The organism is Stenotrophomonas sp. 89682_Sma, from assembly GCF_056481405.1.
In genome coordinates, this window is record NZ_CM151147.1 from 4,720,001 (window position 1) to 4,776,652 (window position 56,652).

Annotated in this window: 48 protein-coding genes (2 of these 48 only partly in view); 25 read left to right on the forward strand and 23 right to left on the reverse strand. The window is 68.2% G+C overall.

Annotated elements, in window-relative coordinates; genetic code table 11:
- A protein-coding gene (locus ACZK29_RS21685) for a benzoate/H(+) symporter BenE family transporter (RefSeq protein WP_111202782.1) crosses the window boundary here: on the forward strand, positions 1-650 show its 3' portion. The gene continues 538 nt to the left of window position 1, outside the view; only the last 650 of its 1,188 coding nucleotides appear in the window; the start codon falls outside the window, past its left edge; it ends in the stop codon at positions 648-650.
- A gap of 6 nt (positions 651-656) precedes the next feature.
- On the opposite strand, the gene ACZK29_RS21690 is transcribed toward ACZK29_RS21685, so the two are convergent.
- From ACZK29_RS21690 to egtB, 5 genes are all read right to left on the reverse strand, one after another.
- A complete protein-coding gene (locus ACZK29_RS21690; protein ID WP_111202781.1) occupies positions 657-1,430 on the reverse strand; it encodes a DUF2628 domain-containing protein in 774 nt (257 codons plus the stop codon).
- Between the two features lie 50 nt (positions 1,431-1,480).
- A complete protein-coding gene (locus ACZK29_RS21695) occupies positions 1,481-2,347 on the reverse strand; it encodes a D-hexose-6-phosphate mutarotase (protein ID WP_111202780.1) in 867 nt (288 codons plus the stop codon).
- A 40-nt stretch (positions 2,348-2,387) separates the two neighbouring features.
- Positions 2,388-3,656: a lytic murein transglycosylase gene (locus ACZK29_RS21700; protein ID WP_111202779.1), complete on the reverse strand. Its 1,269-nt coding sequence runs from the start codon at positions 3,654-3,656 to the stop codon at positions 2,388-2,390.
- A gap of 81 nt (positions 3,657-3,737) precedes the next feature.
- Positions 3,738-4,712, reverse strand: coding sequence for an L-histidine N(alpha)-methyltransferase (egtD, locus tag ACZK29_RS21705; protein WP_111202778.1), 975 nt, complete (start codon positions 4,710-4,712; stop codon positions 3,738-3,740).
- Positions 4,709-5,980, reverse strand: a complete 1,272-nt coding sequence (gene egtB / locus ACZK29_RS21710; RefSeq protein WP_111202777.1) for an ergothioneine biosynthesis protein EgtB — start codon at positions 5,978-5,980, stop codon at positions 4,709-4,711. The genes egtD and egtB overlap by 4 nt, the downstream gene beginning before the upstream one ends.
- Positions 5,981-6,130: 150 nt before the next feature.
- On the opposite strand from egtB, the gene ACZK29_RS21715 reads away from it, so the two are divergent.
- Entirely contained in the window at positions 6,131-7,411 is a 1,281-nt protein-coding gene (locus ACZK29_RS21715; protein WP_111202776.1) for a GGDEF domain-containing protein, read from the forward strand.
- 3 nt (positions 7,412-7,414) lie between these two features.
- On the opposite strand, the gene ACZK29_RS21720 is transcribed toward ACZK29_RS21715, so the two are convergent.
- Positions 7,415-7,807, reverse strand: coding sequence for a YchJ family protein (locus ACZK29_RS21720; RefSeq protein ID WP_111202775.1), 393 nt, complete (start codon positions 7,805-7,807; stop codon positions 7,415-7,417).
- A 102-nt stretch (positions 7,808-7,909) separates the two neighbouring features.
- Here ACZK29_RS21720 and ACZK29_RS21725 point away from each other — a divergent pair, with 102 nt between their 5' ends.
- A complete protein-coding gene (locus ACZK29_RS21725; protein WP_032960169.1) occupies positions 7,910-8,689 on the forward strand; it encodes a sulfite exporter TauE/SafE family protein in 780 nt (259 codons plus the stop codon).
- Between the two features lie 97 nt (positions 8,690-8,786).
- On the opposite strand, the gene ACZK29_RS21730 is transcribed toward ACZK29_RS21725, so the two are convergent.
- The 4 genes from ACZK29_RS21730 to folE all read right to left on the reverse strand — a co-directional run bounded on the left by ACZK29_RS21730 (position 8,787) and on the right by folE (position 15,065).
- On the reverse strand, positions 8,787-12,167 hold the full coding sequence (locus tag ACZK29_RS21730) for an ATP-binding protein (protein WP_106549123.1): 3,381 nt from the start codon (positions 12,165-12,167) through the stop codon (positions 8,787-8,789).
- A 16-nt stretch (positions 12,168-12,183) separates the two neighbouring features.
- The gene (locus ACZK29_RS21735; protein ID WP_164147462.1) at positions 12,184-12,885 is read right to left on the reverse strand and encodes a DUF4194 domain-containing protein; all 702 of its coding nucleotides are present in this window, start codon (positions 12,883-12,885) and stop codon (positions 12,184-12,186) included.
- Complete coding sequence (locus ACZK29_RS21740; RefSeq protein WP_049429215.1) at positions 12,872-14,341, reverse strand: DUF3375 domain-containing protein; 1,470 nt, start codon at positions 14,339-14,341, stop codon at positions 12,872-12,874. The genes ACZK29_RS21735 and ACZK29_RS21740 overlap by 14 nt, the downstream gene beginning before the upstream one ends.
- A gap of 112 nt (positions 14,342-14,453) precedes the next feature.
- On the reverse strand, positions 14,454-15,065 hold the full coding sequence (gene folE, locus ACZK29_RS21745; RefSeq protein WP_004141296.1) for a GTP cyclohydrolase I FolE: 612 nt from the start codon (positions 15,063-15,065) through the stop codon (positions 14,454-14,456).
- A 692-nt stretch (positions 15,066-15,757) separates the two neighbouring features.
- On the opposite strand from folE, the gene ACZK29_RS21750 reads away from it, so the two are divergent.
- From ACZK29_RS21750 to ACZK29_RS21775, 6 genes are all read left to right on the forward strand, one after another.
- On the forward strand, positions 15,758-16,213 hold the full coding sequence (locus ACZK29_RS21750) for a MarR family winged helix-turn-helix transcriptional regulator (protein ID WP_008265191.1): 456 nt from the start codon (positions 15,758-15,760) through the stop codon (positions 16,211-16,213).
- A 109-nt stretch (positions 16,214-16,322) separates the two neighbouring features.
- Positions 16,323-16,532 carry a DUF1656 domain-containing protein gene (locus ACZK29_RS21755; RefSeq protein ID WP_005411696.1) on the forward strand — a complete coding sequence of 70 codons (210 nt, stop codon included), beginning with the start codon at positions 16,323-16,325 and terminating at the stop codon, positions 16,530-16,532.
- On the forward strand, positions 16,529-17,446 hold the full coding sequence (locus ACZK29_RS21760; RefSeq protein ID WP_478446492.1) for an efflux RND transporter periplasmic adaptor subunit: 918 nt from the start codon (positions 16,529-16,531) through the stop codon (positions 17,444-17,446). The genes ACZK29_RS21755 and ACZK29_RS21760 overlap by 4 nt, the downstream gene beginning before the upstream one ends.
- Positions 17,443-18,912 (forward strand): efflux transporter outer membrane subunit, encoded by a 1,470-nt coding sequence (locus ACZK29_RS21765; RefSeq protein ID WP_478446493.1) that lies wholly within the window; start codon positions 17,443-17,445, stop codon positions 18,910-18,912. Before ACZK29_RS21760 ends, ACZK29_RS21765 begins: the two co-directional genes overlap by 4 nt.
- A gap of 3 nt (positions 18,913-18,915) precedes the next feature.
- Positions 18,916-20,955, forward strand: a complete 2,040-nt coding sequence (locus tag ACZK29_RS21770; protein ID WP_478446494.1) for an FUSC family protein — start codon at positions 18,916-18,918, stop codon at positions 20,953-20,955.
- Between the two features lie 94 nt (positions 20,956-21,049).
- Positions 21,050-21,448 (forward strand): hypothetical protein, encoded by a 399-nt coding sequence (locus tag ACZK29_RS21775; RefSeq protein WP_478446495.1) that lies wholly within the window; start codon positions 21,050-21,052, stop codon positions 21,446-21,448.
- Positions 21,449-21,622: 174 nt separating this feature from the next.
- Here ACZK29_RS21775 and recD read toward each other — a convergent pair whose 3' ends face one another.
- Genes recD through recC form a run of 3 tightly spaced genes read right to left on the reverse strand, consistent with a single transcriptional unit; the run spans position 21,623 to position 30,527 of the window.
- Positions 21,623-23,506 (reverse strand): exodeoxyribonuclease V subunit alpha, encoded by a 1,884-nt coding sequence (gene recD / locus ACZK29_RS21780; protein ID WP_478446496.1) that lies wholly within the window; start codon positions 23,504-23,506, stop codon positions 21,623-21,625.
- Positions 23,503-27,183 carry an exodeoxyribonuclease V subunit beta gene (recB, locus tag ACZK29_RS21785; protein WP_478446497.1) on the reverse strand — a complete coding sequence of 1,227 codons (3,681 nt, stop codon included), beginning with the start codon at positions 27,181-27,183 and terminating at the stop codon, positions 23,503-23,505. The genes recD and recB overlap by 4 nt, the downstream gene beginning before the upstream one ends.
- A complete protein-coding gene (recC, locus tag ACZK29_RS21790; RefSeq protein WP_478446498.1) occupies positions 27,180-30,527 on the reverse strand; it encodes an exodeoxyribonuclease V subunit gamma in 3,348 nt (1,115 codons plus the stop codon). Before recC ends, recB begins: the two co-directional genes overlap by 4 nt.
- A 189-nt stretch (positions 30,528-30,716) precedes the next feature.
- On the opposite strand from recC, the gene ACZK29_RS21795 reads away from it, so the two are divergent.
- The 6 genes from ACZK29_RS21795 to ACZK29_RS21820 are packed head-to-tail and all read left to right on the forward strand — an operon-like array spanning position 30,717 to position 34,816.
- Positions 30,717-31,505 (forward strand): ABC transporter ATP-binding protein, encoded by a 789-nt coding sequence (locus tag ACZK29_RS21795; protein WP_106549131.1) that lies wholly within the window; start codon positions 30,717-30,719, stop codon positions 31,503-31,505.
- Complete coding sequence (locus ACZK29_RS21800) at positions 31,505-32,254, forward strand: MlaE family lipid ABC transporter permease subunit (RefSeq protein WP_005414955.1); 750 nt, start codon at positions 31,505-31,507, stop codon at positions 32,252-32,254. Before ACZK29_RS21795 ends, ACZK29_RS21800 begins: the two co-directional genes overlap by 1 nt.
- Before the next feature lie 59 nt (positions 32,255-32,313).
- Entirely contained in the window at positions 32,314-32,838 is a 525-nt protein-coding gene (mlaD, locus tag ACZK29_RS21805) for an outer membrane lipid asymmetry maintenance protein MlaD (protein ID WP_005411706.1), read from the forward strand.
- Positions 32,835-33,497 (forward strand): MlaC/ttg2D family ABC transporter substrate-binding protein, encoded by a 663-nt coding sequence (locus ACZK29_RS21810; RefSeq protein WP_459048400.1) that lies wholly within the window; start codon positions 32,835-32,837, stop codon positions 33,495-33,497. Before mlaD ends, ACZK29_RS21810 begins: the two co-directional genes overlap by 4 nt.
- Positions 33,487-33,798, forward strand: coding sequence for an STAS domain-containing protein (locus tag ACZK29_RS21815; protein WP_111204742.1), 312 nt, complete (start codon positions 33,487-33,489; stop codon positions 33,796-33,798). Before ACZK29_RS21810 ends, ACZK29_RS21815 begins: the two co-directional genes overlap by 11 nt.
- Before the next feature lies 1 nt (position 33,799).
- A complete protein-coding gene (locus ACZK29_RS21820) occupies positions 33,800-34,816 on the forward strand; it encodes an MlaA family lipoprotein (protein ID WP_459048399.1) in 1,017 nt (338 codons plus the stop codon).
- A gap of 107 nt (positions 34,817-34,923) precedes the next feature.
- Here ACZK29_RS21820 and ACZK29_RS21825 read toward each other — a convergent pair whose 3' ends face one another.
- From ACZK29_RS21825 to ACZK29_RS21835, 3 genes are all read right to left on the reverse strand, one after another.
- A complete protein-coding gene (locus ACZK29_RS21825) occupies positions 34,924-35,469 on the reverse strand; it encodes a glutathione peroxidase (RefSeq protein ID WP_010487473.1) in 546 nt (181 codons plus the stop codon).
- A gap of 126 nt (positions 35,470-35,595) precedes the next feature.
- Entirely contained in the window at positions 35,596-35,994 is a 399-nt protein-coding gene (locus ACZK29_RS21830; RefSeq protein ID WP_478446499.1) for a hypothetical protein, read from the reverse strand.
- A gap of 71 nt (positions 35,995-36,065) precedes the next feature.
- Positions 36,066-37,616 (reverse strand): DNA recombination protein RmuC, encoded by a 1,551-nt coding sequence (locus ACZK29_RS21835; RefSeq protein ID WP_111204739.1) that lies wholly within the window; start codon positions 37,614-37,616, stop codon positions 36,066-36,068.
- A gap of 45 nt (positions 37,617-37,661) precedes the next feature.
- Here ACZK29_RS21835 and ACZK29_RS21840 point away from each other — a divergent pair, with 45 nt between their 5' ends.
- Entirely contained in the window at positions 37,662-38,267 is a 606-nt protein-coding gene (locus tag ACZK29_RS21840; protein ID WP_111204738.1) for a glutathione S-transferase family protein, read from the forward strand.
- A gap of 295 nt (positions 38,268-38,562) precedes the next feature.
- On the opposite strand, the gene ACZK29_RS21845 is transcribed toward ACZK29_RS21840, so the two are convergent.
- Positions 38,563-39,570 (reverse strand): zinc-binding alcohol dehydrogenase family protein, encoded by a 1,008-nt coding sequence (locus tag ACZK29_RS21845; RefSeq protein WP_459048353.1) that lies wholly within the window; start codon positions 39,568-39,570, stop codon positions 38,563-38,565.
- Between the two features lie 91 nt (positions 39,571-39,661).
- On the opposite strand from ACZK29_RS21845, the gene ACZK29_RS21850 reads away from it, so the two are divergent.
- Together ACZK29_RS21850 and leuE are read left to right on the forward strand one after the other, a co-directional pair.
- Positions 39,662-40,633: a LysR family transcriptional regulator gene (locus tag ACZK29_RS21850; RefSeq protein WP_164147279.1), complete on the forward strand. Its 972-nt coding sequence runs from the start codon at positions 39,662-39,664 to the stop codon at positions 40,631-40,633.
- 15 nt (positions 40,634-40,648) lie between these two features.
- Positions 40,649-41,278 carry a leucine efflux protein LeuE gene (gene leuE / locus ACZK29_RS21855; RefSeq protein ID WP_111205252.1) on the forward strand — a complete coding sequence of 210 codons (630 nt, stop codon included), beginning with the start codon at positions 40,649-40,651 and terminating at the stop codon, positions 41,276-41,278.
- 149 nt (positions 41,279-41,427) lie between these two features.
- Here the strand turns inward: leuE and ACZK29_RS21860 are convergent, their stop codons facing one another.
- Positions 41,428-42,330: a LysR family transcriptional regulator gene (locus ACZK29_RS21860; protein WP_478446500.1), complete on the reverse strand. Its 903-nt coding sequence runs from the start codon at positions 42,328-42,330 to the stop codon at positions 41,428-41,430.
- A gap of 111 nt (positions 42,331-42,441) precedes the next feature.
- Here ACZK29_RS21860 and ACZK29_RS21865 point away from each other — a divergent pair, with 111 nt between their 5' ends.
- The 3 genes from ACZK29_RS21865 to ACZK29_RS21875 all read left to right on the forward strand — a co-directional run bounded on the left by ACZK29_RS21865 (position 42,442) and on the right by ACZK29_RS21875 (position 45,575).
- Positions 42,442-43,512, forward strand: a complete 1,071-nt coding sequence (locus tag ACZK29_RS21865; protein WP_478446501.1) for an aldo/keto reductase — start codon at positions 42,442-42,444, stop codon at positions 43,510-43,512.
- A 57-nt stretch (positions 43,513-43,569) separates the two neighbouring features.
- Positions 43,570-43,989: a hypothetical protein gene (locus ACZK29_RS21870; protein WP_111205249.1), complete on the forward strand. Its 420-nt coding sequence runs from the start codon at positions 43,570-43,572 to the stop codon at positions 43,987-43,989.
- Positions 43,990-44,147: 158 nt separating this feature from the next.
- Positions 44,148-45,575 (forward strand): amino acid permease, encoded by a 1,428-nt coding sequence (locus ACZK29_RS21875; RefSeq protein WP_106549141.1) that lies wholly within the window; start codon positions 44,148-44,150, stop codon positions 45,573-45,575.
- A 92-nt stretch (positions 45,576-45,667) separates the two neighbouring features.
- Here the strand turns inward: ACZK29_RS21875 and ACZK29_RS21880 are convergent, their stop codons facing one another.
- Positions 45,668-46,909, reverse strand: a complete 1,242-nt coding sequence (locus tag ACZK29_RS21880) for a dipeptidase (protein WP_478446502.1) — start codon at positions 46,907-46,909, stop codon at positions 45,668-45,670.
- A 154-nt stretch (positions 46,910-47,063) separates the two neighbouring features.
- Between ACZK29_RS21880 and ACZK29_RS21885 the strand changes: the two genes are divergently transcribed.
- Entirely contained in the window at positions 47,064-47,879 is an 816-nt protein-coding gene (locus ACZK29_RS21885) for a protein klaA (protein WP_478448673.1), read from the forward strand.
- On the forward strand, positions 47,876-48,760 hold the full coding sequence (locus ACZK29_RS21890) for a hypothetical protein (protein ID WP_111205246.1): 885 nt from the start codon (positions 47,876-47,878) through the stop codon (positions 48,758-48,760). Before ACZK29_RS21885 ends, ACZK29_RS21890 begins: the two co-directional genes overlap by 4 nt.
- A gap of 40 nt (positions 48,761-48,800) precedes the next feature.
- On the opposite strand, the gene ACZK29_RS21895 is transcribed toward ACZK29_RS21890, so the two are convergent.
- The gene (locus ACZK29_RS21895; RefSeq protein ID WP_010487449.1) at positions 48,801-49,970 is read right to left on the reverse strand and encodes a class I SAM-dependent rRNA methyltransferase; all 1,170 of its coding nucleotides are present in this window, start codon (positions 49,968-49,970) and stop codon (positions 48,801-48,803) included.
- A 350-nt stretch (positions 49,971-50,320) separates the two neighbouring features.
- Between ACZK29_RS21895 and ACZK29_RS21900 the strand changes: the two genes are divergently transcribed.
- Both ACZK29_RS21900 and ACZK29_RS21905 read left to right on the forward strand, forming a co-directional pair.
- On the forward strand, positions 50,321-51,283 hold the full coding sequence (locus ACZK29_RS21900) for a TerC family protein (protein ID WP_010487446.1): 963 nt from the start codon (positions 50,321-50,323) through the stop codon (positions 51,281-51,283).
- A 106-nt stretch (positions 51,284-51,389) separates the two neighbouring features.
- Positions 51,390-52,160, forward strand: coding sequence for a rhomboid family intramembrane serine protease (locus ACZK29_RS21905; RefSeq protein ID WP_164147281.1), 771 nt, complete (start codon positions 51,390-51,392; stop codon positions 52,158-52,160).
- A gap of 93 nt (positions 52,161-52,253) precedes the next feature.
- Here the strand turns inward: ACZK29_RS21905 and ACZK29_RS21910 are convergent, their stop codons facing one another.
- From ACZK29_RS21910 to ACZK29_RS21920, 3 genes are all read right to left on the reverse strand, one after another.
- The gene (locus ACZK29_RS21910; RefSeq protein WP_111205244.1) at positions 52,254-53,360 is read right to left on the reverse strand and encodes a glycerophosphodiester phosphodiesterase; all 1,107 of its coding nucleotides are present in this window, start codon (positions 53,358-53,360) and stop codon (positions 52,254-52,256) included.
- Between the two features lie 138 nt (positions 53,361-53,498).
- Complete coding sequence (gene mnmE, locus ACZK29_RS21915; protein ID WP_111205243.1) at positions 53,499-54,848, reverse strand: tRNA uridine-5-carboxymethylaminomethyl(34) synthesis GTPase MnmE; 1,350 nt, start codon at positions 54,846-54,848, stop codon at positions 53,499-53,501.
- 3 nt (positions 54,849-54,851) lie between these two features.
- Positions 54,852-56,652: the 3' portion of a polysaccharide deacetylase family protein gene (locus ACZK29_RS21920; protein ID WP_478446504.1), read on the reverse strand. Its footprint extends 872 nt past the window's final position; 1,801 of the gene's 2,673 nt are visible here — the last part of the coding sequence; its start codon lies off the right edge, out of view — the gene reads right to left on this strand; it ends in the stop codon at positions 54,852-54,854.

Sequence of the window (56,652 nt, forward strand, 5' to 3'; positions counted from 1 at the left end):
CCCTGCTGGTCGGCATCGCGGTCGCGGCCAGCCGCGGTCTGCTGCACGCACAGCAGGTGCAGCTGCAACTGGCGGTACCGCAATGGGTGACCCCATCCTTGTCCTGGACTGCGGTAGCCGGGATCGCCCTGCCCCTGTTCGTGGTCACCATGGCCTCGCAGAACATTCCGGGCGTGGCGGTGATGCGGGCATCCGGCTACGACGCCCCGGTATCGCCGCTGATCGGCTGGATCGGTGTGGTCAATACGTTGCTGGCGCCGTTCGGTGCCTACGCGCTGAACCTGGCCGCGATCACGGCCGCGATCTGCATGGGTCGCGATGCGCATGAAGATCCGGCACGGCGCTATACCGCCGCCATGGCCGCCGGGGCCTTCTATATTGTCATCGGGCTGTTCGGTGCAACGGTTGCCGCACTGTTCGCCGCCTTCCCGAAGGAGCTGGTGGCCTGCGTGGCCGGTATCGCGCTGTTCGGCACCATCGCCAACAGCCTGGCCAGTGCGCTGGCGGTAGAGCGGGACCGCGAGGCGGCACTGGTCACCTTCCTGGTCACCGCCTCCGGTGTCACGCTGGCCGGCATCGGCTCGGCGTTCTGGGGCCTGGTGGCCGGTGCGCTGTGCCTGCTGGTATTGCGGCCCCGCGAGGGCCGCTGATCCAGCCTATCCCGCCAGCACAGCACCAACCGTACCCACCGCCAGCATGATGACGATGGCCACCAGTGTGGCAACTACGCTGGTGCCACCACGCGCGGCCAGTTCACTGCGCATGCGCGCTTCATCGCCCCCCGCCACGGCACGGGCCCGGGCGATCTGCCGCTGGCAATGGGCCAGGTACCAACTGTTGCCGAACATGCCCGTGGTGATGCTGAGCGCGAAGGTGATGACCATCGACAGGCCGTCGGGAACCCCCAGCAGTGTCTCGACCACACTGATCAGCAGCAGCAGGCCAACCCAGAGCGCCGCGAGACGGTACATCCGGCGGTACATCATCCACACCAGGCCGATCAGGAATGCCGGCCAGTGCCAGGTTCCGGTACCCGTGGCGATGCCTTGATCCAGGCGCCAGCGCTGGCGGTAGACCGGGAAGTTGCCGCCGACCACGCTGGCATACAAGGCCATCTCGCCCTCCAGCCCGGCGGCCGCAGCCATCTCCGGTGCAGCGGCAGGCGCACGATACGGATCGGACGGGTCGCCGACACTTGGCGCGATGCCCTCAACCGCCGGGACCGCATTGATATCCGGGAGCGGAGCCACCGCGATGGGTGTTGAAACCTGCTCCAGCTCCGCCAACGGCCGCCACGACGACATGCCTTCGCACCACAGCAGCGTGCGTGCCGTCACCGTCCCGTCCTGCTGCAGGCGACGCAGACCGGCCAGGTCCACCGGTCCTTCGCTCTGCCTGCCGTTGGCGTACCACCACTGCGCTTCCTGCATGTTTTTCATCCTTGTTATCCACATCGACAAACTGAAACTGCTGCCAGCGCTTACAGCGCAGAACTGGCCAGGGTCTGCACCAGCTGATGGCGCGCGCCCGGCACAAGGGTAATCTGCTCTGGCCCGGCGTTGGCTACTTCCAGGCAGACATAGTCGCGCCAGCCATCGCCGACATCAGCCATGTTCGCCGCCGCCTCGGCACCCGGATTCCAGGCCACCAGGGTCTGGCTGCCTTCGCTGCGGATCTCGATGCGTCGCTGCAGGACAGGATCACGCAGCACGTATTGGCCATCGGTACCGGTATAGATGCGATCACTGCGCCCGGGATCACGCGGATCGCGCAGTGACCACGGTCCCTGTTGCGTACGTTGCTGCGCGTAGTCCTCGTACTTGTCCAGGTACTGCAGGCCATCAAGGCCCTCGACCTCGACCTGGTTGGCATCCCCCACCCGGAAGTAGCTGTGCAGGGCCTGGGTGAATGTCACCGGCGACGTTCCCGTGTTCCCGGTGGTCAGCTGCTGGCGCAGCTGGCGGCCGATGCCCAGCTGCATCTGCAGGCGCAGGCCGGGATGGCCAGGCAGTGACGGGGCCAACTGGAGTTCCACATCGCCGGCCTCATTCTGCGCGGCGTGCTGCAACTCCCAGCGCGCGGTTCGCACCAGGCCATGTGCGGGAGCATCAGCATCCTGCCCCTGGCGGCCGAACCACGGCCAGCACACCGGCACGCCACCGCGGATCGGCGTCGGCAGCTCCGCGCGTTGCGGCGACAGCCACAGAAGGTCCGGCTGCCCTTCGGGGATGAACGACAACAGCTGTCCACCGAACACGCTGATGACCGCGGTGGCACTGGGGGTACGCACGTGCCAGGCCTCGAGCCCGTGGAACAGGCCGATGCGGATGTCCGGATTCAACTGCATGCGATGACGCTCCTGGATGACCGCAGCGATGATGTCGCGGTCAGCGTTCGAACGGCAAGGCCTGGCGGGTGGCCGCAGGCGCCGTTGCAGCCTCCTGCTGCAGCGCGCGCAGGATGCGTTGTCCGGCGCGCCCATCCGCATTGGCCCATCCAAGGCGTTGCTGCTCGGCCTGGATCGCGCGACGCGTGGCGGTGCCGATCATGCCGTCGGCGGCGCCGATATCGTGGCCGCGGGCCAGCAGCAGCGTCTGCAGCTGGCGGCGCTCATCACGGCCGATGCCGGGATCGTCGGTCGGCCAGGCGGTGGCCAGCCCGGTACCGCCACGCAGCTGGTCGGCCAGCGTGGCGATCGCCAGCGCGTAGCTTTCGGCGGCGTTGTAGCTGTAGATCGCGTCGTAGTTGCGGAACACCAGCAGCGCCGGGCCCTTGCTGCCGGCCGGCAACAGCAGGGCGGCACGCGCGTCGGCCGGGAGATTGGCCGGGGCCAGCACACTCCCATCCAGCGCGGTCACCCCCTGCGCGCGCCAGTCAGCCAGGGCCCGACGTTGGGTACGTCCCGCCTGGCTGGCATTGAAACCCGCCGGGATCCGCACTTCCATGCCCCACGGCTCGCCGCTGCGCCAGCCGGCGCGCTTGAGGTAGTTGGCGGTGGAGGCCAGTGCATCGGGAATGCTGCCGACCAGGTCGCGGCGGCCATCGCCATCACCATCGACGGCGATGCGTGCATAGGTGCTGGGCATGAACTGCGTGTGCCCGAAGGCACCGGCCCAGGAGCCGGTGAGTCCCTGCGCCTGCAGGTCGCCGCGGTCGATCAGCTTGAGCAGGGCCTGCAGCTCACCGCGGAAGAAGGACTGGCGGCGGCCGGCGCAGGACAGCGTAGCCAATGACTGCAGCAGCGGGCGCTTGCCGAACACACGGCCGTAGTCGCTCTCCACGCCCCAGACCGCGACGATGGTGGCCGGATCGACGCCGTACTGGGCCGACACGCGATCGAGCAGGTCGCGGTGCTGCTGCAGCAGGGCGCGCCCATCGTCCACGCGCTGGCGATCGACCAGCGCGGCCAGGTAGTCCCAGATCGGCGTGGTGAATTCGGGCTGTGCATCGAGCAGGCCGAGCACGCTGGGGTCAGGTGTGAGGCCGGCGGTGATCTTATTGAAGCGGTCAGGACTGATGCCTTGTGTCGCAGCAGTGGCCTGCAGGCCCGACAGGCAGCGGCTGAACGCCGGATCGACGCCGGCGGCAGGGGCGGCAGGCGCTGTCGGTGCCGAGGCAAGAGCGGCCGCCAGGCCGAGCGTGGTCAGAATGGGCATGGCGTCCTCCGTGTTGCCGTTGCAGGGCCATCTTAGGCGGAGCGGCGCCATCGAACCTGAAGCGGCGCCGGCTGCCGGCGCCTATATGCCGCGCAACAGGCGCAGGCCATAGGCCGGGCCTTCAGCATCCCAGCGCTGCATGACCTGCAGGCCAGCGGGCTGCAGCAGCGCTTCGAAGCTGTCGTCGGTGTACTTGTGGCTGTATTCGACGCGGATCGGTTCGTCGGCCTCGAAATGGAAGGTGCGGCCATCCAGCAGGACGTCCTGTGCCCGCTGGCTGACCAGATCGGTCTCGATGCGCAGCCGCGCGACACTGTAGCGGGCACGATGGCGGAAGCCATCGAGATCGAAGTCGCTGCCGATCTCGCGATTGAGGCGCGCCAGCAGGTTGAGGGTGAACGCGGCGGTGACACCTTGTGCATCGTTGTAGGCCGCCTCGATCAATGCCGGGTCCTTGTGCAGGTCGATGCCAACCAGGGCCAGGCCATCACGGCCCATGGTCTGGCGCATCGCGCGCAACAGCGCGACCGCGTCCTCGCCTTCAAAGTTGCCCAGCGTAGACCCGGGGAAGAACAGCAACCGCCGCGCGGGTTCGCGTTCGGGCATGGGCACGGCAACGGGACGGGTGAAGTCTGCACAGACCGGCAGCATCTCGACCTCGGGCAGCGCCGGGGCGAGATGGTCGATGCTGGACAGCAGCGCGGCACGCGAGATCTCGATGGGGGTATACGCCACCGGTTCACGCAGCGCGGCCAGCAGCAGTGCGGTCTTGCGGCCACTGCCACTGCCCAGCTCCACCACGTGCAGGCGCGGGCCGACGCTGCGGGCGATGTCCGGCAGTACCCGCGAAAGCAGGGCCAGCTCGGTACGCGTGGGGTAATACTCGCGGGTCCGGGTGATCTGTTCGAACAGGCGCGAGCCACGTGCATCGTAGAAGTACTTGGACGGCAGCTGGCGCGGTGTGCGCGACAAGCCGGCCACCACGTCAGCGAGGATCTGCTGGCGACCGGGCGTGAGATCGGTCAGCGCCTGCAGCGCGTCGTGCACCGTGCTCATGCCAGATCCCGGGCCAGGCGCAGGCCGGAGAACTGCCAGCGCGCCGGTGGCGTGAAGAAGTTGCGGTAGCTGGCGCGCACATGGCCACGGGGCGTGGCGCAGCTGCCACCGCGCAGCACCCATTGGCCACACATGAATTTGCCGTTGTACTCGCCGAGGTTGCCGGCAAAGGGGCGGAAGCCCGGGTAGGCGCCATAGGCGCTGTGAGTCCATTCCCAGACATCACCGAACAGCTGGCGCAGCCCACCGCCCTGCCCGGCCTGCGGGTGCAGGTGATCGTCATCGGCGAAGTGGCCCCGCACCGGCTGAGACGCGGCCGCGGCCTCCCACTCGAACTCGCTGGGCAGGCGCGCCCCGGCCCAGCGGGCACAGGCGTCGGCTTCGAAGTAGCTGAGATGGCAGACCGGGGCATGCGGGTCCAGTTCGCGCCAGCCGCCCAGGGTGTATTCACGCTGCAGGCTGTCGTCCCAGTACAGCGGGTGCCGCCAGTCTTCGGTTTCACGCAATGCCCAGCCTTCGCTGAGCCACCAGCGTGGCTCGCGGTAGCCGCCAGCCTCGATGAAGGCGCGGTACTCGGCGTTGCTGAGGGGGCGCTCGGCCAGGGCATGGGCGGGCAGCAGCACGCGATGCGGCGGCGATTCGTTGTCATAGGCGAACGCGGCATGCTGTGGCCAGGCTGCGGCACCGATGGTGACGATGCGTTCGGGCGATTCGATCCAGCCCTGTGCACTGGCAGTGCCGGGGACGGTTGGCAGGTCGTCGCGGTAGGCCGGCTGCAACGGATTGCACCAGAACGCGTGCTTGATGTCGGTGAGCAGCAGCTCCTGGTGCTGCTGTTCGTGCTGCAGGCCCAGCTGCAGGTGCTGGAGCGCCTGGTCGTCGAGATCGCCCGCGTCCAGCCGTGACTGTACCTGCGCGTCGATCTGGTGGCGGTAGTCCTGCACCTGCTGCAGCGAGGGCCGTGACAGCAGCCCGCGCTGCGGCCGCGCATGGGCCGGGCCGATGCTCTTGTAGTAGCTGTTGAACAGGTAGTCCCAGGCAGGGTCATGCGCCGGTGCAGCCGGGAAGCCGGCCAGTACGAAGCGCTCGAAGAACCAGGTGGTGTGCGCCAGGTGCCACTTGCTGGGGCTGGCATCGGCCATGCTCTGCAGCATGGCATCTTCGGCGCTGAGGGGGGCCGCCAACTGCATGCTGCGGTCCCGCACACGTGCGTACTGGCGGGCGAGATCGCGCTGCGGGGCAGCGACGGCGGGGGCTGCGCTGTCCATTCGGGCAGCATCTGCGCAGGAGGGTGAGTGCGATGTCATGGTTCGACGTCAACGCGTTCACATGCGTGACCGTCCCGCATTCAAGAAGCCGCTGCGGACGCCGCTAACGGCAATGCTGCGGCCGCGTCGTCACCGCGCTGGAATTCCTGCTTGCCCCTGCATCCGCTCCGCCAGCCTGCGCATTACCTGTTCGTGCTGCCCGCCGTGCTGGTTGCCGTGGTGCTGTGGGCGGCGCTGGGCAACGAAGACGTGGCCAATCCGGCCCAACGCATCCTGCCCTGGCTGCTGGCCTGCCTCGGCGCCGGCCTGGCCCTGCTCTACCACCAGGTGCGTACGCTCTGCCTGATGCTGCTGGTGGCCGTGATGTTCGCCCTGCTGCACCAGGACGTGGGTGGCTACCTGCGCAGCGGCCATGTCACGGCGCTGACACCACTGCGCTTCCATGCCATTTCGGCCTGGTTGCCCATCCTGTTCGCTGGCCTGGCGTTGTGGCCCGAGCGCGGCCGCCGCCGCCGCGACCTGCTGCTGCGGGGCGTTGCCAGTGGCACCGCGCTGATGATCTTCCTGCTGCTGGCCACGCAGCAACCGCGTGGCATGCACGATCTGCTGTCCAACCGCCACTGGAGCTGGATTCCGGCCGACTGGAACGCGCTGGCACAGCTGCCAGCCCTGCTGTTCCTGTTGGCAACCGCAGCGCTGGGCTGGCAGGCCTGGCGGCATCCGCGCCCACTGCACACGGCGATGCTGCTGGCCCTGCTGTGCCTGTGGTGGATGCTGCCACGGGTGTTCCTGCAGCCGGTGCTGTTGCCGGCACTGGCCAGTGCGGCCCTGCTGCTGATGCTGGGCGCGATGCTGCAGGAATCCTTCCACATGGCCTTCCGCGATGAACTGACCGGCCTGCCGGGGCGCCGCGCCTTCAATGAGACCCTGCAACGGGCGCGCGGCACCTACAGCATCGCGATGGTGGACGTGGACCACTTCAAATCGTTCAACGACACCCACGGCCACGACACCGGCGACGATGTGCTGCGCCTGGTGGCCTCGCGGCTGGGGCGGGTGGGCGACGGTGGCCGGGCGTTCCGCTATGGCGGCGAGGAGTTCGCGGTGGTGTTCCTGGATCGTCCCGCAGCAGCCTGTGTGGATGCGGTCGAGGCGCTGCGGCAGACCATCGAGGACACCCGCATGCAGCTGCGCGACCGGAGCACCCGCAGCCGCGACGATGAAACGGGGCGCCAGCAGCGCGGGCGCGGCGGAAGCGGGCAGACGGTGCAGGTGACGGTGAGCATCGGGCTGGCGGACAGCCGCGTGGATGAGCGGCCGGCCGCAGTGATCAAGGCCGCCGACCAGGCGCTGTACGCAGCCAAGGACGGTGGCCGCAACCAGGTCCGGGCACACGCCGGACAGCGCGTGCTGGCGGTGCGCGGCGGCTGAGGCTCACACCGCGTCGAGGTAGTACCAGCGGCCATCGACGCGCAGGAAGCGGCTGTGCTCGGCCATCTTCACCGCGCTGCCGCCGCCCACGCGATAGCGGGCGGTGAAGCGCACTTCGGCGCTGTCGGCACCGGTGACCGTGTGCTCGTGCACGGTCAGGCCCAGCCAGCGCGTACGCTGGCCCGGCGCATCTTCGAGTGACAGCTCGGCCGGGCGGGTGTCCGGGTGCCAGCTCTGGCGCAGGTAGTCGGCCAGGCCCCGCACGTACGCGCTGTAGCGCGAACGCATCAGGCGTTCGGCATCGGGGGCAGCTTCGCCGGCATGGAAACGGCCACAGCAGGCTGTGTATTCCACGGGCAGGCCGCAGGGACAGGGATCGGTGGGTTTTCGGCTCATGCGGGCATTGTCGCCGGGTTGTGCGGATTGATCCACGCGGGGCACGGGTCAGCCGGTGCAGGACAGGCGTATGCTGTCGCGCCCCCACATCGATTGATCGCCGTGCTGGAACTGGTTCCCCCTGAGTTGTGGTGGCTGGTGGTGATCGCCTTCATCGCCGGCCTGGTCGATGCCGCCGTCGGTGGCGGTGGGCTGGTGCAGCTACCCGGCCTGTTCACCGTACTGCCGCAGCAGACCCCAGCGATGCTGTTCGGTACCAACAAGTTCAGTTCGATGTTCGGCACCGGCGCGGCCGCCTGGCGCTACGCGCGCAACGTACGCTTCCCGTGGAAGCCGGTGCTGTTCGCGGCAGGCACGGCCTTCATCTTCTCCTTCGCCGGGGCCACGGCGGTAAGCCTGCTGCCCAAGGACGCGGTGCGCCCACTGGTGCTGGTGCTGCTGATCGCGATGCTGGCCTACACGCTGTGGAAGAAGGACTTCGGCGCGCTGCACCGGCCGCAGGAGATCGGCCGCCGCGAGCTGGCAATCGCGCTGGCCATCGGTGCGGCGATCGGCTTCTACGACGGCTTCTTCGGGCCGGGCACCGGCAGCTTCCTGATCTTCCTGTTCGTGCGCTTCTTCGGCCTGGATTTCCTGCGCGCCTCTGCGGCATCGAAGGTGGTGAACCTGGCGACGAATGTGGCGGCGATCTCGTTCTTCGTGCCGACCGGCAACATCCTGTGGCTGTTCGCGCTGCCGATGGCAGCGGCCAACATCATCGGCTCGGTGGTGGGCACCCGATTGGCGCTGAAGGGCGGCACGCCGTTCATCCGCAAGCTGTTCGTGGGGCTGGTGGTGGTGCTGATCGCGCGGATGGCGTGGGACACGTTCCGCGGGGCGTGAAGGGTGTTGCCGGCCAGCGGCCGGCACTACCGGGTCATGAACCCGCCCACCGACAATGCCGGCCGATGGCCGGCATTGCCGTTCAATCGGCCAGGCGTCAGGCCTCGGCTTCTTCCGGTTCGTTGGCCTGCTGGCGGCTGCGCTCGGGCAGCTTCAGGCGCTTGCCTTCTTCGTCGTACTCGATCAGCAGCACGCCGGAGTCGTGGCGGCCGCTGATTTCGACGAAGCAGGCGCCGCCGATGAACGGTTCCAGCGTCATCACCGACTTCAGCGGGGTGGCGACCACCATCTGGAAGCCGAAGTTGTCGAAGATGTTCATCGCCAGCGCGGTGAACTCGTTGTCGGCCTTGTCGAAGGCTTCGTCGAGCACCACGGCCGCATAGCTGGGCAGCTGGCTGTCGGCACCGCCGAGCTGGTAGCGCAGCGCTGCGGCCAGGCAGGTCGTGGCCAGCTTCTGGCGCTGGCCACCGGACTTGCCGGCGCCGCTGCGGTAGATCTCGACCTGCTGGCGCGTTTCCGCATCCAGCTCGACGCCGATGAACTCCACGTGCATGCGCACGTCCAGCACCAGCTCGCGCCAGCGCTTGTCCTCGCCTTCCTGCGAGCCGAGGCGGTTGACCAGCTGCCGCAGCACAGTGAACTGCGATTCGGCCAGCTCGCGCTGCTCGGTCTGCTGCTGCGACAGCACCTCGCGCAGCTGCAGGTGGAACTCGCCCACTTCCGGCAGACGGCGGTCGCTCAGTTCGATGGTCAGCAACGTGCCACGGTTGAACGGCACCTGTTCCAGGCTGGCATTCACTTCGTCCAGGCGCTGGCCGATCGACTTGCGGGCTTCGGCACTATGGCGCTGCAGCGCCAGCAGGTTGTTCTTGCTCTGGTTCTGCAGCAGGTCGAAGAAGCGCTCTTCGTGCTGCGGCAGGCCATCGCGCTCCAGGCGTTCGAGGCGGGCGAGGAAGTCCTCGGCCGAGGCCACCGACACGGTGAAGTCGCCCGATTCCTCCGGCCACTGCTGGATGAAGCGGCGGAAGCAGCCGATCAGCTGGTTCTCGATGCGGTTGAGGTCCTGCTGCGAGGAGGACAGCTGCTCGTTCAGCGCGTTGCTGACCTGGCGCATGTGCGCTTCCAGCGTTTCCAGGCTGAGCGGGCCCTGCTCCTGCAGGCGCTCGGCCAGGCCGGCTTCCTGCTCCTGGGCCAGGCTCGGCAGCACCAGCGCACGGCTCTGCTGGCGTGCGCGGTCGAGGCGATCACGTTCCTTGACCAGCTGGCCACGCTCGACGCGGACGTCTTCATAGGTGCGGCGCGACTGTTCGATGTCAGCGCGCACCGCATCGATCTGCTTGGCCAGCTTGGCCAGGTCGGCGTTGCCTTCGCGCAGGTCGCGCAGCGTGGCCTCAATGTCGCTCAGGCGCTGCTGCGGAGCGGCGATGTCGATCTCGTTCCAGCTGATGCTGACCAGCTCGTGGCAGGCCAGGCGGCGTTCGTTGTCGCGGTCACGCTGGCCACGCAGGCGCGCGATGTCGGTCTCGCAGCCGGCGATGCGCTTGGCCAGTTCCTGTGCTTCACGCTCGAAGGCGCCCACCTTGTCGTGGTTGTTGAAGCCGAGGATCCAGCGACGGCGGTCGCCAACGGCGCTGCGGTCGTCCTTCTCGAATCGGTCGCCCGGATGCTTGACCTGGCCTTCGCGGGTGATGCCGCGGTCGACGTTGCGCAGCTGCTTGGCGTCCACGCACTCATAGTCGAAGCGCTTGCCGAGCTCGCGCCGCAGCCAGCTTTCGAACACATGCTCGCGCAGTTCCAGCTTGTGCAGCAGCGACTTCGCCGACGGCTCGCGCGCGAACGCATCGTCGTTGCGGCGCACGCGGTAATAGGTGAAGCGCATGCCCAGGTGGGTACGGTTCACCCACTCGGCGACGTCGTTGTAATGCTTGTCGTCGACCAGCAGCGACAGTGCGAAGCCGCCCAGCACGCGCTCGATGGCACCCTGCCAGCCCTGCTCTTCCGAGCGGACCTGGATCAGTTCGCCGACGAACGGCAGTGCCGCTTCGGCGATGCCGGTTTCCTCGGCCAGGCGCGCGCGCAGCTTCTGCATCGGCGCCGGGATGTTGGACGGCGTGCGCTGCATCGCTTCGAGTTCCGCACGGACTTCACCGAAGCGACGCTCGTCATCGCGCTTGCCGCCCAGGCGATCGCTGATCGCATCGTCCAGTGCCGAAGAAGCACGTTGGCGATCCTGCAGTTCGTTCTGCGCGCGCTCGACCAGCTCGGCGAAGCCGTGGGCGTCGTCCGGCAGTTCAGCCTGCAACTGCTGCGCGGCCTGGCTTGCCTGCTCGCGCTTGGCCTGGCGGCGGTCGCGCTCGGCTTCGGCACGGCCCTGCTCGCGTTCCAGTTCCTCGATGCGCTCACCGCCCTGCTGGCGGCGCTGCAGTTCCAGCTCGGCCAGGCGCTCGGTGTGGTTGTCGAGTGCGGCACGGCGCTGGGCTTCTTCGCCAAGCAGACCACGGTCACGCACGTCCATCTCGCGCAGGCGCGCTTCGATCAGCGCCTGGCGGCGGCTTTCGCGGAAGCTGTCGACGCCGAGCTTCAGCGCTTCGTCGTCGCCACGCTGGCGGTGCATTTCCTTCAGGTCGTTGTAGTAGGCGCGTGCCGGCAGCAGGGTTTCCACCTGGCGGCGTGCGGTGACCACCGCCTGGTGCGCGCCATCAAGCTCGGCGAAGTCGCTGACCAGGCGCTCGGCGGCGTCGAAAGTCTTCGGCGTGTCGAGCATGAAGTCGCGCAGGAAGACGTTGAGGTCGCCCAGGTTCTTCGCCGACTGCGTCTTGTGCAGCAGGCGCAGCGCCATCTCGTTGTCGATGCCGAGCAGGTCGCGGAAGCGCTCGGCGTAGCCGGAGAAGGTGTCGAAGTGGTGCAGGTCGGACAGCTTCTGCTTGAGCTTGCGCAGGTCCAGGTCGAAGCCACCAAGATCCTTGGCGATGTCGAACGGGCGTTCGGCGATCATGTAGTGCTTGCGCACATCGCCGGCCGAGGTGCCGTTGCCGGAGATCCACAGCAGGCGCACCAGGCTGACCACGCGGCCATCGCCGGCACGGTATTCCAGCACCAGCGCGGTCCAGGTCGCGCCCTTGCGCAGATACTGGGTGGCGATTTCGCCGGTGCCGCTGTCCTGCTGGTCGGCCCACGCGCCACGCACGTAGGACACCAGGTTGCGGTCGCGGCCACTGCGCTCGGCTTCACGGGCGGCGGCGTTGAAGTCGACGATGGCCGGCGGCGTCAGCAGCGCGGACATGGCATCGAGCAGGGTCGACTTGCCCGAGCCGGAACGGCCGACGAACAGGAAGCCGCGCTCGGCGATCGGCACTTCGGTCAGGCCGTTGAAGGTGCCCCAGTTATGCACCTGCAGGCGGCGCATGCGGAACTGCTGCAGGCGCGGGTCCGGCAGGCCTTCGTTGAACAGGGCGGGAGTGTGCTTGGAGATAGCCATGCGATGGTCGGGTCTCTCAGGCCTCGGCGGCCGGGGTTTCACGCAGCTGGCGGTAGACCGCGGAGAGCTGGGACACGTCTTCGGCGGAGAACAGCAGCTTCAGCGCCGGCGAGACTTCGTGGCGGTCTTCCTGACCGCTGAGGCGGGTCAGGATGTGGTTGTCCTTCATCTTCTGCACCGCCGAGGCGACGCGGCGGTTGAAGCCGGCGCGGTCGGTGGACAAGTTCTTTTCGTAGATGGCCAGTGCTTCGGCCATCTCGGCATCGGCGACCACCGCGCGGTTGCCGCGCGCATCGGCCTCGGCCAGCTGCTGGCGCAGGTACAGCAGCAGCACCGAGTCGATGAAGGTCAGCGGCGAGGTGCGCAGCAGCACCGGCGCGTCAACGTCTTCGGTGTCAGCCTGGCGGGTGAACGCCACGCCGCTGTCGCGGTCGAGCACCAGTTCCAGGAACAGGTCCGCCAGCGACGAGCGGATGGCCGCCTCGCTGCGGATCAGCGCCGGCCACAGCCTGGCGTGACGCAACTGGTCGATGCTGGGGCCGATCAGCAGCTGGCACAGCGCGCGGCGCGCATCCAGCGGCAGGCGCCCGGTATCGCCGAGGTAATACACGTCGTTGCCACGGCGGGGCTGCGCCACGGCCGCCACCGGCTCGGCCTCGTAGGCGTCTTCCGCCACGTCGGCCTGCGATGCGTCGATGGGATCTTCATGCCAGCTCATGGCGTCTCTCCTGGGTGAACCAAACCAGCGGGATGCGGGCGCGACGGATCTGGCCGTCGCCGCCACGCCATTGCGCAAGCTCCTGCTCGCCGGCAACCACGTTGCCGAAGCGCGTGCCCAGCGACAGGTAGCCGATGACGCTGCCCAGGCCCTGCGGCGCTTCGCGCTGCGACAGGGCCTGGGCGATGCTGAGCCGCGGCTGTGCGTCGAGCAGGTCGTGCAGGTCCTGGCGCAGCGTGCGGAAGTCGATTTCGGACGAAGCGACCAGGTCGCCGACGCTCTCCAGGCTGATCGCGGCCGCGTCGTTGTACTCGACATTGCCATCGACCTGGGCGCTGCGCGGATCGTGCAGCTTCCACTGCGACCACGAGCGCAGGCGGCTGGTGGTCAGCTGCAGGTCGCGGCCGATGCCGCGTTGTGCGGGGAATTCGTCACGCAGTGCCAGCGCTTCGGACTGCGCCTGCTTCAGCAGCTGGTTGAGGCGGCGCTGTTCCAGGTAGCCACGGCTCTGCACGAAGCCGCGCAGGCTGCGCGCGAAGTTCTGCAGCACATCGTGCACCTGGCCACCGCGCTCGAGCATGGTGCTGGTGAAGCTGCGCAGGAAGTTGCGTTCGTTGCGGTCCAGGCGGCGCGCGAACCCACGCGCCAGCACCGCTTCCAGCGCGGCATCGAGCTGGGCACTCTGTTCGGCATCGTTGAGCAGGCGCCAGAACGCCTGGAAACTGCGCCCGGCGTCACTTTCGCCGATGACATCCACGCCTTCGAACAGCTGCGACAACACGTCGCCGCGCTCGCCCTCATCGTCGATGATGCGTTCGCGGAAATCGCGGTTGAGCTGCTCGAAGTCATCGCGCACACGGCGGAAGTCCTCGGTCAGCTCGTCGGCCAGACCGATGATCTGGCGAGTGCGTTCCAGCGCGCGCTTGCCGTCCAGCGCAACCACGCGGCCAGTGCCGACCCGGGCGATTTCGGCATCGATGCGGTCGCGCTCGTCGTGCAGCGCGGACAGGCGCGCATCAGGATCGGCTTCGGTCTGCGCAGCCAGCGCCGAGAGCTGCTCAATGACCAGCGCCAGGCGGCTTTCGGTGGCGGCCACGCGGGCCTGCTCGAGGCCGTCGGCGAAGCGGATCGCCTGCAGTGCGGCGGTGGACAGCTCGTACTGCTCCTGGTCGGCGCCTTCGGGCAAACGGCGTTCCAGCCAGCCCTGGGCCAGCCAGTGCGCGATGTAGGCCTGCGCGGTACGCGGCAGCTCGCGCGAGAGTTCATCGCCGGCCAGCTGGTCCAGCGCGCGCTGCAGGCGCTCGTTGAGCACCGACGAAGGCAACGTGCGCTCGCCGTCCATCAGCAGGCCCTGCAACAGGCCGATGATTTCCGGGGCGTGGTCGGCGGCAAGCAGCTTCCACTGGGGCTGTTCGCGCAGGTGGCGGTAACGGGCAATGCGTTCGCGATGCTTCATGCAGCGAAAGAAGTCTGTAGGGCTGACAGGGACGAGCCGCCATGCACGGCTGCCGCGGGGGCAGCCGTGGGCATGCCGGCCTGCAGGGGCCGGGGCGGTGCGGGCAAGCGGCTCAGCGCTTGCCGCCCACTTCGATGAAGCGCAGGAACTCGGCGCGGGTGCGTGCGTCGTCGCGGAAGCTGCCCAGCATCTTGGAGGTGACCATGCTGACGCCGCGCTTGTGGATGCCGCGCGTGGTCATGCACTCGTGGGCGCCTTCGACGACCACGCCGACGCCGATCGGCTGCAGCACATCCTGGATGCACTGGGCGATCTGCGCGGTCATCTTCTCCTGCACCTGGAAACGGCGGGCGTAGGCTTCGACGACGCGGGCCAGCTTGCTGATGCCCACCACCTTGCCGGCCGGCAGGTAGCCGACGTGCACGCGGCCGATGATCGGCGCCATGTGGTGTTCGCAGTGGCTTTCGTACTCGATGTCGCGCAGGACGATCAGTTCGTCATAACCGGCCACTTCCTCGAAGGTCCGCTCCATGTAGGCGCGCGGATCGTCGCGGTAACCGCTGAACCAGTCGCCATAGGCTTCGGCGACACGGCGGGGGGTATCCAGCAGGCCTTCACGGGACGGGTCCTCACCGGCCCAGCGCAGCAGGGTGCGCACGGCATCCTCGGCCTGGTCCTGGGTCACGTCGCCCTGCGGGGCGGCCTTTTCGTTGTTCTTGCTCATTGCGTACAGCGTCCCGAACGGGGGGCGAGCATCGTACCCGACCGGGGGGTGGGTCGTCCTGTTGGGACGGTTCATCGGGGGTCTCTTGCAGCGCCTCGTTGCAGCTGAGCGAGAGGGGGAGGGGCAGGCCAGGCAGGACACGCCGCAAGTACGTCCCTGTAGGCTCGGCCACGGCATCCATGCCGTGGACGGTCCTGCCCGGCCTGCCCCTCCCCCTCTCCGACAATTTCCCGCGGGCGCGGCCGGACCGCCCGAAAGCGGGGGCAAAAGCGGGGGTTCATGACTTCGGAAGCAGCGCGCCGCTGCTGTGGTGTCTTCTGCTTTGGTGGGTGCGGACCGTTGGTCCGCACTGCTTCTGCTCTTGCTTCTAAGAGCCGACCCACCGCGCTCGCGGAGTGATGGGAAGGCAGGGGGGCCGGGCGGGGCAGGACCGTCCGCGGCAGGGATGCCGCAGCCGAGCCCCCAAGGGTGAGGGCGCTTTGCTTGCGAAGCACCGCTTCGCAAGCGACCGAACGCCCAGCCGCCAGCGGCTGGGCCGGGCCCCGGAGGGGTACTTGCAGCGTGCCCTGCCCCGTCCGGCCCTCCGCCGCCCCAACCGATAGCCAGCAGGCGCAACGCTTTCCTCAACACACCCACCCATTCAGAAAAACCCATTGATAGGAATGAAATTAGTAGTATCCTATCTATCTCTTATGGACCGACCCCTCGACGAGCGCACCGTGCTGCAGATGCAGCTCAGCTCCGGCCTGCTGTACGCAGGGCGGCAGTGGCAGCGCCTGGCCGACAGCCGGCTCGGCAGCTACGGCATCTCCACCGCCTGCACCATGCCCCTGCTGATGATCGGCCGCTCCGGCGGTGGCATCCGCCAGGTGGCGCTGGCCCAGCAGCTGGGCATGGAGGGGCCTTCCCTGGTGCGCCTGCTGGACAAGCTTTGCGCCAGCGACCTGGTCCGCCGCGAAAGCGACGCCAGCGACCGCCGCGCCAACCTGTTGTGGCTGACCGACGCCGGCCAAGCCCTGGTCAGCGAGCTGGAAGACCAGTTGATCGGCCTGCGCCAGGACGTCTTCGGCGAACTCTCCATGGATGAACTGCACGCCGTGCTGAAGGCATGGCGCCTGCTGGCCGAGGCCGCCGACCGCATCACGTAAGAGCGCTGCCCCCGAACACCGCCGCTGCCGTGCACACGCCAGCGGCTTTTGCCCGTTGCCGTTGTTCTGTTGTTCCTTCCCTCCCCCCACTCGCCCCCGCCCCCTACCGATGCCCGGTGAATTCAGTCTCCACGGAGTGTTCGTCCCGACCCTGCTCGGGTTGATGTTGTTGGCCTACCTGGTCAACAGCGGCCTGCACGCGCTGCTGCAGCGTGCCGGTGCCTATCGCCATATATGGCACCCGCCACTGTTCAACCTGGCGCTGTACGGGATCGTGCTTGGCCTGCTGTTCCACCTCCTGCGTTGGATGCAATCGTGAACAAGATCGTGAAGAAGACCCTGCCGGTGCTGCTGACCAGCGCAGCCGTGATCGTCGCCCTGCTGGTGCTGCGCCAGCTGTGGGTCTATTACATGGATGAGCCGTGGACCCGCGACGCGCATGTTGGCGCCGACGTGGTGCAGGTGGCACCGGATGTGTCCGGGCTGGTGGAAGCGGTGGACGTGGCCGACAACCAGGCAGTGAAGAAGGGCGACCTGTTGTTCGTGGTCGATCGCGCCCGTTATCGCATTGCGCTGGAACAGGCCAAGGCCAGCCTGGCCGAGCGCCAGGCCTCGGTCGCCCAGCTGCGCCGCGAGATCGGTCGCGACCGCAGCCTGCAGGATCTGGTCGCCGCCGAGGATGCCGAAGTGCGCCGGGCCAAGCTGCAGGCTGCACAGGCTGCGCTGGCCACCGCACAGGCCGCGGTCGACCTGGCCGAGCTCAACCTCGGCCGTACCGAGGTGCGTGCGCCGGCCGATGGCCGGGTCAACGACCGTACCCTGCGCGTAGGCGACTATGTGGTGGCCGGCAAGCCGGTGCTGGCGTTGCTGGATACCGGCTCGTTCCGCATTGATGGCTATTTCGAGGAAACCCGACTGCGCGGCGTGACACCGGGGCAGACGGTGGACATCCGGCTGATGGGTGAATCAACGCCGCTGCGTGGCCACGTGGAAAGCATCGCCGCCGGCATCGAGGACCGCTACCGCAGCAACGGCAGCACCCTGCTGCCGAACGTGACCCCGGCCTTCGACTGGGTGCGGCTGGCGCAGCGCATTCCGGTGCGGATCGCCATCGACGATGTGCCCAAGGGCGTTGAGCTGATTGCCGGCCGTACCGCCACGGTAACCGTGCAGACCAGCAGCGCGAAGCACGCAGACAAGGCCGGCACCGCGCCGACACAGGCGGGCCTGTGAACACCGCCCTGCTCCGTCTCGGCCTGATCGTCGCGCTGGCCAGCCTGGCCGCGTGCAGGACCGTCGGCCCGGACTACGCGTTGCCGGAAGGCTCGGCGTTCAAGCGCCCCGAAGCCAATGCCGCCTTCATCGATACGCAGAACCCGCAGGTGGCCGCCAACCAGGCGCTGCCCGACCGCTGGTGGTCGCTGTACAACGACCCGGTCCTGGACGGGCTGATCACCCAGGCACTGCGTGACAACGTGGAACTGAAGGCCGCCGATGCGCACCTGCGCCGCGCTGCCGCCGTGTACGAACAGGCGCTGGACGCGGGCGGCTTCGAGTACGAGGCCGAGGCCGGCGTCAGCCGTGCGCAGCTGTCGGCCGAATCGTTCCTGCAGGAACACGAACTGCCGGTGATCAACCTGGCCGATGGCAAGTTCGCGGTCAGCTACCAGTTCGACCTGTTCGGAAAGCTCAAGCGCGGCGCCGAAGCGGCGCGTGCCGACGAGCAGTCGGTGGCGGCGGCACGCGATCTGGCCCAGGTCAGTGTGGTCGCCCAGGTGGCCGACAGCTACCTGGAAATTTGCCACGCCAACCACGAGCTGCACGTGGCCGAGCATTCGCTGCAGCTGCAGCAGCGCAGCCGCACCGTTACCGAGCGCCTGATCGCCGCCGGCCGCGGCACACCGCCGGAGCTGGCCCGCGCCAATGCCCAGGTAGCGCTGCTGGAAGCTGCACTGCCGCCGCTGCAGGCCCAGCGCTCGGCGGCCGCCTATTCGCTGGCCGCACTGCTGGGCCAGACCCCGGGCCAGTTGCCGGCCGGCGTGATCGATTGCGCGCACGCGCCCAGCCTGGCGCAGCCGTTGCCGGTCGGTGATGGCCGTGCGCTGCTGCAGCGCCGCCCGGACGTGCGCCAGGCCGAACGCAAGCTGGCCTCGGCCACCGCGCGGATTGGCGTGGCCACCGCCGAGCTGTATCCGGACATCCGTCTGGGCGCCTCGGTGGGCGCCGCCGGCCTGCTGGAAGACTTCGGCACACCGATGACCCAACAGTGGTCGATCGGCCCGCTGATTTCGTGGACGCTGCCGTCGTCGGGCACGCATGCGCGCATCCACGCTGCCGAGGCCGGTGCCGACGCGGCGCTGGCCGAGTTCGACCACACCGTGCTGCAGGCACTGCGCGAGACCCAGACTGCGCTGGACCGCTATGCGCAGGACCTGCGTCGCCTGCAGTCGCTGCGCATCGCGCAGGAGCAGGCCGCGCTGGCCGCCGAGCAGAACCGCCGGCTGTACCAGGGTGGCCGCACGCCGTACCTGTCCAGCCTGGATGCCGACCGCAGCCTGGCCACCAGCGATGCCACCCTGGCCGCTGCCGAAGCGCAGGTCTCGCGTGACCAGATCCATCTGTTCCTGGTGTTGGGCGGTGGCTGGCAGGCAACGGTTGCCCCCGCTGCACCGTCCACCGCACAGGCCTCGGCGAAGTAAGCCATGAACGCGCTGACCGACCGCCAGGCCTGGCTGTTCTCGATCAAGACCTACCTGGCCGCGGTGGCCGCGCTGTACATCGCCATGGCCGGCAACCTGTCGCGCCCGTACTGGGCAATGGGCACGGTGTACATCGTCAGCCAGCCGCTGCTGGGCCCGACCCGTGCCAAGGGCGTGTACCGCATCGTCGGCACCCTGGTGGCCGGCCTGGCCACCCTGCTGGTGCTGCCGGCACTGGTGGAAACGCCGCTGGTCCTGAGCGCGGCGATGTCGATCTGGCTGGCCGGTTGCCTGTTCATGGCGCTGCTCAACCGCGGCCCGCGCGGTTACGCGTTCCTGCTGGCCGGCTACACCACCGCCTTCATCGGCTTCCCGGCGGTGACGTCGCCGGAAACCATCTTCGACACGGTAGTGGCGCGCAGCGAGGAGATCATCCTGGGCACGGTGGTGGCGGTGCTGTTCGCCTCGCTGCTGTTCCCGGCCTCGGTGCGACCGATGCTGCGCGCACGCATCGGCAACTGGATGGAAGACGCCGCGCAGTGGTGCCGGCAGATTCTGGAACGCGGCCGTGCGCATGCGCCGCGCAACCGGCTGGCCGCCGACCTGGTGCAGTTCGAGGCGCTGATCGAGTTCCTGCGCCGCGATGATCCACGCCACGCCGGGTCGGCGGTGTCGATGGAGCGGCTGCGCGAGCGCATGCTGCTGCTGTTGCCGGTGCTGTCCTCGATCGCCGACCGCCTGAGTGCGCTGCGCAGCGATGGCCAGCCCCTGCCGGAGGGCCTGCCGGAGCTGATCGACGACATCCACGACTGGCTGGACGGCCCGACCAATGCCAGCGAGTACGCCCGCCTGCGCGCGCGCATCAGTGCACTGAAGCCGCAGGTGGACCGCGACCTGCAGCACCTGCAGCTGGCCAGCCTGCTGCTGCGCCTGGAGGAGCTGGTGGACCTGTGGCAGGACTGCCGCACCCTGCAGCACGCGATCGACCATGGCACCGCGCCGCTGGACCGCGCGCACTACCGCATCCGCACCGAACGCGTGGCCGCCGACAAGCACGTCGACTACGGCATGGCGCTGTTCTCCGCGCTCAGCGCCGGCGTGGCGCTGATGAGCTACTGCGTACTGTGGATCGCGCTGGGATGGGAAGGCGGCGGCAACGGCGCGATGATGGCCGCGGTGACCGCCGCGTTCTTCGCTGCGCAGGACGATCCGGCGCCGAGCATGGTGTCATTCCTGGTATGGGCGATGGTCGCCTCGGTAGTGGCCGGCGTGTACCTGTTCGGCATCTTCCCGGCGGTGCACGACTTCGGCCTGCTGGCATTGGTACTGGCGGTGGTGTTCCTGCCCCTGGGGCTGATGCTGCACCACCCCAAGAGCGCCCTGTTCGCGCTGCCGCTGACGGTGAACCTGGCCGCGCTGCTGAGCCTGCAGAACACCTACAGCGCCAACATCCAGACCTTCCTCAACTCGTCGATCGCGATGTTCATCGGCATTGGCTTTGCGGTGGTGATGACCCGTCTGTTCCGTTCGGTGGGTGCCGAGTGGACCGCGCGCCGGCTGGTGCGGCAGGGCTGGACCACGCTGGCCGAAGCGGCCGAAGGCCGTGGCCAGCAGGACCGCCAGCGCTTCGCCGCACGCATGCTCGACCTGCTGGGCCTGCTCGCACCGCGACTGGCGGCGACGCCGGAAGGCAGCGACATCGCCTCGGTGGACATGCTCAACGAGGCACGCATCGGCCTGAACATCCTGCAGCTGCGCCGCGCCCGGCTGGAACTGCCCGAGCGCAGCCGCGAGGCGGTCGAGCACATCCTGGAGGAAATCGCGGCGCACTACCGGCGGCAGATCGCCGCGCGCAAGCCGATGGTGGCGGCCGAGGCGCTGCGCGAACGGCTGGATACCTCGCTGGGCCGGGTCGGCAGCGTGGGCGCCTGCAAGGCCCGCGACGAGGCGCTGATGGGCCTGATCGGCCTGCGCTTCGCGCTGTTCCCGGAGGCGAAGGCGTTGGCGCCGGGGTTGTCGATGAGCGCGGCCGCACAGCCGTAGCGCGATACCCTGTGCAGCCACAGACCCCGCGCAGGGGTCAGAGCCCTCTCCTGCGGAGAGGGATCCGACCCTGGCGCTGCAACAGGACGGTTCAATGAGTTACGACATGATGGTGTTCGAGGCCAGCGCCGCGCCACGTGAGGCGGCGGCCTTCATCGCCTGGTTTGAGAAGCAGACGCAGTGGAACGAACGCCACGAGTACGACGACCCGGCAGTCAGCAGCCCGGCGCTGCAGGCGTGGTTCACGGAGATGGCGCAGGACTTCCCGCCGTTGAACGGCCCGTTGAGCAACGACGATGACCATCGTGCCGAGGTAACCGAGTACAGCATCGGGCAGCAGGTGATCTACGGTGCGTTCGCATATTCGGTGGCTGAGCGCGCGCACGGTCGCGTGCAGGACCTGGCCGAGAAGCATGGCGTGGGGTTCTTCGACGTGAGTGCCGATGAAGCGGCGATCGTGTTTCCCGATGGTCTGGTGCTGATCGCGGAATGACGGGGGCGGCAGGGCAGCGCCCTGCACCTGCCGAGGCAACGTCAACGTCAAAAGCGGGCATTCCTTGGGATGGCGTTCTGCTCTGGTGGGTGTCGACCTTGGTCGACACGGTAGATCCACGCCATGCGTGGATGAAGGTGCGCGTTGTGATTGGATGAATTGGAAGGACTGAGGTCAGAACAGCTGGCCCTGCACCGTCGGTTCTTCGATCAGTGTCGATGGTGCTTCGATCACGTCTTCCGCACCCAACCGCCAGGCCAGGCCACCCAATCGACTGGCGTGGCGTTTCAATGCGGACTGCAGCACCTCCGCGCTGCCCGCCACATGCAGCACCTGGCGGGCGCGGGTCAGGCCGGTGTAGACCAGCTCGCGCGACAGCACGCGGCTGTCCTGGCGTGGCAGCTGCAACCACACTTCGTCGAACTCCGAGCCCTGCGCCTTGTGTACGGTCATCGCAAACGCGCTTTCGTGTGCGGGCAACGCGGCCAGGTGGAAGGCGCGCGGCTGCTCGACGGTGTCGCCGGGGAACCAGGCCACCATCGCGCCGCTGCCGTCGCGCAGGCAGATGCCGATATCACCGTTGAACAGGCGGTGCCGGTAGCTGTTCTCGGTGACCAGCAGCAGGCGGCCCTGGAAGTAGCCCGGGGTATTGCCGGCCAGCAATTGCTCAATGCGGCTGTTGAGCCCGCGCGCGCCCTGCGGGCCTTCGCGCAATGCGGTCAGCACGCGCAGGCGCCCGGCCTGCTGCAGGGCAAGCACCGGATCGGCCGCCTCGGCCAACGCGCGCCAGTGGCCCAGCAGATGCTCGCGTTGGCTGCGCAACGGATCGGCTTCGCCTTCGTGGAAATGCACGCCTGCCAGCGACCCACCGCGCAGCAGCTGCAATGCGGTGCTGCTGTCGCCTTCGCGCACGGCATTCGCCAGCGGTGCCAGGTCCAGCGCATCACTCTGCCGGTAACCACGTTGCAGCTGCACGCGGCGGCCGGCAAAGGCGCGGGGTGTGGCCTGTGGCTGCAGCGTCGCCGGCGCCAGCAGGCCATGCAGCGCCTGCGCATCATCGGCGCGGGTGCCGATGCCATCACCGCTGGCACGCAGGATCGCACTGAGCACGTCGCCGGCTTCCACCGGCGGCAACTGGTCCGGGTCGCCGAGCAGGATCAGGCGGGTACCGCTGGCGATCGCATCGACCAGCTTGGCCATCATCGGCAGATCGATCATCGACGCTTCGTCGACCACCACCACGTCCACCGGCAGCGGATTGTCGGCGTGGTGGCGGAAGCGCGGCGAATCGGGAATCACGCCAAGCAGGCGATGCAGGGTGGTGCCGGTACTGGGCAGTGCCGCGCACAGTGCCGGGTCCACACCGTCCTCCTGCAGGCGCTGCACGGCCAGCCGCAGGCTCTCGGCCATGCGTTCGGCAGCGCGCCCGGTGGGTGCGGCCAAGGCCACCTCGGGCAGCGGCTGGCCGGCATGCCGGGCCTGTGCCGCCAACAGCAGCAACAGGCGCGCGATGGTGGTGGTCTTGCCGGTGCCGGGGCCGCCGGTGACCAGCGCCAGCGGATGGCGCAGGGTCACGCCGGCGGCGCGGGCCTGATGATCTTCGCTGTCCAACGCCCGCGGGAACAGGCGCGCGAACAGCGGTGCCAGTGCAGCCATGTCCGGCGCCGGCAGCGGATGCCGACCGATGCGCTGCAGACCGGCAGCCAGCTGGCGCTCGTACTCGCGGTAGCGGCGCAGGTACAGCAGGCCGTTTTCCAGCACCAGCGGCGCATCCTCGGCGAGGGTGTCGGACTGCTCGGGTGTCGCCACCCACGGCGATGCTCGCAGTTGGGTCAGCCAGTCCTGCGCATCCGGCCATTCCGGCACGCCTTCCAGCAGGCGCTGCGGCTGCGCCGGATCGAAACCGGCGTGGCCCTGCGACACTGCCAGCGAGGCCAGCGCCGCCGCCAGCGCCACGCTCTCGGGCGTGTCGTCGCGCAGCCGCATCAGGCTGGTCGCCAGTGCATGATCAAGAGTGCGCAGCTGGCCTTTCTTGTGCAGTTCCTTCAACAGGCTCATACGCTGGCTCCACGTGCACGCGCCGCCAGTTCGGCCTGGGCCTGCTCACCGCCGGCGAACAGTGCGTCCAGTGCATCCACCAGTGCCAGCGGGAAGCGGTCCACATGCACGCCGTTGCCGGCGCCATCCAGGCCGCGGCAGAACAGGTAGCGGATGCCGCCCATGTCACGTTCGTAGTCGTAGGCCGCGCCCAGGCGGAAGCGCAGCCAGCGGTGCAGGGCCACGGTGTAGATCAGTGCCTGCAGGTCGTATTCGCTGTGGCGCATGGCGATGGCCAGCAGGTCCGGGCTGTAGCCGGGCAGGCGGTTGGACTTGTAGTCGAGCACGTACCAGCGCCCATCGCGCACGTAGGTCAGGTCGATCATGCCGGTCATCAGGCCTTCCAACCGGCGGCGCTGGCCGAAGCCTCGGCGACTGCTGGAAACGCCATGCGCGTGCAGCAGCTGCAGCAGCGCCGGCACGGTGGTCGGTTCGATGGCAAAGTGGAAGTCGATTTCCGCGCGGCGCTCGCCCTCGGCCAGGCTGCACAGGGCGCCGCCTTCAGGCAGCGGTACGGTCAGCGTGTGGCCAACCAACGGCACCAGCACCGCCACGCCATCGTCCAGATCGACATCGGCATAGCCTTCGTCGTGCAGCGCTTTGCGCAGCACCTCGGCCTGTCCCTCGGGCGCTTCCAGACCCGGTTGCCAATCCGCCCATGCAGCGAAGTCGACGTTCTCCATCGCCTCATGCAGCACGTTGCCGAAGCGACTGCCCATGAAGCGCGGGTCGAGCGGCGCACTGTCTTCGGCGGCTGCGGCGGGTTCCGGCAGGGCCGGTTCCAGGGGCAGTTCCGGGCCAGCCGGTTCGTCGGCCGCCGGTGCTGGCAGTTCGGTCGCGGCCGCTTCGATATCGTCGCCGGCGCCAGCATCGGCATGGGCCAGCTGGGTGAAGCTGTACACCCACCAGTCATGCGGCACGCGCCGGGTCAGTGCACGCACGGCCGGCAGGTCACCTTCCACTTCGGCCGCCAGCTGCGGCAGCGCGGCCGGCGCCTCGCTGTCGTCGACATGTACATCAGCATGTGTGCGCAGCACCTGCAGGTCACCCAGCAGCGGCGCCAGCCGCGTCCTGCCGAGCCCAGCCAGATCGCCCACGGCGATCCACAGCGCGTGCTCTGCACGGGTCAGGCCGACATACAACAGGCGTGCATCTTCGGCACGCTGCTCGCGTTCGCGCTGCGCGGTGGCCGCTTCCCAGGCCTCGTCCTTGTCCAGCTTCCAGTGCAGCTGGCGCTGGCCGCCCACATGCACCGTGCAGTGCGAGGCAGTGTTCGGCGCGCCGCCATCGATGCCGACGAACGGCAGGAACACCAGCGGATACTCCAGGCCCTTGCTCTTGTGCAGGGTGATGATCTGCACACGACGCGCGTCCGATTCCAGGCGCAGCAGCTGCTGCTCGTCATCCTGGTCGGCACTGGCCATCTGTCCCTGCAGCCAGTCCAGCAGGCCGTGCATGCCCAGCGCCTGCGCCGAGGCTTCCTGCAGCAGTTCACCCAGCTGCAGGTAGTTGGTCAGGCGGCGCTCGCCATCGATCAGCGCCAGCAGGCGCTCGCCTTGTGCAGCACATACATCGGCGATCACCGCGAACGGTCCGCCGCGCTGCCAGCGTTCGCGCCAGTGCAGCAGCTGCGCCTGGAACCCGCGTTGCAGGTCGCCCTCGCGTTCCATCGCAGCGATCGCACTGGCCTGCTGGCCAAGCAGTACGGTGGCCAGTGCCGCACGCAGGCGGCCTTCATCGGCCGGTTGCAGCAGGGCCAGCAGCAGCGCACGAAGATCGCGCGCTTCAGGGGTGGCAAACAGGCTCTGCTTGCCGGCCGCCACCGCCGGAATGCCCACCGCGGCCAGCGCGCGCTGTACCAGGGTGGCCTCGCGATGCGAACGCACCAGCACCGCGATGTCGCCCGGCTGCACCGGTCGCCCACGCAGCACGGCGTTGCCGGCACGCGCAGCAACCAGGGTCTGGTGGATCGCTGCCACACAGGCCTGGGTGGCGGCATCGCGCGAGGCATCGGCGCTCATCGCCTTGTCGCCGCCACTGCGCAGCACGCGCAGGGTCAGCGCGACGGCGGCACGACCATCGCGCAGGTAATCCTCGTCAACGCGCACGCCGCCGGGCCGCACCGGCTCGAACTGGATGTCGCGTTCGAGGAAGGCGTCTTCGCCGCCGTTGTCATACAACGCCTGCAGCGCACGCAGCACGGCCGGACGCGAGCGGAAGTTCTGGTCCAGCACCGGTGCCTGCTGCGCCACCTGCTTGGCCTTCAGGTAGGTGTGGATGTCACCGCCGCGGAAGCCATAGATCGCCTGCTTGGGATCGCCGATCAGGAACAGCGCCGGCGCCAGGCCGAGTTCGTGCACCTCCGGCGAATCGCCGAACACGGTTTGGAAGATGCCCCACTGGCGGTCGTCGGTATCCTGGAACTCATCGACCAGCGCGATGCGGTACTGCGCGCGCAGCTGCTTCACCAGTGCCAGCCGCTGCGGGCCTTCCAGCGCCAACGCCACGCCATCGATCAGATCGTCGTAGGTCTGCACCCGGCGAGTGCGCTTCAGTGCCTGCAGGCGCTGCGTGGCTTCGGCGCGAAGCGCGTGCAGGAAATTCAACGCGGTGGCACGCAGCCAGGCATCACGTTCGGCCAGCAGCGCGACATAGCGCGCCAACGGCGCCTGCAATGGCGACGATGGCGTGCGCTCGGCGAACTTCTTGTTGGTCTTGGCGGCCAGTGCCTCGGGCAGCAGCGCTGGCAGGCGCTCATTGGCCAGCAGCTCGCGCGGGTCGGCGCGCTCGGCCCAGGCCAGCAGCTGCCGGCCCAGCGGGTGCAGCCACCCCAGCTTGTAGGACACGCCGTTGATCCACTTGTTGTCGACCGCATCGCAGAGGTCGATGAAGAACTGCTCGCCATGCTCGCGCACGCTCGCGGACAGGTCTTCCGCCACGCCCTGCAGGGCCACGTGTGGATCGGCCTGCGCCACCGGCTGCGGCGTCGGATGCAGCGGCGGTGCGGCCAGCAGCGCGCGCAGATCGGCGGCCAGCGCGTCCGGGGTGGACCACAGCCAGGTCAGCGGTTCCAGCGTGGCCGGGTCGTTGGCATGCACACGCCACAGGTCGGCCGCCAGCTCCTCCAGCAGCTCACGGTCACTGGCCAGCAGTTCCGGCGGGTCGAAGGTGTGGCCGCTCTCCAGCGCATGCTCGCGCAGCACGCGGGTGCAGAAGCCGTGGATGGTGAAGATGGAGGCCAGGTCGATTTCGTCCGCGGCCACCTGCAGGCGGCGCTTCAGTGCGGTGGCATTCTCCGAGCCGCTCTGCAGATGGCGCTGCAGGACTTCGCGGGTCAGGCATACATCCGGCGCTTCACCCTCGGCCGGTTCCAGATCGACCAGGCGCGCCGCCAGCGCCAGGCGCTCGCGGATGCGCTTGCGCAGTTCCTGGGTGGCGGCGTCGGTGAAGGTCACTGCCAGGATCTGGCCGATGCGCAGGCCCTGCTCCACCACCAGGCGGGTGAACAGCGTGGCCAGGGTAAAGGTCTTGCCGGTGCCGGCGCTGGCTTCGATCAGTCGTATGCCACCCAGCGGCAGGGCCAGGTAGGGATCGCGGCTGAGGAGTTCGATGCCGTCCTCGATGATCACGGTGCTCATGCGCTGCCCTCCTGGCGTGTTTCGGCGCCGAGGGTGCGGCCTTCGCGCACCGCGCTGAAGACCACCTGGCTGTTGCGCAGCAGGTCAGCATAGCTGGCATCGGTGGCGAATGGGTCGGCACCGCGCAGCAGCAACTGCCAGGCATCGCTACTGGATTCACCCCAGGTGCGGTCGCTGCCGTGCCACTGCTTCCAGCCTTCGCTGCGCTGTTTTTCTGTCGGCGCGTTGTACAGCACCCAGCCGGTATACGGGGCAAAGCGCAGCGGTTCACGCAGGCCACGCTGGCGCAGCTGCAGCAGCGCCCGCAGCGCCGCGCGTGCAGCGGGAACGCTCAGCGCCGGTACGACATGCGGGCCCGGCCCGGCATCGCCACCATCATGGAACTGCACCAGCGGCAGGGCATCACCGGCGGCATTGGCCAGCAGCCAGTCCAGGCCATGGCGGATCACCGCGTTGCCATTGAGGGTGCCGGCGCGCAGGCGCACCAGGCCCTCGGGATGTCGATCGACCACGCGGCCGTGCAGGCGCACCCCGTCGATCTCCACCTCGTAACGACGGCTTTCCAGCGGTTCGTCCTTCATCCAGGCAAGCAGCGCGCTGGCGTACGGGCGCGTCTTCAGCTGTTCGGCTTCGAACTGACGTTCACCCAGTGCGCCGGACGGCAGCAGGCCACGCGCGCGCAGGCGCGGGTACAGCGGCTCGATATCGCCACTGAGCGTGGCGCGTACCACCGCGGCCTGCACGCTGCGCTTCTCCGGCCCCCGCGAAGACAGCACCAGCGGTTCCAGGTCATCCACCTCCTCGACCTCGTCGGCCAGGCGCAGGCCCAGTGACTGTGCGAGAAACTGCCCGGCCGGATCGCACAGGAAGCGACGCAGTGCATCGAGCGCGACCTCATCCTCCACGGCATCGTCGGGCGGTGGCGGCAGTGGTGCGTCGAACCAGGGCTGCAGGCCTCCACGCTGGCCGGTGATGCGACCAGCAGCGGGATGCCATTGGCGGCGATAGCTGAAGCGGCGCGGGTCGCCATCGCCGAACGCGCCTGGCGAGAACGGCTGCAGTGCGTGGTGCACGGTGAAGTCGCGGGTGGCCGCAGCCGGATCGAGGTGATACGCGGCAGCCGCATCGATCAGTTCGCTGACCAGCACCGACGGCTCACGCACGCTGCCGTCGCGCGGATCAGCGCCGAGGTAACTGAGATAGAACACGTCCTGCGCGGCGGCGAACAGCTGCAGGAACAGGAAGCGATCGTCCTCGCGGGTGGAGCGGTCGCCCGGCCGGCGGCGCGGCGTATCCAGCTCCGCAGTGAGCTGGTTGAGACCGGCGGCAGGGTCACGGCGCGGGAAATCGCCATCATTGAGGCCCAGCACGCAGATCACCCGGAACGGCAGCAGGCGCATCGGCACCATGCGGCCGAAGCTGATGCCACCGGTCAGCAACGGCGCACGCGTATCGGCCTCGCCCAGCGCGCCAGCGAAGTGCGCGCGCACCACCTCCGGGGGCACGCCATCCACGAAACCGGCCTTGGCGGCGTCTTCAGCGAACTGGTTGAGCAGCTTGCGCAGGCGCTCAAGGGCCCGCTGGCTGTTGGGCGAGCTGGGCGTGGTTGGCAGCAGTGCATCCAGCAGCGACAGCAGGCGCTGCCGCCACTGCGCGGGCGTCAGCAGTTCGCCGAGGCGTCGCTGATACACCGCCAGCACGCGCAGCAGGCGCAGGAGACGGTCCAAGGCGTCCAACGCGCCGCCTTCCAGTTCGATCCACGGCGCCACGCCGGCCAGATCGGCCTCGCTGCCGGTGGCATGGCCGAGTACCAGGCGATCCAGTGCGAACTGCCAGGTATAGGCATCGTCGGCTGGCGCCTGATGCTGGTCGCGATGCTTCGCATCCAGCCCCCAGCGCGCGCCGGCCTGTTGCAGCCAGCCGTGCAGGCGGTCGAAGTCCACTGCTTCCAGCCCGGCCGCTTCGGCCAGCGGCGCGCTGGCCAGCAGGTCCAGCACTTCGTTCAGGCCAAAACGCGAGACCGGCAGGCCCAGCAGGTGCACGAACACATCGGCCAGCGGCTCGCCGGCCAGCGGGCTGCTGTCGGCCAGCGCATACGGAATGTGCTCCTCGTCGCCCCCCCGGCCTCCGAATACCGCTTCCAGATACGGCACGTAGGGATCGATGTCTGGCGCCAGCACCGCGATCTCGCGTGCCTGCAGCGGTGGGTCGAAACGTGGGTCCTGCAGCAGGCTGCGCAGCTGGTCGTGCAGCACCTGCAGCTCGCGCAGGCGGGTATGGCAGGCATGCACCTGCAGGCTGGGATCGTCGCTGCGCAGAGCCTCGCGCAGCGCGCCCGAGGGCAGCGCACGGCGGTGGAACAGATCGCGCTGGAGGCGATGCAGCAGGCTGTCGGACAGGCCACCTTGGTCCAGGGTTGGCCGGGTGTCTTCCTCCGGATCGGAATAGGCGGCGATCTCGCCGGCCGGGTGCACCACCTCGTAGCTGCCCAGCACCGCCATGAAATCGCGGCCGGCCGCCCCCCAGGCTTCCAACAGGCGGTTCTCGCCGGCGGCCTCGCCGAACGGGTCCGGTGCGCCGCTGCGCAATCGCTCGGCCAGCGTCTGCAGGTCGCCCCAGTACGACTGCACCGGGGTGGGCATGTAGAAGTGCAGTTCGCCCACCCGCGCCTGGGTGGCCATCACCCGCAGCACATCGGGCGAGATGTTGAGCGTCGCGAACGCAGACATGCGCGGCGGCAGCCCCTGCGGCAGCGGCTGGCCGGCGCCTTCGAAGCGGTCCAGGTACTCCTGGATGCGACGCGCGCGGTAGTCGTGGCCGCGGGTGATGGTGCGCCACAGGATCGCCTGCGGGTCGGCCGGATCGGCACCGGCTGCCCAGCGCAGCAGCCAGTCGCGGCGCCACGCCTGGTACTTCTCGAATACCGAGGCCAGCTCGCCGGCCAGCGCCCACGGCTTCAATGCGTCACCGCCGGCAAGATAGGACTGCAGCGCGCGCATCGGTGGCTGCGCCAGCAACGCCGGGTCGCGCAGTGCCTGGTACAGCTTCCAGTGCAGGCCGGCCGCGTCCAGATCGTCCTGCTCGCCGCTGACATTGGCCTTCAGCGCGCGGGCCACGAACTCGCCCGGGGTGAGGAATTCGAGGTTGGCGGCTACACCGAATTCGGCGGCCAGTGTCGCTTGCAGCCAGCGGCGCATCGCGACCTGCGGGATCAGCACCACTTCCGGCGCCAGCAACGGCTGGCCCGGCACCGGCGCGCGCACGTTGCGCGCCAGCAGCGCGGCCAGCACGTCCAGGGAATTGGAATGGTAGAGGCGGAAATCGCTGCCTGGGTCACTCATCATGCACAGTGTGCAGGACGGCAGGCAGTATTCAATGGTCGGCCCATCGACGGTACGGATTGTTCCGGGCTGCCGGCCGATTGTCCCGGCCTGCGCCAAGCCCTGCCGTGCAACAATACTGGACCGTCCAGTCTGCTTATGTTCAGCCGGCTGGCCCGATCCTTCGATGTCTAAAAAACGTTAATGGTGCCCATGTCGGCTTCCGCCTCCAGTCTGGTGCAGTTGTCCAACGTCCGCATCGACCGGAGCGGACGCACGATCCTGCGCGACGTGTCGCTGCAGGTGCCCAAGGGCAGCATCACCGCCGTGCTCGGCCCGTCCGGCAGCGGCAAGTCGACCCTGCTGGCGGCACTGACCGGCGAGCTGCGACCGGTCGCCGGCGAGGTCACCCTGTTCGGCAAGCCGATCCCGCACGACAGCAGCGCGCTGCTGGAGATGCGCAAGAGCGTGGGCGTGCTGCTGCAGGGCAATGGCCTGCTGACCGACCTCACCGTGGCCGAAAACGTCGCACTGCCGCTGCGTACGCATACCCGCCTGCCGGCCGCCGTGCTGCGCCGGCTGGTGGAGATGAAGCTGCATGCGGTGGGCCTGCTGGCCGCCGCCGATGCCTGGCCGCGCGAACTGTCCGGCGGCATGGCGCGCCGCGTGGCGCTGGCCCGTGCGCTGGCGCTGGACCCGCCGCTGATGATCTACGACGAGCCGCTGACCGGGCTGGACCCGATCGCCTCGGGGGTGATCATGAGCCTGATCCAGCGCCTCAACCACAGCCTGGGCCTGACCAGCATCATCGTCAGCCACCACGTGCACGAGACCCTGCCGATCTGCGACCAGGTCATCGCCATCGCCAATGGCGGCATCGTGTTCCAGGGATCGCCCGAGGCACTGCAGTCCAGCCAGGATCCGCTGCTGCGGCAGTTCCTGCATGGCCAGCCCGATGGCCCGATTCCGTTCGATGCCGCGCCGCGTGCGAGGGTTGCCTGATGCCGTTCGTTCAAGCCACCCGCTCGCTGGGCCGCGCCGGCCTGTTCTCGCTGACCGTGCTGCGCGGTTCGCTGCCGACCCGTGACTTCCTGGCCGAACTGACCCGCGAGATCTACAAGATCGGCGCGCGCTCGCTGCCGATCATCGCCGTCGGTGGCGCCTTCGTCGGCCTGGTGCTGACCCTGCAGGGCTACCGCACGCTGACCACCTTCGGTGCGGCCGACGCGCTGTCGACCCTGCTTGGCCTGTCGCTGTACCGCGAGCTGGCGCCGGTGCTGACCGCGCTGCTGTTCATCGGCCGCGCCGGCAGTTCGATCGCCGCCGAGCTGGGCCTGATGCGCGCCACCGACCAGATCAAGGCGCTGGAGCTGATGGCCATCGACCCGGTGGCCAAGGCCGTGGCACCACGCTTCTGGGCGGCGGTGCTGACCGTGCCGCTGCTGACCGGCATCTTCTGCTCGCTGGCGATCAGTGCCAGCTACTTCGAGGCCGTGCACGTGCTGGGCCTGGACAATGGCGTGTTCTGGTCGGCGCTGCGCAACAGCGTCGATTTCTGGGATGACTTCGGCGTGGCGATGCTGAAGTCGGCGATCTTCGGCGGCACCGCCGCGCTGGTCGCGGCCTACGTTGGCTTCCACGCCGAGCCGACCATCGAGGGCACCTCGGTGGCGACCACCCGTGCGGTGGTCAACGCCTCGCTGCTGGTGCTGATGTTCAACTTCGTTCTGTCGGCAATGTTGTTCACCTAACCCCTCCACCGGCGGTGCGCAGGCGCGCGCGGCCACCACGACTCGATCAGGTAATCCACATGGCCATCCGCGGTCCCAGACTCGAATTCTCCGTCGGCGCTTTCCTGCTGCTGGCCCTGGCCTCGCTGATGGTGCTGGCCGTGGCCTCGACCAACCAGCGCTGGAGCTGGGGCAGCCAGGGCTACGAGCTGAAGGCGCGCTTCTCCCAGGTCGGCCAGCTGCGCAAGCAGGCGCCGGTGAAGATCGGCGGCGTCACCGTCGGCCAGGTCGCCTCGATCGACCTGGACCCGGTGAAGTTCGAGTCCATCGTGACCCTGCGCATGGACAGCAAGGTCAAGGACCTGCCGGCGGACACCTCGGCCGGCATCTTCACCAGTGGTTTGCTCGGCGAGAGCTATATCGGTCTGCAGCCGGGCGGTGATCCGGACGTGCTGAAGGCCGGCGACGAGATTGTCTTCACCCAGCCGGCGGTTGACCTGATCCAGCTGGTTGGCAAGTACATGTTCAGTGGTGGCGCCGGTGGCGGCGCTGCTCAGAAGCCCAACGATGGCGCGCAGGCGCCTGCAACGGAACCGCAACCATGAAGATGAAACTGATCCCGGCCCTGCTCGCCTCGGCGCTGCTGGCAGCTACTCCGTTCCTCGCCCAGGCCCAGGCCGCCGCTCCCGCCGCTGCCGCGACGCAGGGCCAGGCCGGCAAGGTGGTGATCGATGCCAGCACGCGCATCCTCACCACCCTGCAGCAGCGCAGGAGCGAATTCGGCGGCAACCCGGCCAGCCTGCGCAACTACATCGACAGCGAACTGAACCGCACCTTCGACCGCGACTATGCCGCACGCCTGGTGCTGGGCCCGCACGCACGCGGTGCCTCGGATGCCGACATCAAGCTGTTCGCCGATGCCATGGCCGACAGCCTGATGCAGCGCTACGGTTCGACCCTGCTCAACATCCAGGGCAAGCCGAGCTTCCGCTTGAAGGGTGAAAGCCCGCTGCCGGGCAACCGCGGCGTGCGCGTGAGCACCGAGCTGGTGCGTGCCGGCAGCGAGCCGACCCCGGTCGAGTACTGGATGCGCAACGTGAACGGCCAGTGGAAGATCTTCGACGTCAACATCGAAGGCATCTCCTACGTGCAGACGTTCCGCAACCAGTTCGACACCCCGCTGCGCCAGAAGGGCATCAAGCAGGTGGCCAGCGAACTGCACAGCGGCAGCATGCAGGCCGGGCCCGCGGGCAATGGCAAGTAACGCACTGGCACTGCTGGAAGGCGACACCCTGCGCCTGCGCGGGGTGCTCGACCGCGCCGCGGTGATCGCGCTATGGCCGCAGCTGCAGGCCCTGCCGGCAAAACTGGCACGGCTGGAACTGGGCGAAGTCGAACGCGTGGACAGCGCCGGCCTGGCCCTGCTGGCCGAGCTGGCAGCACGTGCGCGCAAGGCCGGCCATCCGCTGGTGATCAGCGGCGCGCCGGCTGGCTACAACGAACTGAGCGCGGCCTATCGGCTGTCGCCCAACCTGGATTTCAACGCTACTTCTGCTGCGAGCTGACATGAACGTCGTGCGCACCCTCCCCCTGATCGTCCTGGCCACCGCCCTTACCGCCTGTGCCGGCAAGCCCGCGCGCAGCGATGCACCCGCGGCCAGCACCCTGGTTCCGGCCAGTACCACCACCTCGCCCGCCACCACGGCCACCGATGCAGGCACGGCTGACGCTGCACCGGTCGCACCCGTGGCCAATCCGCCGGCTGCTGCCGCATCGTCGCCGGCTGCGCCGACCGACAGCGGCGACAGCAGTGCAGCGAAGACCGCAGCAGCCACCGCGCCCGGTGGCGATGACGACTTCGATGCCCTCTATGGCGGTGCCGGCAACACCACCAATGCGGCGGCCTACGACCCGTGGGAACCGTTCAACCGCAAGGTGCACAAGTTCAACAACGCGGTCGACCGCGGCGTCGCGCGTCCGCTGGCCACCGCCTATACCCACGTGGTGCCGCGCTTCGCCCGCACCGGCGTCAGCAACTTCTTCAGCAACCTGCGCGCGCCGGTGACCATCACCAACCAGCTGCTGCAGGGCCGCGGTGCCGATGCATGGGACAGCCTCGGCCGCTTCCTGATGAACAGCACACTGGGCATCGGTGGTCTGTTCGATCCGGCCAGCAAGGCGATGGTGCCGCGCCGCAATGAGGACTTCGGCCAGACCCTGGGTGCCTGGGGCTGGCGTCGTTCGCGCTACGTGGAACTGCCGTTCTTCGGCCCGCGTACCGTGCGCGACGTATTCGGCCTGGCCGGCGACATTCCGCTGTCGCCGATCCGCCGCATCGAAGAGGACAAGGTCCGCATCGGCCTGCAGGGCCTGCAGCTGGTCGACACCCGCGCACAGCTGCTGGCGATCGACGACCTGCGCGACACCGCGGTGGACGAGTACTCGCTGGTGCGCGATGCGTGGATGCAGCGCCGCAACTACCAGATCGAGAACGATCTGCGCAGCAAGCGCGACCGTGGCCACGACGATGCCAACTCGCCGATTCCGGTCGATGCGATGCCGATGCCGCAGTGGACCCACTGAGTCCTTGCATCGATGCATGAAAAACCCCGCCTCGGCGGGGTTTTTCTTTGGCGTTGCGGATGGGGTCGGAGCCCTTTCCCGTGGAAAGGGATCCGCCCCCCGGCCGATCAGGCCGCCAGCGCGGCCTCGATGGCTTCGCGCAGGCGCGCATCGTCGGCGGCCACGTCCGGGGCGAAGCGGGCGATGACCTTGCCGTCGCGGCCGACGAGGAACTTCTCGAAGTTCCACAGCACTGCCGGCGCAGCGTGGATCGGAATCTCCTTGCTGGCCAGGCGCTCGCGCAGCGGGCCTTCGCCGATCGACTGCGGCTGCGCAGCGGTCAGCTGCTGGTACAGCGGGTGGGTGTCGTCACCAGCCACGCTGATCTTGGAGAACATCGGGAAGCTGACATCGTAGGTGAGCTGGCAGAACTGCTGGATCTCCGCTTCGCTGCCCGGCTCCTGGCCCAGGAAGTTGTTGGCGGGGAAGCCCAGCACTTCCAGGCCCTGCGCGTGCTTTTCCGCATACAGCGCCTGCAGGCCTTCGTACTGCGGGGTCAGGCCGCACTTGGAGGCGACGTTGACCAGCAGCAGTACCTTGCCCTGGTAATCGGCAAGCGAGGACGGCTGGCCGTCGATGGTGGTGAGGGAAATGTCCTGGATCGGGGTGCTCACGCGGGGGCTCCGGCTACGGCGGGGAATGGCCCACCAGCATAGCGCCGCGCACGTGGTTGTAGAGCCGAGCCTACGCTCGGCTGATGCCACAGCAGCCGAGCGTGGGCTCGGCTCTACAGGCAGGATTCAATCCACGCAGATCGTGCCCTGCGCCTTGCCCTCATCAATGCGCTGGCGGCAGCCGAAGTTCTGGCGCACATCGCGCTGGCAGGTACCGGACGCCGCGCCACCGGCCACCACCTCACCCGCAGCCAGGCACTGGCCCGTGCAGTCACTCTTGCGGCTGCAGGCCTTGCCGGCATCGGCGTAAGGAATCACGCACTGTTCGCGCTGCAGCCGGCCCAGCCGCTGCAGGGTGCCGCCAGCGGCCTGGCAGTCCACATCGCGCGCTTCGCGGTAGGCCTCGGCCGCTTCGGGCGTGGTCGCCGCGCCAGCAGGCGCCGGCATGTCCGCAACCGGCGGCGCACTGCCGCAGGCGGCAAGCAGCGCGGTCAGGGCAAGGCTGGTACAGAGGCGCAGGCGCATGGCGGTACCTGATCGAAGCGGACAGGCCGCCAGCATACGCATCGACGATGCAGGCGGCGTGTCGACGTAGCTCAGGCTTCGTCGCCGTCGTTGCCTTCGTCCTCGGCCGCGGCTTCAGCATCGGCCAGGTCGCCCAGCAGCGACTGCGCCTGCTCGGACGCCAGCGACTCCACGCCGCGCAGGCGTCGTTCGATGGTGCGCGTCTTGCGGCTGGCCTCGCCGATACTGCGGCCCACCGTGGTGATCTGCTTCTCGGCCTTCTCGAGGATGCCGGCGAACTTGCCGAACTCGCTCTTCACCGCGCCCAGCAGGCTCCACACCTCGCTGGAGCGCTGCTCGATGGCCAGCGTGCGGAAGCCCATCTGCAGGCTGTTGAGCAGGGCGGTGACGGTGGTCGGCCCAGCCACCACCACGCGATGCTCGCGCTGCAGCAGGTCGACCAGGCCCGGGCGCCGGATCACTTCGGCGTACAGGCCTTCGGTGGGCAGGAACATCACCGCGAAGTCTGTCGTATGCGGCGGCGCGATGTACTTGTCGCAGATCGACTTGGCCTGCACGCGTACCGCGCGCTCCAGCTGGACGCCCTGCAGGCGCACGCCCTCGGCGTCGCCCTGTTCCTGCGCATCCAGCAGCCGCTCGTAGTCTTCGCGCGGGAACTTGGAGTCGATCGGCAGCCACACCGGCGTGTCGTCGCTGCTGCGGCCCGGCAGGCGCACGGCGATGTCGACCATCTCACCGCTGTCCGGGCGTACCTTCACAGCCCGCGCGTACTGCTCCTGGGTGAGCGTCTGTTCGAGGATGTTCTCCAGCTGTACTTCACCCCAGCTGCCACGGTTCTTGACGTTGGTCAGCACACGCTTGAGATCGCCGACGCCGGTGGCCAGCTGCTGCATCTCGCCAAGGCCGCGCTGCACCTGTTCCAGGCGCTCGGAAACCAGCTTGAAGGAGTTGCCCAGGCGTGTTTCCAGCGTCGACTGCAGCTTTTCGTCCACGGTGTGGCGCATCTGCTCCAGTTTCTGCGCATTGTCGTTCTGCAGCGCGCGCAGCTGCTCTTCCAGCGTGGCGCGCATCTCGGCGATGCGCTGTTCGTTGCGCTGGGTCAGTTCCTGCAGGCGCAGGCCAAGGCTTTCGGTCAGGCGCTGCTGCGACTGCGCACCTTCCTCACGGCCCTTGCGCGCATCGTCCACAAGTGTCTGGCGCAGCGCGCCCAGCTGGGTGTCGGTACGCCCGGTAAGTTCCTGCAGCTGCTGGCCGAACGCGTGGATGCGCGCTTCCTGCTGCTGGCCGAAGGTTTCCAGCTGGCCGCGCAGTTCCTGCAGGCGCTGCCCCATGAGTGCGGCGCCACGCTGCTGGCTCTCCGCTGCCTCGGCACGCGCCTTGCGGGCGTCCTCGCCCAGCGCCTCGCGCAGCAGGTCCAGGCGCTGGTCGGTGCGGGTGGACAGGTCGGTCAGCGCGCGGGCAAAACCATCGAGCTGTTCGCGCAGTTCGCTGCGCCCGGCGCGCGCCTCCTCACGCACCGCCTGTTCCAGGCGGTCGTGCGGCGGGCGGCGCAGCAGGGCGACCAGCTGCAGGATGAGCACGGCCAATAGAAGGCCGCCAATGAGCAGATATTCGGTTTGCATGGGGCAAGTGTAGGCTGGTGGAGTCTCAGCTGCTGCGCCGGAACCATGCTCGCTCTGTACGGAAAGCCCACCTCCATCAACGTGCGCAAGGTGCTGTGGCTGTGCGCGGGGCTGGATCTGCCCCTGCACCACGAGCCTGCGCCACCGGCAGACCTGCTGGCCACACTGAATCCGAACCGGCAGGTACCGGTCCTGCGCGATGGCGACTTCGTGCTGTGGGAGTCCAACAGCATCTGCCGCTACCTGGCCACCCACGCCGGCCGTGACGACCTGCTGCCCGCTGCGGCGCAGGCCCGTGCGCGGGTGGAGCAGTGGATGGACTGGCAGGCCAGCGATCTCAACAGTGCCTGGCGCCACGTGTTCATGGCGCGGGTGCGGCAACATCCGGACTACCCGGATGACGCCCGTGCCGAGGCCAGCCTGGCGCAGTGGAACCGGCTGATGGGGGTGCTTGATGCACAGCTGGCCGCCACCGGTGGCTACGTGGCGGGCAACACCTTCACCTTGGCCGATATCGTGCTGGGGCTGTCGACCCAGCGCTGGCGCAGCACACCGGGCAACAGACCCGCATTGCCCAAGGTGGAGGCCTGGTTCGAGCGCCTGCGCCAGCAGCCGGGGTTTGCCGCGCACGTCGACACCGGGGTTGCCTGAGGGATGGGTCTTTTTGCAGGGCTTGCAGCCTTGCACCTGCTGCAGGCGAGAGCCGAAGCAACAGCAGAAGCTGGCTATCCGTGGGATGGCGGGGTGGGTGCCGACCGTTGGTCGGCACGGGGCCGGCTCTGGTAGGTGTCGACCTTGGTCGACACGCGAGCGAGGCGACCGGCTTCTGCTCTTCTTTTTCTTTTCCGTGGTGGGCGTGTCCTGCGCAATCCACCCCGCCCGGCCCACTCCGCGGCATTCAAACGACGCAACCCGCCACGAAGGGCTCAGCCCTTGGCCTGGATCCTTACCAGCCTTCCAGCACGATCTTGCCCTTGGCGCGGTGGCTTTCCAGCAGCGCATGCGCGCGCCGCAGGTTGGCCGCGTCGATGCGCCCGAAGTGCTCGCCCAGCGTGGTCTGCAGCACGCCGGCATCGATCAGCTCGGCCACCCGGTTCAACAGGTCGTGCTGGCGCTGCATGTCCGCGGTCCTGTACAGCGGGCGGGTGAACATCGATTCCCAGTGCAGCGACAGCGCCTTGCGCTTGAGCGCCATCACATCCACCTGGCCCGGATCGTCGATCAGGCCCAACTGGCCCTGCGGCGCCAGCAGCTCGACGATCTGCGTGTAGTGCTGGTCGGAGTGGGTCAGGCTGGCCACGTGCTGCACTTCGCTGATGCCCAGCCGTGCCAGGCCTTCGGCCAGCGGCTGGCTGTGGTCGATCACATGGTGCGCGCCCATCGCATAGACCCAGTCCTGGGTGTCCGGGCGCGATGCGGTGCCGATCACGGTCAGCTTGGTCAGCTTCCGCGCCAGCTGCACCAGGATCGAGCCGACGCCACCGGCGGCACCGATCACCAGCAGGGCCTGGCCCTCGCCACCGCCCTCGGGAATACGCAGGCGGTCGAACAGCAGCTCCCAGGCGGTGATCGCGGTCAGCGGCAACGCTGCGGCCGCGGCATCATCGAGGCTGGCCGGCTTGCGGCCGACGCTGCGCTCGTCCACCAGCTGGTATTCGGCATTGCTGCCCGGCCGGTCGATGACGCCGGCGTAGTAGACCGCATCGCCAGGCTGGAACAGGGTCACGTCACTGCCCACCGCGTCGACGATGCCGACCGCGTCCCAACCCAGCACGCGCGGGCCGTCGGTGGCCACGCCGCGGCGGACCTTGGTGTCGACCGGATTGACCGCCACCGCGCGCACCGCCACCCGCAGGTCACGCGGGCCGGGCTGCGGCAGGTCCAGTTCGATGTCGATCAGGGCCTGCGCATCATCAATCGGCAGGCCGGCGTGGGTGTAGGCAATGGCGCGCATGGCAGCGGTCCAGTGGGGAGGGAGTGGACAGGTTGCGCCGCGCACGGTCGCTCAGAAAGGCGCAGAATCGGGCAGCACTTTCACTCCGGCGATGAAGATGATCCGCTTCGACGACCTGCAGTTGTTCGTCCGCACGGCCGCGCTGGGCAGCTTCTCGCAGGCCGCCCGCGAGGCCGACCTGTTGCCCGGCCAGGTCGCTGCTGCCGTGGCGCGGCTGGAACGCGAACTGGACCTGCGCCTGTTCGTGCGCACCACCCGCAGCCTGCGCCTGACCGGCGAGGGCGCGCTGTACCTGCCCTATGCGCAGGAGGTACTGGCCACCCTGCGCGAAGGGCGGGCCCGCGTGCAGGGCGAGGACGCCGAGCTGCACGGGACGCTGCAGCTGTCGGCGCCGTCGGACTTCGGTCGCAACCTGCTGCTGCCGTGGCTGACCGCATTCCGAGCCGCACATCCACGGCTGCGCCTGCACCTGCGGCTGTCCGATGAAGTGGCCGACGTGTTCCGCGATCCGGTCGATGTGGCGATCCGCATCGGCCACTTCGACGACGCCAACTACGTGGCCCTGCCCCTGCTCGAAGGCAACCGCCGTGTACTCGCAGCCTCGCCCGATTACCTGCGGCGACGAGGCACGCCCGTGCGCCTGGACGAACTGCGCGAGCACGATTGCCTGGTCTACCAGCTCAGTGGCCGCGCCTACGATCGCTGGTCGTTCGAGGTTGACGGGCGCCGCACCGTGATCCCGGTGCGCGGCCCGCTGGTCTGCGACGACGCCGACGTGGTGCGGCGCTGGGCCGTCGCCGGCGAAGGCATCACCTACAAGTCCTGGCTGGACCTGCGCGAGGATGTGCTGGCCGGGCGCCTGCAGCTGCTGCTGGACGGCGTTGGCAGCAGCATCCCGCTGCAGCTGGTGTGCCCGCACCGCAAGCAGTTCTCACCCGCCGTGCGGCAGCTGCACGCGCAGCTGCGCCAGCACCTGCAACCGCTGCTGTCTGGGATGCCGGTTGGCCCCACCGGCCCCCTGTCGCCCGCCCCGGCGCTGGCCGACAATGGCGGCCCCCCGTAACAAGAGAACGCCGCCATGCCGTGGATGGGCATCCAGGACCTGTGGACGTTTCTGGTCGCCGTGCTGGTGTTTCTCGCCCTGCCCGGCCCCGGCACCTTCACCCTGCTGACCGCCACCGGCCGAGGTGGCGTGCGAGGTGGCTACACGGCGCTGGCCGGCCTGCTGGTCGGTGACCAGATCCTGATGTGGCTGGCGCTGGCCGGCGTGGCCGCGCTGCTCAAAGCCAATCCGCTGGTGTTCCATGCCGTGCAGTACCTGGGTGCGGCCTACCTGGTGTGGGTGGGCATCAGCCTGCTGCGCACGCCGAAGCACGAGGGCGGTGAGACTGGCTCGATCCGCATGCAGCCGGGCCGCTATTTCCAGCAGGCGATCCTGGTCAGCCTGCTCAATCCGAAGGCGATCCTGTTCTATATGGCCTTCCTGCCGCTGTTCATCGATCCGAAGGCGCACCAGGGCATTGCCACCTTCGCGGCGCTGGCCGGCATCATCCTGGTGGTCAGCATCGCCTACTGCTCGATGCTGATCGGGGTCGGCAACCTGGCCCGCCGCCGGTTGATCCAGCATCCGCGCATCAGCGATGCGCTGCGCCGGGTGGCCGGCCTGTTCCTGGTGGGGTTCGGCATCCGCCTTGGGCTCAACGGCTGATACCGCCGTCGAGCAGGCTCTGGCGCCACGTCGGCCAACCAAGGTTGGCCTCTACCAGAGCGCGGGATCCGGTAGTCGCCGACCTTGGTCGGCACTGGTGCCACCGGCGTTCATGACCTCAGAGGCCGTCTGCCAACCAGGGTTGGCCTCTACCGGCCGTGCATTTCGGCACGCAGATGGTCGATGAACACCCGCAGTTTCGGTGCCATGTGCTCGCGCGCCGGGTAGTACAGATGAAAGCCGGCAAAGGGCGGCTGCCAGTCGTCCAGCACCGCCTGCAGGCGCCCGGCCACCAGATCATCGGCTACCAGCGAGGCGAACCCCTGTGCCATGCCCAGCCCGGCCAGCACGGCGGCGTAGGCCAGTTCGGCATCGTTGAACACCAGGCGGCCGGTCACGTCCACCTCCAGATCGTGGCCATCCCGGCTGAACTCCCACGGCATCAACCGGCCATTGGCACGACGGTGGACGATGCACGGATATCCCTGCAGATCATTCGGGCTGGCCGGGATGCCATGCCGCGCGAAGTAATCCGGCGTGGCCACCACCACCTGTCGCTCCGGCGGCCCGATCGGCACCGCGATCATGCCGCGCGCCAGTGATTCACCCAGGCGGATGCCAGCATCGAAGCCCTCGGCCACCAAATCGGTCAGCGCCGGCTCCACGCACAGTTCCACCTCCACCTGCGGGTAGCGCGCCAGGAACGCAGGCAGTGTGGGCAGCACCCGGCGCTCGGCAACGATGCGTGGCAGGGTGATGCGCAGCTTGCCGGCCGGGACCGCGCGCACGCTGTCGAGATCGGCGAACGCCGATTCGATCTGTGCCAGCCCGCCGCGTACATGTGCGAGGAAGCGCGCACCGTGTTCGGTCAGGCCAACCCGGCGCGTCGTCCGCTGCAGCAGGCGCACGCCCATCCGCGCTTCCAGCGCGCGCACGCTCTGCGACAGCGCCGAGGTGGAGACCCCCAGCGCATCGGCGGCGCGGGTAAAGCTGGCATGGTCGGCGACGTGGACGAAGGCGACCACCGCCGACAACGGTGTGGAGGGATCCATTGTGAAGCCACTCTTCATGGTGAGTCCGGTTCCTTCCAGTTTATCCACAGGATCGGGCGACGGATGCTGTGGCTCCCGGCGGTGCAGCCGCCTTCCTGTGAGAGAGCCCACATGTCGCTGGACCACTACCGCCTGCTTGGCCGCTCCGGCCTTCGCGTCAGCCCGTTGGCACTGGGTACGATGACCTTCGGTGCCGACTGGGGCTGGGGTGCGGACGAAGCCGAGGCCCGCCGCATCTTCGACAGCTACATCGAACGTGGCGGCAACTTCATCGATACCGCGAACAACTACACCAATGGCAGCGCCGAGACCCTGCTCGGACGCTTCGCCCAGGGCCAGCGCGACCGGCTGGTGCTCGCCAGCAAGTACACCCTGGCGACCGTGCCCGGCGACCCGAACAACGCCGGCAACCACCGCAAGAGCATGCTGCGCTCGGTGGAGGACAGCCTGCGCCGGCTGGGTACCGACTATCTGGACCTGCTGTACCTGCATGCCTGGGACGACACCACCGGCGTGGACGAGGTGATGCGGGGCTTCGACGACCTGGTCCGCAGCGGCAAAGTGCTCTACGCCGGCATCTCCGATACGCCGGCCTGGCAGATCGCGCGCATGCAGACCCTGGCCGACCTGCGCGGCTGGGCACCGTTGGTGGCGCTGCAGATCGAGTACAGCCTGATCCAGCGCAGCGTCGAACACGAACTGCTGCCGATGGCCGAGGCCCTGGGCCTGGGCGTGGTGGCGTGGTCGCCCCTGGGCAGTGGCGTGCTGACCGGCAAATACAGCGCGGCCGACCTGGCCCAGGGCGAGGCACTCGATGCCTCACCGGGTGGCTCACGCCGCAATGTCGCCCTGATCAATGGTGCATTGACCCCACGTTCGCTGCAGATTGCCGAGGAAGTCGGGTTGATCGCCGCCGCTCTTTCGCATTCGCCTGCGCAGGTGGCACTGGCCTGGTTGCTGCAGCGCCCCGGTAACGGCGCGCTGCCGATCATCGGCGCCCGTACCCTTGCGCAGTTCGAGCACAACCTGGCCGCGCTGCAACTGGTGCTGCCGGCCGATGCCTTGGCCCGTCTTGATGCGATCAGTGCGGTGGCGCCTTCGTTCCCACACGATTTCCTGCAGATGCCATTGCCAAGAATGCTGATGAGCGGCGGTACCCGCCTGCGCGCCCGCAGGCGCTGAGGCCCTGGCAGGGAGGGCGCGCTATGCTGGCCTTCCCTGCCGAACGGACGCGCGTGGATGGCCCGGTTGGCTCGCTGTACCCTGTCCTTGCTGCTGCTCGCCGGCGCCGCCTCTGGCACCACCGTGCAGGACCATCGCTGCCTGACCGGTGGTCGCAATGACAGCATCCACCTGGAATGGCGCTGGCTGGAGGACGGCCAGTCCGAGGTGCGCTACGCGGGCCACCGCGATCGCCTGCCGCTGCGCCGGGTTTCGATGGAGACCACGGTGCTGGCCGAAGATCGCCCCTACCAGTTCGACAGCGTCTGGGAAGAGCATGTCGATGGCCGCCTCAACGGCCGTTACCTGCTGAGCACGCAGGGTGCCCTGGTGCTGGATCTGCGCTACGAACGCGCCCGCGACGGCCGCAGCACCACCTTCCACGACGACCCCGAAGCCTGGCAGGAAGACGGCTGCCACTGGCCTAGCACTCCCTGAGGCGGTACCGGGCTTACGGCCCTTTATGCCGATTCCGGCACTCTGGTCGCGGTGCAGCGCGCGCGAGGGCGGGCATGACCCCCGTCAGTGGTAATGCTGCGCTGCGTTCGGTCACACTCGGGAACTTGTCGTTCTTAGTCACCCCTTCCGAGGCCTGCATGTCCCTGTTCCGGCGCAAGTCCCTAGATTCCGTCACCGTCCACGAAGCCGGCAGGCGCCTGATCCCGACGCTCAGCTGGCCGCACCTGATCGCGCTGGGCATCGGCGCCATCGTCGGTACCGGCATCTACACGCTGATCGGCGTGGGTGCCAACCTGGCCGGCCCGGCCGTGCTGATCTCCTTCGCGATTGCCGGTGCGGTCTGCGCCTGCGCGGCACTGTCCTACGCCGAACTGTCGACGATGATGCCGGCCGCCGGCAGTGCCTACACCTACAGCTACAGCGCGCTGGGCGAGGTATTCGCCTGGGTTGTGGGCTGGAGCCTGATCCTGGAGTACTCGCTGGTGGTGAGTACGGTGGCGGTGGGCTGGTCCGGCTACTTCGTCGGCTTCCTCGAATGGGTCCATACCCAGTTCGGCTGGAATGTGCACCTGCCGGCCTGGCTGGCCGCCGGCCCGCACGTGGAAGGCGGCATGATCAACCTGCCGGCGATCATCATCACCTGGCTGGTGGCCGGCATGCTGATGGCCGGCACCAAGGAAAGCGCCACGCTCAACGCCATCCTGGTGGTGTTCAAGCTGATCGCGCTGGCCATCTTCGTGGCCGTGGCCCTGCCCGCCTTCGACAGCGCCAACCTGCAGCCGTTCATGCCGTATGGTTTCGCCAAGTCGATGGGCCCCGACGGCGTCGAGCACGGCGTGATGGCGGCAGCGGCGATCATCTTCTTCGCCTTCTACGGCTTCGACGCGATCTCCACCGCCGCTGAGGAAACCAAGAACCCGGGCCGCGACCTGTCGATCGGCATCATCGGTTCGATGATCGGCTGCACCATCGTCTACGTGCTGGTGGCGCTGGCCGCCGTGGGTGCGATGAGCTACGCCGTGTTCGGACACAGCGCCGAGCCGCTGGCGCTGATCATGCGCCAGCTGGGCCATCCGACCGCGGCGATGGTGATCGGCGTGATCGCGATCATCGCTCTGCCGACGGTGCTGCTGGCGTTCCTGTACGGCCAGAGCCGCATCTTCTTCGTGATGAGCCGCGATGGCCTGCTGCCGCGTGGCCTGTCCAAGGTCAACGCACGCACCGGCACGCCGGTGGCGACCACACTGTTCACTGCGGTGGTGGTGTCGGCGCTGGCTGGTGTGGCGCGCCTGGACGAGATCGCCGCGCTGGCCAACGCCGGTACCCTGGCCGCGTTCACGGCCGTCGGCATCTGCCTGGTGGTGCTGCGCCTGCGCGAGCCGAACCGCGAGCGCACGTTCCGCACGCCGCTGGCCTTCGTGGTCGGTCCGCTGGCCGCGCTGGGCTGCATCTACCTGTTCCTCAGCCTGCCGCACAGCACCCAGCTGTACTTCCTGCTGTGGAACGTGGCGGGCCTGGTGCTGTACTTCCTGTACAGCCGTCGCCACGCGCTGATCGCGAAGTAACCGGCTCGCCGGTAGTGCCGGCCGCTGGCCGGCACCTCGCATCCTGTTGATACGAGCAATGCCGGCCAGCGGCCGGCACTACCGCAGGGCGGTCAACCGCCCTGCTTTGCCGCGTACTCCTGCGCCTGGCGCATCACCCGCAGCAGGTTGCCACCCCAGATGCCGGCAATCTGCTTCTCGGTATAGCCCTTGCGCAGCAGCCACGCGGTGATCTTCGGCAGCTGGCTGACATCGGGCAGGTCGCTCAGGCCACCGCCGCCATCCCAGTCCAGGCCGATGCCCACATGTTCCGGGCCGACCACCTTGAGGATGTGCTCGAAGTGGGCGAAGAAGTCGTCCAGGCTGGCGTGGCGCACCGGGTGCTCGTGGTCCAGCGCCTGCTCGGCCTTCAGCAGGGCAACACCCTGCTCGATGCCCATGCCTTCCCAGCCGCCCATCTGCTTGCTCAGCGCTTCTTCGGCCTGCTTGCGCTCGGGCGTCTTCGCCGTGTCGATCAGGTAGCCGCCATAGGCGTTCACCTGGATCACGCCGCCGGCCTTGGCCAGCTTGCGCAGGCGCGCATCGTCGAGATTGCGCGGGTGGTCGTAGACCGCCTTGGCCGAGCTGTGCGACAGCACGAACGGCACCGGCATCATCGCCAGCAGGTCGTCGAACACCGCGTCCGAGGCATGCGACTGATCGATCACGATGCCCAGCTTCACCGCCTGCCGCACCAGCTCCTTGCCGGCCGGGCTCAGGCCCTTCCACTCTCCGCCCTTGGGATCGGTGGCCGAATCGGCGAACTCGTTGTTGGCGAAGTGCACGGTGCTGAGCAGGCGCAGGCCGGCGCGGTGATAGAACGAAAGCAGGCTGGGGTCGGCCACCAGCGGGCTGGCGTTTTCCATGCTGATGTAGACCACGCGCTTGCCGGCAGCCTTGATCCGCGCTGCGTCATCGGCGGTCAGTGCCAGCGCGAAGCGCTCGGGATTGGCCGCCAGCATCTCGCGGATTTCCATCAGTCGCTGCAGGCCGTGGTCACGCTCGGCCAGATGGGCGGTGGCGGTCCGGTCGCCCTGGTCGGTGTAGATCGCCCAGAAACCGCCGTCCAGCGCGCCTTCGACCATGCGCGGGTAATCGACCTGCGAAAGGGCGTTGCGGTCGTGGCGTTGCTCGATGTCGAAACCGCTGCGACCAAAGTTGGCCGGCGTATCCAGGTGGCTGTCGAGGGTGACCAGCCGCTGCTGCAGTGCTTTGGCGCGGGCCAGCTCCTGCGCGCTGAACTCGATGGCATGGGCGGACAACGGGGCGCACAGCGCCAGGGTAAGCAACAGAGACAGGCGACGCAGCGATGGCATGGACTCTCACCGGCAAGGAGAAGAACCCGACCATAGCGCTGTGTCGGCAACCACCGGTAGTGCCGGGGGACCCCGCGCACTCCATTACACTCGGCGGCAGCCGCTATCGATGACGGCAGCCCACCGGCTGCGTCGCCCCTGAAACGGAATTCCGATGTCCCATTCCGCCCCGCCCCCCCTTCCTACCGCAAACCCTGCGCCTGACAGTACGCCGCTCAGCGTCGAACAGCTCAAGCGCGATGTGCTGCCGGTCCTGTTCGCCGGGCGCATCGACATCGGTCGCTATGGCCCGGCCGAACTGGCCAGCGCCAGTGCGGAGCCTGCCTGGCAGGATGGCAGCGCCAACGCGCTGGCCAAGGCATTGGCTGAGCTGGTCAGCCGCCTCTCCGAACACGACCCCAACGCATTGCTGGAACGTGCCAGCTGGTGGGATCGGTTCACCGGTGCCGATATCGAGCGGCGGCTTCGCCGGCGCATCGCGCTGGGCGGCAACGGCGACGTGCTGTCCGAGATCGAGCACCAGGCGGCAGCGGTGCGCAGCAGCGTCGACCGCTTGAATGCGCAACTCGACGAGCATGATGCACAGGGTGCACGCCTGCAGATCTACATCGATGCGGGGGTGCAGTTCCTGCAGGAACTGCCAGCAGACAACGGCGCCGTGGACGATCCGCTGGTGCTGGACCGCCCCGTGGAACGTCTGCAGCGGCGCGTGGCCAACCTGACCGCGCTGCTGGCCAGCCACTCGATGAGCCGCATCCAGGTGCAGCTGGCACGCAACCACGCCATTGAACTGCTCGACCGCTACTGCGAGACCGTGCAGATCCTTGTGCCGATCTGGCGCCAGACCATCCAGTCGCTGCAGAACAGCGACAACGCCAGCCCGCAGATGGTCGCGCGTGCGGCACAGGCCCAGGACCAGCTGAAACAGGCCCTGCAGCAGCTGCTTCGTGCTTCCGGAGAACCCGCATGATCACGTCCCGGCCCGATCCACTGAAGGTGCCAGCAGAGCTGCAGCAGCGGGTCGAAGCGGTTTCCGGCCTGCGCGCGCTGTATCGCCGGGGTTCGTTCGCACGCACCCTGGGCCTGGCCTGTTTCGCGGTGCTGCCGCCGGTCGGGCTGCTGGCGATGATCTGCCTGGAGGGGTTGACCGGCCGGCCACCATCGGCACACGTGCCGAGCGGCTACGGCAATGATCCATCGTCGCTGGCTCTCTCGCTGGTGGCCTACCTGATCATCGTGGGTGGATTCCTGACCTGGATGGGCTTCGGGCTGCGCAATGTGCTGCTCAACCGGGGTGTCCGCCAGTTCACCTTCTCCTTCCTGATCGGCGGCTTGGTCCTGGTGGGCATGCTGGGCGCCAGTGGCATCACCAGCCCCGACTTCAGCCGCTCGGAGGCAGCGCTGGGCGATGGTGTGCCCCTGCAGATCGACAAACTCCGGGCACTCGTGGAGGATCCCCGGTTCTCCGGATTCAGCCCGCAATGGCAGGGCTATCTGGAGGCGCAGCTTGCCTTGGGCAGGCCCTCGCGGCCGTTGAACAGCATCGGCCAGGCAATTGCCCGCGGAGAGGATATCGGCATCGCGATTCCCACGGCGATGCGCGCGCGCTTTGAAACCAAGGCCGGGGTTCCCCACTCGGAACGCAGCCAGCGTTGGCTGCATGCACATCGGCTGCAGATGGCGTTGCTGGATCTCTTCGGGACCGTGGCGGCCTGGTCGCTGCTGCTGCTCGTGGTACTGGGCATCGGCCTGACCACACTGGGCTACCACGTGCGCGGCCGGGCCCGGGTGATCAACGGCCTGCTGCAGCAACTTCAGCAGCCGCCCCCGCAGGCCAGCGCACAACCGTGAGGTGCTGCCGGCCAGCGACCGGCAACACCGAAGCCCTGGATCAATCCACCACGCGGCAGAACACGGCCTTCAGGTAACGCGATTCCTGCACATGGGCCATGAACGGATGGTCCGGACCGGCGCCGGCCACCTTCAGGATCTGGATGGTGCGGCCGGAGAAATAGGCCGCGCGGCGCAGCATGTCGAGGAACTGGTCCTCGGCCACCAGGCCGGTGCAGGAGAACGTGGCGAACAGGCCACCGGGCTTGACCACGCCCAGCGCCAGTTTGTTCATGTCCAGGTACTTCTTCAGCGCGGTGATCACCTGGTCGCGGTCGCGGGTCATCTTCGCCGGATCCAGGATCACCACGTCGTACTGCTCGCCGCGGTTGGCGGCATCGCGCAGCCACGGGAAGATGTCGGACTGGACGAACTTCGGGCGCACGTTGTTCAAGCGCGAATTGCCCTTGGCGATCTGGATGACGTCTTCATCGATGTCGATGCCGACCACTTCCGAAGCGCCACGCGCAGCCGCATACACGGCGAAACCGCCGGTGTTGCAGCACAGGTCCAGCACGCTCTTGCCTTCCACCTGCTGGCTCAGCCACTCGCGGTTCTCGCGCTGGTCGGCGAAGAAGCCGGTCTTGTGCGCACCGGCCGGGTCGGCGCGGAACTTGATGCCGTACTCGGTGATCACCGACGCTTCGGTGGTGGTGTTGCCGTGGAAGTCGAAACTTTCCTGCTTCTGCACGTGCTCGTCGGCGAAGCTGTGGAAGCGGCAACCCGGGAACTGCTCGCGCAGGGCGTCATAGATCCACTCGCGATGGCGGAACATGCCGGCGGCGAAGAACTCGACCACCACCAGGTCGCCGTAGCGGTCGACCACCAGGCCGGACAGGCCGTCGCCTTCGCTGTGCACCACGCGCCAGGCATCGGACACCGCATCGAGCTTGAGCACCTCACGGCGCAGCGACACCGCCTGGGCGATCTTGCGCGAGAACCAGCCGGCATCGACCGGCACGTTCTGATCGGTTTCGAGGATGCGCACGGCGATGCGCGAGTGCCCGTTGTAGAACCCGCGGCCAATGAACTCACCATCGATGCCGACCACGTCAACGATGGAACCGGGCTTGGGCCGGACGGTCGGCTTCTCGACCAGTTTCTGGAAGATCCACGGGTGGCTGGAACGCCACGCATTCTTGAGGCGGACAATCGGAAGGGGGGTATTCATCCACCTATTGTAAACCGGCCGCCGGGGTCGGATCCCCGCAGGGGCTCTGGCCCCGGCCGGCATGCCAACCAAGGTTGGCATCTACCAGAGCGGGGACCCCGGTTGCCCGGCCATTTGACGGCGGCCCGCCCAGACGGCAGAATCGGCGCCAGAAGGGGAGTAGCTCCCAGACGTTGTCGCCGTCATTTCGAGCCCGCAGGCTCCGGTGCAACGGCAGTTCCAGCCGACTGGGACTGCGAGCGAGACCTTCGCCGTACTGGCGAAGCTCTGTCCCTGGATCCCCCTCCCGATCCTCCGTTGCAGATCCTCGCCGTCCGGCCTGGCATTCATCTTTCCAACGGACATTCCCAATGCAGACGATCGGTAACGTGTGGTTGTGGGGCGGCTTCGCAGCGGTGGTGGTCATCGCCCTGCTGGTCGACCTCGTGTTGATGCGCCATGGTGGACCGCACAAGGTCACCTTCAAGGAGGCCCTGTGGTGGTCGATCGGCTGGGTCGCGCTGGCCCTGCTGTTCAATGCCGGCCTCTGGTACTACCTGAATGAGACCGCCGGCCAGGTGGTGGCCAACAAGGTCGGCCTCGAATTCCTGACCGGTTACCTGGTCGAGAAGGCGCTGGCGGTCGACAACATCTTTGTCTTCCTGATGATCATGAGCTACTTCGCGGTGCCGGAGGAGCAGCGCCAGAAGGTGCTGATCATCGGCATCCTGGGTGCGATCGTGCTGCGTACGATCATGATCTTCGCCGGTAGCGTGCTGATCAGCCAGTTCCATTGGCTGCTCTACGTGTTTGGTGCCTTCCTGCTGTTCACCGGCTGGAAGATGTGGTTCGCCGCCGGCCAGGAGCCGGACCTGGAAACCAACCCGGCGCTGCGTTGGATGCGCAAGCACCTGCGCCTGCTGCCGGACTACGCCGGCAACGCGCTGAGCGTAAAGCGCGATGGCGTGCGCTGGTTCACCCCGCTGTTTGCGGTGCTGATCCTGATCGCGGTCACCGACGTGATCTTCGCGGTGGACAGCATCCCGGCGATCTTCGCGATCACCACCGACCCGTTCATCGTGCTCACCTCCAACGTGTTCGCGGTGCTGGGCCTGCGCGCGATGTTCTTCCTGCTGGCCGGCATGGCCGACCGTTTCCACCTGTTGCCGTACGGGCTGGCACTGGTGCTGGGCTTCATCGGCATCAAGATGATGATCATCGACCTGTTCAAGATCCCGACCCCGGTGTCGCTGGGCGTGGTGGCGGTGATCATTGCCGCCACCGTGGTGCTGAGCCTGAAGTACCCGCCGAAGGAAGGCGAAGGCCAGGCCTGAGCCTGACCCGTTGAACGGTGCGGCCGGTGGGATTGTCCCGCCGGCCGCGCCCACTCTCCCGCAGCGGTGGCCTTGGTTTCGCGCCAGTCACCGCCATTGCTGAGGTATGGACAACAACGCGCCCCTGCCCGCCGGCGACGTGCCGGCCCCCCGCAATGACCGCTCGCGCATCCTGCGGGCGTTCAATGTCAGCCTGGCCGCCGTGCTGGTGCTGGTGGCCGTGTTCGCCCTGCAGGGCACCTTCGACTGGCGGCCGTGGGCGGTCGCACCGCTGGAAGCCAAGGGCCTGCTTGGCCTGATCGGTGGCCCGATGCTGCATGCCTCGGTCGAGCACATCGCCGCCAACAGCATCGCCATCCTGATCCTGGGCACCCTGGCCGGCAGCGTGTATCCGAAAGCCACCGTACGCGCGCTGCCCCTGCTATGGCTGGGCTCGGGCCTTGGTGCGTGGATGCTGGGCAACCCCGGCAGCGTGCACCTGGGCGCCAGTGGCGTGACCCATGGCCTGATGTTCCTGCTGGCCAGCCTGGGCCTGCTGCGCCGCGACCGCGCGGCAATCGCCACCGGCCTGATCGGCATGCTGTTCTACGGCGGCATGCTGATGACCATCCTGCCGCACGCCGACGGCGTGTCCTGGCAGTCGCACATGGGCGGCGCCTTCGCCGGCATCATCGCCGCGCTGCTGTTCCGCAACGCCGACCCGCTGCCGCCGCGCCAGCGCTACAGCTGGGAAGACGAAGAGGACGAAGTCGAGCCGCTGGCCGACGACGAGCTGGAACCGCCGTCACCGCAGCGCGTGCCGGTGCTGTGGCAGCCGCGCGAAGGCCAGGACTACGTGGTGATCCCGTTCCGCCGCCCGGACGACCCGCGCGGTTGAAGTGACGGTAGTGCCGGCCGCTGGCCGGCAACCTCATGAACCTTCGTTGGCAATCATTGCCTTGCCGGCCAGCGGCCGGCACTACCGGGAAAATCAATTCCCCGCCGCGCCCATCCCATCCACCGCCTGCCGGCCCAGCGCCGGGTCATCGGTGAAGAACGCATCGATGCCGGTGGCCAGGTAGGCACGCATTTCGGCGATCGATCCCTCGGCATTGCGCGCGTTGTCAGCCCCCTTGCGCAGGTTGCTGGCCTGGAAATGGTTCTCCGGGCGGAACGTGTACGGAATCACCATCAGCCCCACTGCATGCGCATCGCGCACCAGCGAGGTCGGCGTACCCAGTGCGCCCTTGGCGTCCAGCGGAATGATCGAGCGCAGCTCCGGACCGATGCTGTCGGCGTAGCCGGCAATGTCCTTCAGCCCGGCCGGGGTCATCATCTGCGCGTAGGTCAGCGTGCCACCGGCCTTGGCGATGTCGGCCGGCCGGGTATCGCCCTTCCACAGCAGCTGCAGCAGGCGGATGTTGCTGCCACGCGGGATCTTGCCACGCAGGTAGCGCAGGTTGGCGGTCTCGAACGACTGGATGGTGATTGGGCCGACGTTGGTATAGGCGTTGCCACGCAGCGCTGCCAGCAACTTGTCTTCCATCGGCAGGCCGATCGACTGGAAGTAGGTCGGGTGCTTGATCTCCGGCACCAGGCCGATGCCGCGGTTGGCACGGCCCGCCTGCTGGACAAGGAATGCGAGGATCTCGTCCAGGCTGGCGATGCGGAACTGGCCGTCATAGGCGGTGCTGCGCAGTTCCGGCAGGCGCTCGCGCGCGTACAGGGTCTTCAGCTCGGCCAGGGTGAAGTCTTCGGTGAACCAGCCGTCGACCTTCTGCCCGTCGATGACCTTGCTGGTGCGGCGACTGGCGAATTCCGGATGCGAGGCCACATCAGTGGTGCCGCTGATCTCGTTCTCGTGACGGGCCACCATCACCCCGTCCCTGGTCATCACCAAGTCCGGCTCGATGTAGTCAGCGCCATCGGCGATCGCCTGCGCATAGGCCGCCAGGGTGTGCTCGGGCAGCAACGCGCTCGCCCCACGATGGCCGTAGACGGACACCTTGTGCGCGGCCGGGGAGGAGGATTCAGCACTCATGGCCACCGATGGTGCCACGGCCAGCGACAACAGCAACGCACAACCCCACGACTTCACTGCGACTTCCCCAAGCGGTATGTGATGGGCGTCAGTATGAGGCGGCAATGTGACAGGTGGGGGAAGCCTGCATCTGTAGATGCCGAGCCCATGCTCAGCTGACTGGAAGAACAGCCGAGCATGGGCTCGGCTCTACAGTTACTTCCCGATGCAGAAGCTGGAGAAGATCCGTCCCAGCAGGTCATCGGCGCTCATCTGCCCGGTGATCTCGCCCAGCGCGTCATGCGCCAGCCGCAGCTCCTCGGCGGCCAGTTCCAGGTGTTCGTGCGCCAGCTCGCCATCGGCGCGCTGTGCGTGTTCCTGTGCGCGTTCGATCGCATCCACGTGGCGGGTGCGTGCGGAGAACTCGCCGTCCACCTGCTCGCCCGCCCCGGCCGAGGCAATCGAGCGCAGGCGCGCATGCAGGTCCTCCAAGCCGGCGCCGGTGGCGGCCGAAACGAACACGCGGTCCGGGTCGCCCGGCGCAGGCAACGCATCCAGCAGGTCCGACTTGTTGTGGATGTAGACCTTGTGCGGCACCGCCGCCACGGCATTCCCCAGCGCGGCTTCACCGGCCGCCGGATCGCGCGCGTCCAGCACGATCAGCGCCAGGTCGGTGCGCTCGATTTCCACGTGGGCGCGCCGCATGCCTTCGCGCTCGATGGCGTCGCCGCCGTCGCGCAGTCCCGCGGTGTCGACCAGGGTCAGTTCCAGGCCATCCAGGCGGATGGTTTCGCGCAACGTATCGCGGGTGGTGCCGGCGATGTCGGTGACGATGGCGCGTTCGCTGCCGGCCAGCGCATTGAGCAGTGAACTCTTGCCGGCGTTCGGCGGACCGATCAGCACCGCATGCAGGCCATCGCGCAGGCGACGGCCGCGTTCGGCATCGCGGCGCAGAATGGCCAGATCGCTGCGCGCCTGTTCCAGCCCACGCCGCACCTGCGCGCCACCGAGGGTATCCAGCGGTTCGTCAGCGAAGTCGATGGCCGCTTCCACATGGATGCGCAGCAGCACCAGCTGTTCGACCACGGCCTCGATGCGGCGCGAGAACACGCCATCCAGCGAGCGGCGTGCCGCGCGTGCGGCGCGGTTGTCGCCGGCGGCGATCAGGTCGGCGATGGCCTCGGCCTGGGCCAGGTCGAGCTTGCCGTTGAGGAACGCGCGTTCGCTGAACTCACCCGGCCGTGCCTGGCGGGCGCCCAGCGCGATGCAGCGCGCGACCAGTTGCTGCAGCAGCACCGGGCTGCCATGGCCCTGCAGTTCCACCACTTCCTCACCGGTGAAGCTGTTCGGTGCCGGGAACCACAGCACGATGCCATCGTCGATGACCTCGCCGTCGGCTTCGCGCAGCCGCGCATAGTGCGCGTGGCGCGGGCGCAGCGCGGGCGCGCCCAGCGCGTTGGCGATCACCGCGGCGCGCGGGCCGGACAGGCGCAGCAGGCCGACACCGCCAGCGCCCGGCGCACTGGCAATCGCCACGATGGTGTCGGTGCGGATCGCGTCGTTCATGGCTCAGAGCTTCTCCAGCTGCGCGCGCGCCTGCGCCGCACCACTGCCCTGTGGCTGCAGCGCCAGGTAAGTGGTGTAGGCCTGCTTCGCCTTGGGCTTGTCGCCCGCGTTGAAGTAGGCATCGCCCAGATTCAGATAGGCCACGGCGCGCGAGGGATCGATCTTCAGCGTGTTCTCCAGCCAGCGTGCGGCTTCGGCGTAGCGCTGCTGGCGGTAATAGACGAAGCCGAGGTTGTTGGCAGCCTGGGCGAAGTCCGGACGCAGCTTCAGCGCCTCTGTGAACTGCGCCACCGCCTCGTCGTACTGCTTCTCGCGGTACAGCTGCAGGCCGCGGTCATTGGCCTGCTGCGCGCGCTGGCGATCCGACGCCGGGCCCGCAGTGGGCACCACCAGCTTGGCCTTGCCGCCCTGCAGGTCGGCCACCGTCACCGGCGCCTGGCTGCCCTTGGCTTCGCTGGCGGCTTCGACCTTGTTGTTCAGTGCGATCGCATCGGCGGTCAGCTGGCGCGTATCGGCATTGAGGAACTCCTGGCTGTCCGGCACCTGGAACACGAACTCCCCGCCCTGCGAACCGGGCAGGCTGCCGAAGGCCGGCGTCTGGTGCGAAACGGCCGAGACGGCCGGCGCCACGTAGGCGGCCAGTTCGGTACCCGTGATCAGGCCATCGCCGTTGAGGTCGCCTTTGCCGGCCAGCGCCTGCAGCAGTACCCACGTAAACACCGAATGGCCATTGGGGCCGGCGTCGGCCACCTGCTGGTCGGCGCCGCCGGCGGTCAGCATCTGGCGCGCGCTGCGGCGGGCGTTCTCGCGCAGGAACGACGACGACGACGGGCCGCCACGGGTCAGGCCCAGGCCGCTGTAGCAGGCATCCATCACGAACATCACATGCTTGGCCTGCATGCTCTCGGCGATGTTCTGGATGTCGGTCATCGCGATGGCATCGGTAGCGAATTCCTTCGGGTCCGAATCAACCGGGATGATGTAGCCGAGGTCGCGCCCGGAGGCGAGCTGGCGGGTAGCACCATGGCCGGCGAAGAACACGAACACGCGGTCGTTCTTTCCCGTGCGGTCATCGGCCAGGCGGTCGTGGAAGGCGGCCAGGATGTTGTTGCGGGTGGCCTGCTCGTTCTTCAGCACGATCACCTGCGAGGACGGGAAGCCGAACTGCCCGGTCAATGTGTCGGCCACTGCCTGCGCGTCATGGCTGGCGTATTCCAGCTTCGGCCACTTGGCGTAGTTGTCGATGCCGACCACGATTGCCCACGACTTCTCGTAGCCGGTGGTTACGGTGGCGGCACCGGTGTCGCCCTTGCGCGCGCGGGCAACGGTGAAGTCGCGGCCGTTCCAGCCTGCGAACTGGTAGCCATCGGCAATCAGGCGGTCGAGGATCTGCGGCAACGCCTTCACCGCACGATCGTGGATGTCGTGGAACAGGATGATGCCGCGCTGTTCCTTGTTCACCTGGTCGAGCACGCGCTGCACGATCGACTCCGGCACCGGATCGGCCCAGTCCATCGAGTCGATGTTCCACATGATCGATTTCAGCCCCGCCTCGTTGAGCAGCTGCAGGCCTTCGGCGTTGCGCGCGCCATAGGGGAAGCGGAACAGCGGTGCACGCTTGCTGTCGACATCCTTCAGCAGCGTGTCGGTATCCAGCACCTGCTGGCGCAGCGCATCACCGGTGGTGCGCGAGAGCTGGGCGTGGGTCAGGCTGTGGTTGCCCACCGCATAGCCCTCCTCCATCAGATTGCGACTGATCTTCGCCATCGGGCCGAGACTGACCTTGCCATCGGCTTCCACCTTG

Excerpts from the sequence above, each read along its gene's own strand:
- ACZK29_RS21865 (WP_478446501.1), top strand. The coding sequence starts at position 42,442 with ATGTCGCTGGACCACTACCGCCTGCTTGGCCGCTCCGGCCTTCGCGTC.
- folE (WP_004141296.1), bottom strand. The coding sequence starts at position 15,065 with ATGAGCAAGAACAACGAAAAGGCCGCCCCGCAGGGCGACGTGACCCAG.
- ACZK29_RS21885 (WP_478448673.1), top strand. The coding sequence starts at position 47,064 with ATGTCCCATTCCGCCCCGCCCCCCCTTCCTACCGCAAACCCTGCGCCT.
- ACZK29_RS21840 (WP_111204738.1), top strand. The coding sequence starts at position 37,662 with ATGCTCGCTCTGTACGGAAAGCCCACCTCCATCAACGTGCGCAAGGTG.
- recC (WP_478446498.1), bottom strand. The coding sequence starts at position 30,527 with ATGATGAGTGACCCAGGCAGCGATTTCCGCCTCTACCATTCCAATTCC.
- ACZK29_RS21770 (WP_478446494.1), top strand. The coding sequence starts at position 18,916 with ATGAACGCGCTGACCGACCGCCAGGCCTGGCTGTTCTCGATCAAGACC.
- mlaD (WP_005411706.1), top strand. The coding sequence starts at position 32,314 with ATGGCCATCCGCGGTCCCAGACTCGAATTCTCCGTCGGCGCTTTCCTG.
- ACZK29_RS21755 (WP_005411696.1), top strand. The coding sequence starts at position 16,323 with ATGCCCGGTGAATTCAGTCTCCACGGAGTGTTCGTCCCGACCCTGCTC.
- ACZK29_RS21875 (WP_106549141.1), top strand. The coding sequence starts at position 44,148 with ATGTCCCTGTTCCGGCGCAAGTCCCTAGATTCCGTCACCGTCCACGAA.
- ACZK29_RS21835 (WP_111204739.1), bottom strand. The coding sequence starts at position 37,616 with ATGCAAACCGAATATCTGCTCATTGGCGGCCTTCTATTGGCCGTGCTC.
- ACZK29_RS21880 (WP_478446502.1), bottom strand. The coding sequence starts at position 46,909 with ATGCCATCGCTGCGTCGCCTGTCTCTGTTGCTTACCCTGGCGCTGTGC.
- ACZK29_RS21800 (WP_005414955.1), top strand. The coding sequence starts at position 31,505 with ATGCCGTTCGTTCAAGCCACCCGCTCGCTGGGCCGCGCCGGCCTGTTC.
- ACZK29_RS21775 (WP_478446495.1), top strand. The coding sequence starts at position 21,050 with ATGAGTTACGACATGATGGTGTTCGAGGCCAGCGCCGCGCCACGTGAG.
- ACZK29_RS21810 (WP_459048400.1), top strand. The coding sequence starts at position 32,835 with ATGAAGATGAAACTGATCCCGGCCCTGCTCGCCTCGGCGCTGCTGGCA.
- ACZK29_RS21870 (WP_111205249.1), top strand. The coding sequence starts at position 43,570 with ATGGCCCGGTTGGCTCGCTGTACCCTGTCCTTGCTGCTGCTCGCCGGC.
- ACZK29_RS21735 (WP_164147462.1), bottom strand. The coding sequence starts at position 12,885 with ATGAGCTGGCATGAAGATCCCATCGACGCATCGCAGGCCGACGTGGCG.
- ACZK29_RS21750 (WP_008265191.1), top strand. The coding sequence starts at position 15,758 with ATGGACCGACCCCTCGACGAGCGCACCGTGCTGCAGATGCAGCTCAGC.
- ACZK29_RS21730 (WP_106549123.1), bottom strand. The coding sequence starts at position 12,167 with ATGGCTATCTCCAAGCACACTCCCGCCCTGTTCAACGAAGGCCTGCCG.
- ACZK29_RS21815 (WP_111204742.1), top strand. The coding sequence starts at position 33,487 with ATGGCAAGTAACGCACTGGCACTGCTGGAAGGCGACACCCTGCGCCTG.
- ACZK29_RS21690 (WP_111202781.1), bottom strand. The coding sequence starts at position 1,430 with ATGCAGGAAGCGCAGTGGTGGTACGCCAACGGCAGGCAGAGCGAAGGA.
- ACZK29_RS21850 (WP_164147279.1), top strand. The coding sequence starts at position 39,662 with ATGAAGATGATCCGCTTCGACGACCTGCAGTTGTTCGTCCGCACGGCC.
- ACZK29_RS21890 (WP_111205246.1), top strand. The coding sequence starts at position 47,876 with ATGATCACGTCCCGGCCCGATCCACTGAAGGTGCCAGCAGAGCTGCAG.
- ACZK29_RS21900 (WP_010487446.1), top strand. The coding sequence starts at position 50,321 with ATGCAGACGATCGGTAACGTGTGGTTGTGGGGCGGCTTCGCAGCGGTG.
- ACZK29_RS21830 (WP_478446499.1), bottom strand. The coding sequence starts at position 35,994 with ATGCGCCTGCGCCTCTGTACCAGCCTTGCCCTGACCGCGCTGCTTGCC.
- egtD (WP_111202778.1), bottom strand. The coding sequence starts at position 4,712 with ATGAGCACGGTGCACGACGCGCTGCAGGCGCTGACCGATCTCACGCCC.
- ACZK29_RS21895 (WP_010487449.1), bottom strand. The coding sequence starts at position 49,970 with ATGAATACCCCCCTTCCGATTGTCCGCCTCAAGAATGCGTGGCGTTCC.
- ACZK29_RS21820 (WP_459048399.1), top strand. The coding sequence starts at position 33,800 with ATGAACGTCGTGCGCACCCTCCCCCTGATCGTCCTGGCCACCGCCCTT.
- ACZK29_RS21700 (WP_111202779.1), bottom strand. The coding sequence starts at position 3,656 with ATGCCCATTCTGACCACGCTCGGCCTGGCGGCCGCTCTTGCCTCGGCA.
- ACZK29_RS21795 (WP_106549131.1), top strand. The coding sequence starts at position 30,717 with ATGTCGGCTTCCGCCTCCAGTCTGGTGCAGTTGTCCAACGTCCGCATC.
- ACZK29_RS21845 (WP_459048353.1), bottom strand. The coding sequence starts at position 39,570 with ATGCGCGCCATTGCCTACACCCACGCCGGCCTGCCGATTGATGATGCG.
- ACZK29_RS21695 (WP_111202780.1), bottom strand. The coding sequence starts at position 2,347 with ATGCAGTTGAATCCGGACATCCGCATCGGCCTGTTCCACGGGCTCGAG.
- recD (WP_478446496.1), bottom strand. The coding sequence starts at position 23,506 with ATGAGCCTGTTGAAGGAACTGCACAAGAAAGGCCAGCTGCGCACTCTT.
- egtB (WP_111202777.1), bottom strand. The coding sequence starts at position 5,980 with ATGGACAGCGCAGCCCCCGCCGTCGCTGCCCCGCAGCGCGATCTCGCC.
- ACZK29_RS21720 (WP_111202775.1), bottom strand. The coding sequence starts at position 7,807 with ATGAGCCGAAAACCCACCGATCCCTGTCCCTGCGGCCTGCCCGTGGAA.
- mnmE (WP_111205243.1), bottom strand. The coding sequence starts at position 54,848 with ATGAACGACGCGATCCGCACCGACACCATCGTGGCGATTGCCAGTGCG.
- recB (WP_478446497.1), bottom strand. The coding sequence starts at position 27,183 with ATGAGCACCGTGATCATCGAGGACGGCATCGAACTCCTCAGCCGCGAT.
- leuE (WP_111205252.1), top strand. The coding sequence starts at position 40,649 with ATGCCGTGGATGGGCATCCAGGACCTGTGGACGTTTCTGGTCGCCGTG.
- ACZK29_RS21905 (WP_164147281.1), top strand. The coding sequence starts at position 51,390 with ATGGACAACAACGCGCCCCTGCCCGCCGGCGACGTGCCGGCCCCCCGC.
- ACZK29_RS21860 (WP_478446500.1), bottom strand. The coding sequence starts at position 42,330 with ATGGATCCCTCCACACCGTTGTCGGCGGTGGTCGCCTTCGTCCACGTC.
- ACZK29_RS21740 (WP_049429215.1), bottom strand. The coding sequence starts at position 14,341 with ATGAAGCATCGCGAACGCATTGCCCGTTACCGCCACCTGCGCGAACAG.